Source organism: Gemmatimonadota bacterium, assembly GCA_009838845.1.
GTDB lineage: Bacteria > Latescibacterota > UBA2968 > UBA2968 > UBA2968 > VXRD01.
Genome location: VXRD01000105.1, coordinates 1 through 57,671, shown reverse-complemented (window position 1 = coordinate 57,671; position 57,671 = coordinate 1). Strand labels below are relative to the sequence as shown.

Annotated in this window: 46 protein-coding genes and 1 pseudogene (1 of these 47 running past the window's edge); 28 read left to right on the top strand and 19 right to left on the bottom strand. The window is 50.8% G+C overall.

All coding sequences use genetic code 11. The annotated features are described in order from the left end of the window. Positions 1-153, bottom strand: the 5' end (the start) of a protein-coding gene (locus F4Y39_13875) for an NAD+ synthase (GenBank protein ID MYC14813.1). 1,572 nt of this gene lie to the left of the window's left edge; only the first 153 of its 1,725 coding nucleotides appear in the window; the start codon lies at positions 151-153; its stop codon lies beyond the left edge, outside the window. Between the two features lie 15 nt (positions 154-168). Next, complete coding sequence (locus tag F4Y39_13870; GenBank protein ID MYC14812.1) at positions 169-1,992, bottom strand: hypothetical protein; 1,824 nt, start codon at positions 1,990-1,992, stop codon at positions 169-171. 299 nt (positions 1,993-2,291) lie between these two features. On the opposite strand from F4Y39_13870, the gene F4Y39_13865 reads away from it, so the two are divergent. Beyond that, positions 2,292-4,301, top strand: coding sequence for a M23 family metallopeptidase (locus tag F4Y39_13865; GenBank protein ID MYC14811.1), 2,010 nt, complete (start codon positions 2,292-2,294; stop codon positions 4,299-4,301). Between the two features lie 5 nt (positions 4,302-4,306). After that, entirely contained in the window at positions 4,307-4,990 is a 684-nt protein-coding gene (locus F4Y39_13860) for a rhomboid family intramembrane serine protease (GenBank protein MYC14810.1), read from the top strand. 217 nt (positions 4,991-5,207) lie between these two features. Here the strand turns inward: F4Y39_13860 and F4Y39_13855 are convergent, their stop codons facing one another. From F4Y39_13855 to F4Y39_13825, 7 genes are all read right to left on the bottom strand, one after another. Next, positions 5,208-7,577 carry a DUF2723 domain-containing protein gene (locus F4Y39_13855; GenBank protein ID MYC14809.1) on the bottom strand — a complete coding sequence of 790 codons (2,370 nt, stop codon included), beginning with the start codon at positions 7,575-7,577 and terminating at the stop codon, positions 5,208-5,210. Between the two features lie 27 nt (positions 7,578-7,604). Then, positions 7,605-8,273: a hypothetical protein gene (locus F4Y39_13850; protein MYC14808.1), complete on the bottom strand. Its 669-nt coding sequence runs from the start codon at positions 8,271-8,273 to the stop codon at positions 7,605-7,607. Positions 8,274-8,503: 230 nt separating this feature from the next. Continuing rightward, the gene (locus F4Y39_13845) at positions 8,504-9,694 is read right to left on the bottom strand and encodes an RNA polymerase sigma factor RpoD/SigA (protein MYC14807.1); all 1,191 of its coding nucleotides are present in this window, start codon (positions 9,692-9,694) and stop codon (positions 8,504-8,506) included. Between the two features lie 203 nt (positions 9,695-9,897). Next, positions 9,898-10,353, bottom strand: a complete 456-nt coding sequence (locus F4Y39_13840) for a BMC domain-containing protein (GenBank protein ID MYC14806.1) — start codon at positions 10,351-10,353, stop codon at positions 9,898-9,900. A gap of 300 nt (positions 10,354-10,653) precedes the next feature. Further along, positions 10,654-12,096, bottom strand: coding sequence for a hypothetical protein (locus tag F4Y39_13835; protein ID MYC14805.1), 1,443 nt, complete (start codon positions 12,094-12,096; stop codon positions 10,654-10,656). Then, on the bottom strand, positions 12,089-13,243 hold the full coding sequence (gene solA / locus F4Y39_13830; protein MYC14804.1) for an N-methyl-L-tryptophan oxidase: 1,155 nt from the start codon (positions 13,241-13,243) through the stop codon (positions 12,089-12,091). Before solA ends, F4Y39_13835 begins: the two co-directional genes overlap by 8 nt. Before the next feature lie 50 nt (positions 13,244-13,293). Continuing rightward, on the bottom strand, positions 13,294-14,871 hold the full coding sequence (locus F4Y39_13825) for an ATP-binding protein (protein ID MYC14803.1): 1,578 nt from the start codon (positions 14,869-14,871) through the stop codon (positions 13,294-13,296). Positions 14,872-14,951: 80 nt separating this feature from the next. Here F4Y39_13825 and F4Y39_13820 point away from each other — a divergent pair, with 80 nt between their 5' ends. From F4Y39_13820 to lon, 7 genes and pseudogenes are all read left to right on the top strand, one after another. Continuing rightward, entirely contained in the window at positions 14,952-15,395 is a 444-nt protein-coding gene (locus tag F4Y39_13820; protein ID MYC14802.1) for an ImmA/IrrE family metallo-endopeptidase, read from the top strand. Between the two features lie 607 nt (positions 15,396-16,002). Next, complete coding sequence (locus F4Y39_13815) at positions 16,003-17,736, top strand: hypothetical protein (protein MYC14801.1); 1,734 nt, start codon at positions 16,003-16,005, stop codon at positions 17,734-17,736. A gap of 129 nt (positions 17,737-17,865) precedes the next feature. Continuing rightward, positions 17,866-18,894, top strand: a complete 1,029-nt coding sequence (locus F4Y39_13810; protein ID MYC14800.1) for a hypothetical protein — start codon at positions 17,866-17,868, stop codon at positions 18,892-18,894. A gap of 89 nt (positions 18,895-18,983) precedes the next feature. Next, entirely contained in the window at positions 18,984-20,102 is a 1,119-nt protein-coding gene (locus tag F4Y39_13805) for a HEPN domain-containing protein (GenBank protein MYC14799.1), read from the top strand. Between the two features lie 53 nt (positions 20,103-20,155). Next, a pseudogene (locus tag F4Y39_13800) lies at positions 20,156-20,540 on the top strand (HigA family addiction module antidote protein). A gap of 444 nt (positions 20,541-20,984) precedes the next feature. Beyond that, a complete protein-coding gene (locus F4Y39_13795) occupies positions 20,985-21,428 on the top strand; it encodes a DUF2384 domain-containing protein (protein ID MYC14798.1) in 444 nt (147 codons plus the stop codon). A gap of 494 nt (positions 21,429-21,922) precedes the next feature. Beyond that, entirely contained in the window at positions 21,923-24,325 is a 2,403-nt protein-coding gene (gene lon / locus F4Y39_13790; protein MYC14797.1) for an endopeptidase La, read from the top strand. A gap of 67 nt (positions 24,326-24,392) precedes the next feature. Here the strand turns inward: lon and coaD are convergent, their stop codons facing one another. The 5 genes from coaD to F4Y39_13765 form a co-directional block, all read right to left on the bottom strand. Further along, positions 24,393-24,878: a pantetheine-phosphate adenylyltransferase gene (coaD, locus tag F4Y39_13785; protein ID MYC14796.1), complete on the bottom strand. Its 486-nt coding sequence runs from the start codon at positions 24,876-24,878 to the stop codon at positions 24,393-24,395. Positions 24,879-24,886: 8 nt separating this feature from the next. After that, entirely contained in the window at positions 24,887-25,591 is a 705-nt protein-coding gene (locus F4Y39_13780; protein ID MYC14795.1) for a hypothetical protein, read from the bottom strand. A gap of 4 nt (positions 25,592-25,595) precedes the next feature. Further along, positions 25,596-26,900, bottom strand: coding sequence for a sulfatase-like hydrolase/transferase (locus tag F4Y39_13775; protein ID MYC14794.1), 1,305 nt, complete (start codon positions 26,898-26,900; stop codon positions 25,596-25,598). A 54-nt stretch (positions 26,901-26,954) separates the two neighbouring features. Next, positions 26,955-28,067 carry an alkaline phosphatase gene (locus F4Y39_13770; protein MYC14793.1) on the bottom strand — a complete coding sequence of 371 codons (1,113 nt, stop codon included), beginning with the start codon at positions 28,065-28,067 and terminating at the stop codon, positions 26,955-26,957. Between the two features lie 353 nt (positions 28,068-28,420). Next, entirely contained in the window at positions 28,421-30,805 is a 2,385-nt protein-coding gene (locus F4Y39_13765; protein ID MYC14792.1) for a DUF4962 domain-containing protein, read from the bottom strand. A gap of 129 nt (positions 30,806-30,934) precedes the next feature. Here F4Y39_13765 and F4Y39_13760 point away from each other — a divergent pair, with 129 nt between their 5' ends. From F4Y39_13760 to F4Y39_13750, 3 genes are all read left to right on the top strand, one after another. After that, positions 30,935-31,150, top strand: coding sequence for a hypothetical protein (locus F4Y39_13760; GenBank protein MYC14791.1), 216 nt, complete (start codon positions 30,935-30,937; stop codon positions 31,148-31,150). Between the two features lie 62 nt (positions 31,151-31,212). Beyond that, a complete protein-coding gene (locus tag F4Y39_13755; protein ID MYC14790.1) occupies positions 31,213-31,443 on the top strand; it encodes a DUF4926 domain-containing protein in 231 nt (76 codons plus the stop codon). Between the two features lie 141 nt (positions 31,444-31,584). Next, the gene (locus F4Y39_13750; GenBank protein MYC14789.1) at positions 31,585-31,830 is read left to right on the top strand and encodes a hypothetical protein; all 246 of its coding nucleotides are present in this window, start codon (positions 31,585-31,587) and stop codon (positions 31,828-31,830) included. A gap of 123 nt (positions 31,831-31,953) precedes the next feature. On the opposite strand, the gene F4Y39_13745 is transcribed toward F4Y39_13750, so the two are convergent. From F4Y39_13745 to F4Y39_13730, 4 genes are all read right to left on the bottom strand, one after another. Beyond that, the gene (locus F4Y39_13745) at positions 31,954-32,367 is read right to left on the bottom strand and encodes a type II toxin-antitoxin system HicB family antitoxin (GenBank protein MYC14788.1); all 414 of its coding nucleotides are present in this window, start codon (positions 32,365-32,367) and stop codon (positions 31,954-31,956) included. 14 nt (positions 32,368-32,381) lie between these two features. Further along, positions 32,382-33,725, bottom strand: a complete 1,344-nt coding sequence (locus tag F4Y39_13740) for an ATP-binding protein (protein ID MYC14787.1) — start codon at positions 33,723-33,725, stop codon at positions 32,382-32,384. Then, positions 33,715-35,097 (bottom strand): sigma-54-dependent Fis family transcriptional regulator, encoded by a 1,383-nt coding sequence (locus tag F4Y39_13735; protein ID MYC14786.1) that lies wholly within the window; start codon positions 35,095-35,097, stop codon positions 33,715-33,717. The genes F4Y39_13740 and F4Y39_13735 overlap by 11 nt, the downstream gene beginning before the upstream one ends. Positions 35,098-35,191: 94 nt before the next feature. Beyond that, positions 35,192-36,286, bottom strand: coding sequence for a lactonase family protein (locus F4Y39_13730; GenBank protein ID MYC14785.1), 1,095 nt, complete (start codon positions 36,284-36,286; stop codon positions 35,192-35,194). Between the two features lie 309 nt (positions 36,287-36,595). Between F4Y39_13730 and F4Y39_13725 the strand changes: the two genes are divergently transcribed. Genes F4Y39_13725 through F4Y39_13705 form a run of 5 tightly spaced genes read left to right on the top strand, consistent with a single transcriptional unit; the run spans position 36,596 to position 41,278 of the window. Continuing rightward, positions 36,596-37,987 carry a sulfatase-like hydrolase/transferase gene (locus F4Y39_13725; GenBank protein ID MYC14784.1) on the top strand — a complete coding sequence of 464 codons (1,392 nt, stop codon included), beginning with the start codon at positions 36,596-36,598 and terminating at the stop codon, positions 37,985-37,987. A gap of 23 nt (positions 37,988-38,010) precedes the next feature. Continuing rightward, positions 38,011-38,856 carry a phytanoyl-CoA dioxygenase family protein gene (locus F4Y39_13720; protein MYC14783.1) on the top strand — a complete coding sequence of 282 codons (846 nt, stop codon included), beginning with the start codon at positions 38,011-38,013 and terminating at the stop codon, positions 38,854-38,856. A gap of 15 nt (positions 38,857-38,871) precedes the next feature. Then, positions 38,872-39,630 (top strand): hypothetical protein, encoded by a 759-nt coding sequence (locus tag F4Y39_13715; protein ID MYC14782.1) that lies wholly within the window; start codon positions 38,872-38,874, stop codon positions 39,628-39,630. A gap of 15 nt (positions 39,631-39,645) precedes the next feature. Next, positions 39,646-40,311, top strand: coding sequence for a ThuA domain-containing protein (locus F4Y39_13710; GenBank protein ID MYC14781.1), 666 nt, complete (start codon positions 39,646-39,648; stop codon positions 40,309-40,311). A 1-nt stretch (position 40,312) separates the two neighbouring features. Beyond that, the gene (locus tag F4Y39_13705; GenBank protein MYC14780.1) at positions 40,313-41,278 is read left to right on the top strand and encodes a D-2-hydroxyacid dehydrogenase; all 966 of its coding nucleotides are present in this window, start codon (positions 40,313-40,315) and stop codon (positions 41,276-41,278) included. Here the strand turns inward: F4Y39_13705 and F4Y39_13700 are convergent, their stop codons facing one another. Then, positions 41,279-42,175 (bottom strand): SMP-30/gluconolactonase/LRE family protein, encoded by an 897-nt coding sequence (locus F4Y39_13700; GenBank protein MYC14779.1) that lies wholly within the window; start codon positions 42,173-42,175, stop codon positions 41,279-41,281. A 341-nt stretch (positions 42,176-42,516) separates the two neighbouring features. On the opposite strand from F4Y39_13700, the gene F4Y39_13695 reads away from it, so the two are divergent. The 11 genes from F4Y39_13695 (at position 42,517) to F4Y39_13645 (ending at position 57,591) form a co-directional block, all read left to right on the top strand. Continuing rightward, positions 42,517-43,509, top strand: coding sequence for a Fic family protein (locus tag F4Y39_13695; protein MYC14778.1), 993 nt, complete (start codon positions 42,517-42,519; stop codon positions 43,507-43,509). Positions 43,510-43,532: 23 nt separating this feature from the next. Continuing rightward, positions 43,533-47,981 carry a hypothetical protein gene (locus tag F4Y39_13690; protein MYC14777.1) on the top strand — a complete coding sequence of 1,483 codons (4,449 nt, stop codon included), beginning with the start codon at positions 43,533-43,535 and terminating at the stop codon, positions 47,979-47,981. A gap of 138 nt (positions 47,982-48,119) precedes the next feature. Beyond that, the gene (locus F4Y39_13685) at positions 48,120-49,610 is read left to right on the top strand and encodes a hypothetical protein (protein ID MYC14776.1); all 1,491 of its coding nucleotides are present in this window, start codon (positions 48,120-48,122) and stop codon (positions 49,608-49,610) included. Positions 49,611-49,713: 103 nt separating this feature from the next. Next, a complete protein-coding gene (locus F4Y39_13680) occupies positions 49,714-51,165 on the top strand; it encodes an alanine:cation symporter family protein (protein ID MYC14775.1) in 1,452 nt (483 codons plus the stop codon). Positions 51,166-51,279: 114 nt separating this feature from the next. After that, on the top strand, positions 51,280-53,319 hold the full coding sequence (locus F4Y39_13675; GenBank protein MYC14774.1) for an NgoFVII family restriction endonuclease: 2,040 nt from the start codon (positions 51,280-51,282) through the stop codon (positions 53,317-53,319). A gap of 18 nt (positions 53,320-53,337) precedes the next feature. Continuing rightward, positions 53,338-53,532, top strand: coding sequence for a hypothetical protein (locus F4Y39_13670; protein MYC14773.1), 195 nt, complete (start codon positions 53,338-53,340; stop codon positions 53,530-53,532). Positions 53,533-53,623: 91 nt separating this feature from the next. Next, positions 53,624-53,869 (top strand): hypothetical protein, encoded by a 246-nt coding sequence (locus tag F4Y39_13665; GenBank protein ID MYC14772.1) that lies wholly within the window; start codon positions 53,624-53,626, stop codon positions 53,867-53,869. A 43-nt stretch (positions 53,870-53,912) separates the two neighbouring features. Further along, a complete protein-coding gene (locus tag F4Y39_13660; GenBank protein ID MYC14771.1) occupies positions 53,913-54,452 on the top strand; it encodes a DUF2384 domain-containing protein in 540 nt (179 codons plus the stop codon). A 70-nt stretch (positions 54,453-54,522) separates the two neighbouring features. Next, positions 54,523-55,410, top strand: a complete 888-nt coding sequence (locus tag F4Y39_13655; GenBank protein ID MYC14770.1) for a hypothetical protein — start codon at positions 54,523-54,525, stop codon at positions 55,408-55,410. Between the two features lies 1 nt (position 55,411). Continuing rightward, positions 55,412-56,161, top strand: coding sequence for a DNA-binding protein (locus F4Y39_13650; GenBank protein ID MYC14769.1), 750 nt, complete (start codon positions 55,412-55,414; stop codon positions 56,159-56,161). A gap of 131 nt (positions 56,162-56,292) precedes the next feature. Further along, on the top strand, positions 56,293-57,591 hold the full coding sequence (locus F4Y39_13645) for an MFS transporter (protein MYC14768.1): 1,299 nt from the start codon (positions 56,293-56,295) through the stop codon (positions 57,589-57,591). Positions 57,592-57,671 lie beyond the last annotated feature (80 nt).

Genomic DNA, 57,671 nt, shown 5'->3' with positions numbered 1-57,671 from the left:
ATCTTCGGGCGGATAGCCCGGGATCGCGAGTTCGGGAAAAACGACAACATGCGCCCCCAAGTCGCGTGCCCTGTGAACATGGTCGAGAATTTTTTCACGGTTGCCCGCAAGATCACCGACGGTGACATTAATTTGCGATAGGGCAAGGCGAATCACGTGTCCGGTCCCCTAATAATCGGAGTAGAAGAAGTGACGATAATCGACAATATCGGCACTTTCCCGCAAATCGGCAAACCAGGCAGTGAAAACCTCCTGGCGTTTTTGTGAAAGCACCTGCTGCAATAACGTCCCTTTTGCCGACCCTAAACCCGTTTCATCAACAGATTGTCTTTCCTCCACGCGCAAAATATAAGCCCCGCGGTCAGTCTTGACGACCTCGCTGGTCTGACCCGTTGACAAACGAAATGCCGCGCCCACAAAAGCGTTGCGACTACCCACACTGGGAACAAAGCCCGTGCGCGCAAAAGACTGCGGTGTCTGAACCGTGAGATTGAAAAACTCGGCTGCTTCTTCGAGTGATTTCCCCGTCTTGATCTGCCCCATCACCTCGGCCAACCGACCAGCCGCAACCTCGACCTTCTTTTTATTCTTCAAACTCGCCTCAATCTGCGGTTTAACCTCATCCAGAGGCCGGGGACCCGCCTCGCGGACCTCCCGCAAAGCGAAAACGTGGATACCCTGGTCATTTTCATAAACACTGGAAACATCGCCAGGAGAACCGCGCAAAAATTTGTTGACCAGCCCCGATGTGCTATTGCCCAGCAAAGGGAAAAAACTGCCAGCGGTAATAAACTCCGAGTCCTGACTTTGCAAATCCCTCTGATTGACAGCCGAGTCAAACCCGACATCCTCGGCTATTTCTGCAAACTCTTCGACAACCACGCGCAAACTATCGAGCGTATCGCGCCCGGGACGCACCTCAATGAGAATATGCCGCGCGTGAACCTCAAGGCTATCAGCTGCGCCTCTCGTCTCCTCCACCTTAATAACATGCCAGCCAAACTGCGTTTTGACCGGATCGGATATTTCCCCCGCATTGAGCGCGAAAGCCGCATCTTCAAAAGGCTTGACCATGCGACCTCGCCCAAAGAAGCCGAGATCGCCACCGCGCGGGCCACTTGGCCCATCGGAATACACCCTGGCGAGTTCGGCAAAATCATCACCGGCTTTGGCCTCGGCGAAAACCCGATCAATCTCGGCTTTGGCTTCGGCTTCATCGCGTGCGGTTGCCGTTTTTTGCAACGAAACAAAAGCGACGCGCACGGCGGCATCTTCCTGGTATTCATCCCGATGCTCTTCGTAATAAGTTTGAATCTCAGCATCCGCGACCAGCGCGAGCGAGTCGGAAATGACGTTGGCATCAAACCCGATATAAGATACGCGCACTTTTTCGTTCTGTTCGATATACGCCTGCTCGATCTCCGCATCGGAGACTTTGACCGAACCGACAATAAGAGTCTCGAGCTTTTGCGAAAGCAACTGGCTTCGCGCATTCTCTTCGGCAAACAGAACAAACTGCTTCATTCGGGGATCGCTGTACGTGCTGGGATCGTCGAGAAACTGGTTATATTTAGCCAGATCAAATGTACCGTCAGTCTGGAAAAATTCCTGTTGTTGTATCCACTCTGCGGGTTGTGTGCGGTTGATGTGATCGACCTCAGCATCGGAAACCGTAATACCGTATTTGTCAATCTGTTGCCCAAACAGGGTTTGCGTAACCACGCGTTCCCACGTCTGAGAAATAATCTGACTGACATCGGGATCTTCATTACCCCGCGCTTTGGCCTGCTCGAGATCATTTCGGATTTCGGCTTCAAACTGCTTGACAGAAATATCCTGACCATTCACAGAACCCATATTGTCACCAACAGCGGCAAACCCCCGACTGCTAAAATCAGCCCCCCATTCAAACACCATAAGGCCGACAAAAGCAACCGCAACAATAATCATCATCGCCTTGATAAAAGTAGCACTACGCATTTGAGCGAGCATTGAAACTATTCCTCCGTTATAGAAGCGGTAAAACCAATATAGATAAGGTTAAATAATCTACCTGTTGGACTTTGTACTGGCAAGGTTTTTTTATGTAAATGCAAGCAATTCAGCTTCTTGACGAGGGTGGGTAAAAGCCCTATACTCAAGGCGACAAGAGCTAAAATTACTCCCATCCTGGACGCCTGCTTAAAGCATGCAGGCGTGACGACAGGTATAGCGAGTGTCATCGCGGCAGGCTGTTAGCCGCGATCCAGAAGGTCTTTAGCTAACTACCAACCATAGCCCCGAATTTCTTCATGCCTCGCCTATCTACCATAATTTGTATTCTCTTATCCCTCACCATAACTGCACACGCAGAAAATTATCACTGGCCCATGGATGCCCCCCCGGCATTGACATCGACCTTTGGTGAATACCGGGGGGGGCGATTGCATGCGGCCATTGACCTGAAAACCTATGGCAAAGAAGGGTATCCCGTAACAGCGATTGCCGATGGGTACGTCTGGCGGGTCCGCACATCGCCCTGGGGATACGGGCGAGTGGTATATGTACAACTCGACAACGGCCTGTTCGCGCTCTGGGCGCACTTATCGGGATTTTCCAAACGCATCGAAAAATACGTCCAGCAAGAACAAGATCGCCGCGGAACATACAGCGTAAACCTGTATTTTCGCCCCGATCAAATCCCCGTCAAACGCGGAGAAGTGCTGGGCTATTCGGGCAGCACGGGCATTGGCGTACCGCATCTGCACTTCGAATTGCGCGACGCGAAACACCGCCCCATCAATCCCCTGCTCCATGGATTTGATATCAAAGACACCATACCCCCAACCATACAGGCGATCGGCCTCGTACCCTTAAACGCAAATGCACGGGTCAAAAGCGGACACAAGCCAGTGTCACATCGCCTCGCCTATCGAACAAAAGAAAAAATCTTCACACATCCCGATACCGTAACCGTCTGGGGTCCCATCGGCATTGGCCTGAAAGCGTTTGACCGCGCGAATGACTCGCAACTAACAAATCGATTGGCCCCTTATCGCATGCGACTTCTAATAAATGGCGAAGAGATATTTCAAAAAACCTGTGGGCTATTTGGATACGACGTAACGCGCCACGGAGAACTCGCCTATGACTTTTACATGAGCCGTCGCGGCCTGGGGCGATTTCACAGCCTGTATCGCAAACCCGGCAATCGCCTGCCTTTCTACGGCGATTACAAAGTGGGAGCAGGCGTATTATTTGCAGGGACAAAAACCAACGGTGCGGGACATGAACTCTCGCCGGGCGTACACCGCCTGCAGATCATTGCCGAAGACGTAAAGGGAAATCGCGCAAAAGCAGCCGTATTTTTGCGGGTGCAGAACACAAATAGAAAATTTCCCTCAAAAAATTCACCACAACACACCCCAAAAATAACCAGCGAAATATCGTATTTCCCCACCTTTGCAGTTATCCGCATCTCAGCCAATCGGACCCTGTCAGAAATGCCAACCGTCCGAGCACAACTTTCCAAACAATGGACGCGAACCCTCGCAGTTCAACAGACGAGTTCGCAAACATATCAGGTTATCATTCCATTTGATGAAAAGCACGCCGACGACATAGACCTGCAAATTGAAACAAACGGACAAACCCAAAAATTGCGAATCATCCAGCAAACCGTCACACCAGATGGCGGAGAAATGCGCTCGGATGACAGATTGGTGCGGGTGCGATTTGAGAAAGAAGGCGTTTACGAAACCCTATTTGGACGCATAGAGTCCGAAAGCCAGATAAAGGACAAACGCATGGTGGGAATCGCATTCCGGATAATGCCCGGAGACGTGGCATTCAAAGGAGCAGAAATCGCGTTTATCTACCCTCCAGATCATCCCAATATAGACAAACTCGGCATCTACAAATGGAATGGAAGAAAAAGCTGGACTTTTGTCGATAAGGGACGCGATTCAAAGACAGGTACTATAACGGGAAATGTGCGAAACTTTGGTGTATTTGCATTGCTCGCCGACACTGTGCCCCCCAGAATTGCCAGCATAACCCCCGCCAACGGCACAGTACTCACACAGCGCCAACCCAGAGTTGCAGCCTCTATATGGGATACATCTTCGGGTATCTGGCGAGAGGAAGATATGGTGATACGCATCGATGGACAAGCTCTCATTGTGGAATACGACCCGGAAGAAAATCGCATCTTTGCCAAACCGCGAACCCCCCTGACGCCCGGATCGCACAAACTGGAAATTATCGTGCGCGACATCTGTGGCAATGAATCGCGGCGCACCACGACATTCAGGACCAAATAGCCATGATGATCCCCCTCAAAGACGAACACCCTTCGGGAAGCGTGCCCGTATTGGTGATCGGCATATTGCTGACCAATGTGGGCATCTTCGTGTACGCCTGGTTATTGGGCGACATCGGATTTCATGTATTTACCGCGCGATATGGGGCGATCCCCTTTGAAATCATGCACGGTGTTAACGCAATCTCTCCCACGCCCATCCCGCTATATCTCACGCTATTATCGTCGATGTTTATGCACGGCGGCATATTACATCTGGGCGGCAACATGCTGTATCTGTGGATATTTGGGAACAATATAGAAGCCGCGCTGGGACGTGCGCGATTCTTGTTCTTCTATTTATTTTGCGGGATAATAGCAACACTATCACATGTGATTTCCGAACCGGAATCCACCATACCAATGGTGGGTGCCAGTGGCGCAATAGCGGGAATATTGGGAGGCTATCTGGCGGCATTTCCCGGCACGCGAATACTGGTACTCGTATTTTATTTCATCCTTCGCGTACCGGCACTAATCGTACTCGGTGGATGGTTTGTCATTCAGTTGCTCAACGCCTCAAGTGCCAGCGGCACAAGTGACGTCGCGTGGTTCGCCCACATTGCCGGATTTGTCGTAGGCTATGTGCTCATGCGACAATGGAAAAACAAAATCCCGGCCAAAAGAGTATATGAACAGTGGGAGTATTGAAAGCGGATCAGGATGATCAGAGCCTGCACTGGAGTGTTTCTATCCAGTGATGAAAGGATGATCAGGATATTTCTCAGTAGGCAAAAAAGTGGCGTGCTAAAAGAAATAGCACGCCATTGTCGTATCATTGATACGACAATCTCGGATTGCCAAACTCTTCAACCAATTATCTCGACGGTGTAGAGACAATTGTTGCGACAGTGTGGCAACAATCTCCTCACCGCACAACAGACCCCACACTATCTGCCTCCCTCGGCATTGTTCCCAATTTCCATCGATCTATGAGCCTGCGTATATCTTCGGGATTTTCAAGCGGTGGCCCCAAGCGGAGCAGATTCTCCAGCGAAGAAACAGCACGAGTTATGTCACCCGACTCGTAAAAATGGATAGCCAGCGCGTGATAGTGTGTGCCAACGAGTTGCCAGGTCTCCGGGAAATCGAGCGCGTAGGGAGGCACGCGTTTTTCGACTTCCAGGAGAACATCATAAGCCTCTCTGTGCATACCCAGCCGAATGTACGCGCGGACAAGCCCATCAAAGAGAATCAAGTAATTGCTGAGCAAACGACGAGCAACCGGGTCTTTGTGAACCGTACTATCCGCAACACCGGTGTACCGATAGACCTCGAGCAAATTGCGCCTGATCTTTTCCTCCTCAAACTGCTCGTATCCCCGGGTCCTGACCAATTTATACGCCATCCCCTCCATGGACAAATAGGACTTCAAACCCGCCATATTGATATCGGGTACGGTCACGGCAAAATAAATGGGCCGCTTTTCCCAGTTGTGTTTCACAACGCGCCATATCATCAAAGTATGGGGTTCCAGGACCGGCACCGTCTCTCTGCCTCTGCCCGTAGGATACCCGACTATGGGAAGATCCCCCCCCTCGAGTTTAAGACCTGCTACTTCTACGCTTCTGTCGTAATCCCAGGGAAGAGCCCCAAGCCATTCTTCAATCTCATCATCCTCCAGGTCAAATTCAATACCGTACCGCTTCAGCTGTTTAATGTACCACGAAGTCTTGATAAGACTGAGATTGACAACTTGAATATCATTTCGCACGCCCTCAACGCCCTGCAAAAACCACAGAGGATACGTATCGTTATCCCCATTGGTAAACAAAATGGCATTCTCCTCACAGGTAGCCATAATATTATAGGCATAATCATACGACACAAAGTCGCCCGTGCGGTCGTGTACGTGATAATTCTCGACCAGAATACCCGATGGCACCAGAAGCATGAGAGCCGCCGCCAGAATCGCCAGCGATTTGTTTTGCATCCAGGCGATAAGACCCGCTGCACCAATACCCATCCATATACCAAAAAATGTATAAGCCCCCACAAAGATATATTCGCGCTCGCGGGGTTCCGGGTCGGGCATATTGAGATAAAGCACAAGCCCCACGCCCATCAGGGCAAACATGGCAAAAAAGGAAGCAAAGCGTTTCCAATCCATACGCAGGTGATACACAGCACCGCCAATGCCGAGCGCGAGCGTAATCAGAGAATATTGAATGATCTCATATCGACTCATATAAACATCTACGGCACGGCGAAAAGCTGCGGAGATCCCATCAAAAAACGGAAACTGCTGGAGAAAATATTTGATAAAAATATTAAACTGAAAAGCCCAGGGTTCGGCGCGGCGTGGAAAAACGAGGTGGATCCCGTATTGCTGACGCCCCATAAATGCTTTGAAATTCTCCCAGGTCTCGGGATCGTTCATATCAATCATAGGATTGAGACCCGAACGGATAAAAAGGGCGAAATACGTGGAAAAACCCAGCGCACCGATAATAATTCCCAAAAGCCAGAATTGGGGATTGCGCCACTCAGGTCTCAAAATGAGCAACCCGATAACAACGGCACCCGTCAGAAGTGCGGCGACACCAATGGGAAAAACAATAGACAAAAAGGGATAGAGGGTAAGCCCCACGACCACGAGCACCTGATGCTTAAGTGGTCGATCTTCCATCAAATCGGTAAAAAGCAGAATGAGAATACCGGGAATGGTGAGCAAACACTGGAGATGTACACCTGCGCCGAGTCCAAAAAGATAGGCAATAAAGAGCAAGAGGCGATCGCTATTGTGGTCTTTGTGCGCGTCATCCCAGCGCAGAGCCACCCACACCGCCAGCATGGTAATACACATCGACAGGCCATAAACCTCGGCTTCGATGGCATTATTCCAAAAAGAAAAAGAGAAAGCCGTGCTGAGGGAGGCAACCACACCCCCAACAAGGATAGCGACTTGTTGGATAGTATCTTCGCGATCCAACCAGGTGGAGAGCAAACGGACAGTACACAAATAGATGAGAACAACTGTGGCAATACCAGCAGCAGCCGACAGGAGATTCACGCGAAAAGCGATTTCTCCAAAAGGCAACATGGAAAAGATACGCCCCAGCAAAGTATAGAACGGCGCGCCGGGGGGGTGGGGAATGCCCAGAGTATAAGCAGTGGTGATAAACTCACCACAGTCCCAAAATGCAACAGTAGGTGCCAGTGTCGAGAGATAGATAACAGCCGTGACAAAAAATACCAGACCAGCGACGATCTTATTGCGCTGTCCAAATCCGTTCATAAAGTTTCTACTCGCATGTATGGGTTCTTACTCCGGAAGGTCTTCGGGTCGCTCAATTTCAATATCGACAAATGTGCCATCAACTCTGGCTATAACATAAAAAACCTCATTGCCCCGCAAAACCCATACTGAGCTACCTGTACCGTGCATGAGAACGGGTTCTGAGGGACCATAGGTATTGGGAGGCAAGTCTTCGGGTCCATAAACCTGCACACTCCCATACGTGGGATCCCATTTGAGAAAAAAGAGACTATCGCCCTTCAAAACCCAGGCTCTGGACCCACCACCAGCCATCATAACCGGTTCCGACCCATCTGAATCCGGAAGTTCTTCAGGACGCTCTGATTCCAGTCTCACAAACGTACCTTCGCGTTTTGCAGCGACAAAATAGACATCGTCACCTCGCAGTATCCACGCAAAATCGCCCGTACTCTGCAAAAGCAAAACTTCTTTGATATCCTCACCACCGATCTCCTGGGGACCGTAAATCTGCGCCTGTTCAAATTCCCTATCCCATTTGAGATAGTAAAGTTTATTCCCCTTCAAAATCCAGGATGTCACCCCGCTACCGCCTATCATAGCGGGTTCTGGCACTTCTTCATCCAGGGCAAAAACAGACGTCGGTTTAGACAGCGGTAAGCTTGTGCAAGCAGTAGAAAGTAAAAACAGAGCATATATGAAACGCCGATTGGACATTTTTGATTCTCCGGTTGAAATAAAAAAATTTTTAGACGGACAAATGTATAGGTTATGGAAGAATCAGTCAAGAGGCGGTGAGACGTGAGAAGTGAGGAGGAGCCTTTAACGTCTTACGTCTCACCTCTCACCTTTAAACTATACACCCCAGCAAAACAAAAGTTCTACCCAAAAAATAATAGGCCACATCGGGCGAACCCGTTTGTGGCCTATTGGAATAGCGGACCGTGTTAATGCAAATAAGATTTCAGCGGACGGCTACGCGAGGTATGGCGCAATCGCCGAAGGGCTTTCTCTTTAATCTGACGCACGCGCTCTCGAGTCAATCCAAAACGTTCGCCAATTTCCTCGAGGGTAAGTGGCTGTTCGCGATTGATCCCAAAATAAAGTGTAATAACTTCGGCTTCACGAGGGGTGAGGGTAGCGAGGGCTTTTTCTATTTCTCGTCTGAGAGCGTCATCGAGAAGTGGATCGTCGGGAGGGGGTTGCATGCCGTCTTCAAGTACATCGAGCAGATTATTGTCTTCGCCATCTTTAAATGGCGCATCCAGTGAAAGATGGCGGCTCGAAATTTTGAGTGTATCGCGCACTTCAAAATCATTCATGCCGAGTTCATCGGCAATTTCACCCGGACTGGGTTCGCGACCATACTCCTGTTCGAGACCACTCGATGCCTTGCCAATTTTGTGGAGCGCGCCAACCCGATTCAGCGGCAGCCGAACAATGCGAGATTGCTCGGCCAGAGCCTGTAAAATCGCCTGACGGATCCACCACACGGCATAAGAAATAAATTTAAAACCCTTAGTTTCATCAAAACGTTTGGCAGCTTTGATAAGCCCAAGATTTCCTTCATTTATCAGGTCGCCCATCGAAAGGCCCTGATTCTGGTATTGTTTGGCGACACTTACCACAAATCTCAGGTTGGCTGTGGTCAATTCTTCCAGGGCACCTTGATCGCCCTTTTTTATTCGTTTGGCCAGCACGACTTCCTGGTCTGCTGTAAGCAACGCGACTTCGCCAATTTCTTGTAAATACTGATCCAGTGATTCGTCTTCACGAGCATAAGGTCTTTTAGATAGTCTTGGCACTTCGTCAACCTCTCCTTCTTTGCACAGGGGATTTGCGCAGGTAGATAACACCTGCAAGGATAAAGGACAAAGGTCTGTGAAACGACAAAGGGAGAATCTTACATGAATACCTCCTATCTTTACCCGATTGCCAGTGCTAAATCCCTTCCCTTTCTCGACACGGCAACGGGCTTCTAACTTCTGGTGGGGCCAGAAGAAGTTTCTAATCTTCTCTATCTGATTCTTGTAATGTTTTGAATTGCGCTTCCTGGTTTTGCAATTGCTCTTCGAGCTTGCTAATCGTCGCGATTTGACCTTGAACCGCTTCAGTTTGTGCCTCAATGGCGGCCTCATGGTCTTTGAGTTCTTCGTATATTTGTCCGCCAAGTTCAGTAAATGCATCGTGAATAGCGTGGCGGGTGCGTGCAATATCAAGGCGTGCGCGGCCGAGTCTGCCCAGATATTCGGCTTTTTCCGCTGCTGTAGCCGCGCCATCGCGAAGACCTTGCTTAATTTTTTCCCAAAGAGTTTCGGAATTCATTGTGTTTGCTCCAGCATTAAGCGTCAGTTTGATTTCTTTTTACACTGCGAAGTTCGGACAGCAATTGCGCTCGATTTGCGCGTGAAATCTCCCGCCCCTGAATATTAATACCCGGGGTTTCACGAGCAATCTGGCGCAGGCGATGTACCGGCAGATTTTCGAGATCCTCTTCGTTCGCTTCGTCTATTTCATCCTCTTTTTCCACCAACCCAAAAACATCGACGAGATCTTCGTGTGGATTGGGAATCACGTGATGTGCCACCAGAGTGCCCACCTGTTGCGCAGCCTGTACACCAGCTTCAACCGCAGCCTGCACTGCGCCAACATCGCCTAAAACGCGAATCGAAATAATACCACCTTCTATTTGTTCAACAGCAGACAACTCAACAGCCGCTGCTTTGGTTGCTGCATCGGCAGCTTCTGCAACGCCGACAAAACCCAGCGTTTCAATAAGTCCGAGGGCAGGTTTCATAAATGCTTATTTCCAAACAAAGAAAAGCGGCTACTCAAAACGCCAGGTGCGTATGAACAGCCGCCGAATAAATCCATTCAACGGTGTGTATTTTTGGCAGAGAAAATGAAAATAGTTGTGTAATCCAACGGAAGGTTCATTAGACTTGCCAATCTACGAATGTGTTGATTTATATGGATACCGCGAGAGTCAAAAGTAACAAATTTGAGGTCAGATGTCACGCATTTTTTTACATGTGAAAGCTATCCTAATGTAGTGTATTGTAATATAGTTATATAGCTTATAAAGGGAACTCATGAGTCACCATTGAAAACGACTCAGCCCCTCAGCAGTACCAAACCAGACATATCCGCCATCGCGAAGAACAACCTGTACCCGCGTGTGTGCAAGCCCATCGTACATCGTGTAATGTGTCCAGAGGTGGCGCGGCACATCTAAAAGAAAAGCTCCTGCGCTCGTGGCAACCCACACCTCATCGCTATTGGCCTCAATTGAGACGCGGTCTCTCCCACCTATCTCGGCGAGGGGATACTCGCGCCAGGTATTATCTCCCGGGCGGTATCGCACGGCTGCTGATGGGACATTTGTAGCAAGCCACAGATCATTGTTGTGCATAGCCAGCGCGCGTACCTTTCGTTTGGCAATATCATCGGCCACAGGCCGCCAGGTGCGATCTCCTCGGGCACATTGAAAAAGACCGCTCTCAGTACCTGCCCATATATAATCGGGACCCGCAACCATAGCATTGATAATCGCGTATTCGCTACCCTGCACATAGTCGAGCGAATCGGCTTTAATATCCAGCATAGCCAAACCGCGTTCCGAACCAATCCAGAGAATGTCGTTATCGCGTGCCAGTGCCTGCACCCGCCCCCAAAGGCGGGTTTCGCGATAAGTAAACCATTGTCCAGTGCGTCTGTAATACCGCATCAGACCATTGTGGGTGCCAAACCACACATTTTCACCGCCGGGTAATATCGTGACAATCTGGGGATCGTCGAGACCGATGATGCGGTTGGATTCAAAATACTCCCACGTATTTGTACCAGAGCGATATCGGGTAATACCGCGCGCAGGTGCGCGATAAGTGTCCGCACCCCCAATCCACAACACATCGCCATCGCGTGCAATAGCAGTGACGTTTTCTTCCAGCGGACCATAAGTGAGAAATGAAAGCTGACCATCGAGGAGTTCGGCCTGCCCAACGCCCAGACCCCATGTGGCGATCCAGAGATGACGCCAGGAGTCAATCAACACATCTGTAATCGCATAGTTGCGCCGGGGACCTATAACCTGGTGATCATCGACATAATAACCAAAAGGCGGAAAAACCGGTGGAATTTGGGGAACCGACCGCGGATTGTGCAGATGTGCAGGAGGCCTACCCCCCTGCATGACACTCTGCACGCCAGTGAGCCACCGGCCTACACCCGAGGGCGTTTCAAACCACAGGTCACCTGTATCGCTATCATAAGCAATCCGCTGTACCCTGTTATCGGGCAAGCCATCGCGAGTTGTCAGCGGAGCCAGCCAGGACTTGGCAAACCGGTCATAGCGGCGAATGCCCCCGGTCGTCGCCACAAAAATGACCGTCGGGCTTTCCGCTATGGACGTGACGTAATTCATGCTGGTAAAATTTTCCCAGCGATCGCGGTCATACGCGGATGAAGGCGCGGAGAGCAGAACGGTCAGAAGCGCGATAGAAAATTGCACTGCACGTCGGTGAATAACAAGCTTAAACATTACGTGGGACCTCAAACATAACCCTCGCCGCCTCAAACTCGGGTATCGACGTCTTGCCATTGAGACTGAGTTCAGACAAAATCCGCCCCGTGAGCGGCCCGAACTTAAAACCGTGCCCTGAAAACCCCGCCCCGATAACCACATTGGGATTATCCGGATGGACATCCAGAATAAAGTCCTCAGTACCCGTATTGGTATAAAGACACGTCTCCCAATCGAGAAACCGCTCAACCGGCGGAACAAATTGCGCTTTAATAAATACGCGAAGATCCTCAATCGCGTCCTCCGGCATCTGCGTGGGCACATCGTCGGGATCGTCGTCAACCCCACTGACAATATGCTTGGCCAGCTTGATCCCCTCGCGCCCAAATTGCGGAAGACCGTAATAACTTATATCGCCTTTTCGCAGGAGATAACCCCAAACCGGAAAAGCCCCGGGTTGAAATTCCTCCCGCGCCCCCTCAAGCTGGAAAAACCCAACCGTCTGGCGCGCCACTGCAACCTGCGAATTGAGAACCGGAAGCAAGCGAGACACCCAGGGACCAGCCGTCACAATCAGGCGTTCCGTTTCAAAATCCCCCGCAGAAGTCTCCACGCGAATGGGATCCCGGGTAATATCAACGCGCTGCACAGTCGTATTTTCCCGAATCTCCCCATCCTGCCTGCGAATCAGGCGAATAAGAGACTCAACAGCCTGTGCGGCAGCCACAAGCCCGGCCGTGCGGTCGTACAGAACACCAGCGGCATCTTCAAAGCGAAAAACCGGAAATCGTTTCCGCCCCTCTTCAGGAGTGAGAGGTTCCACATCCACACCGACCTCTGTCACAGCCCTGGCATAGCTCGTGTATTTCCCACCAGGAGGACCAAAAAAACAGCCGGGCGTGGGATAGATGAGTTGGACATCTGCATCGCGCTCGAGCTGGGGCCACGACTCGCCGTGTGCAATTTGCATAAGACGCACATAATCTGCATTCACATACGCACTGCGGGTAATGCGCGAATCCCCGTGTGAACTGCCCCGGCCATGAGCGAGCGCAAACTGTTCAACCAGCCCAACATCGCGAATGCCCTGCCGCAAAAGATGATAGCATGTACACAGGCCATTGATGCCCGCGCCAATGATGAGTGTATGGTATGTAGAAGACATAGTAGTATGATAAAGAGATTACCGTAACGCGCCTCAAATGTTGTGATTCATCACATGCCCCAGATATCGATCTCAATTCCACTGCGCGACGTCTGGCGACGGTGGAATACCTTGTCCGCCCAACGCCTGCCTTCACGACGGTCAAAGACTACCAGATGCCCCGCTTCTGCAGCGCACCGATCCATATATTCCGAGGTCTGATTCAGGCCATCGGCAATGGTTTGCTCCAGGCCCTTATGGAGAATTTTGCACTCGATCACGATTTTGCGCGTCTGACTGCCCTGCGGCCAGACGATCAGCAGATCCGTGCGCATCCGGCCAAGGCCATATTCTCGTTCAATGCGTCCACCGCTGTTGACAATGCGTTGGAGAAAGGCTTGCAACAGCAACTGTGGACCGGCTTCCCGATACTCGAATCGCGTTACCCAATGCTCTGAGTGCTCGCGGAAGAAGGTCTGGAACGCGGTCATCAGTTTGACCACATTCAGGCCACCATCGGCATTGACGTACCAGGTGGTATCCTGGACAAGACCCGCTTGTGCAGCGTAGGTCAGTTCGCGCGGCACGACTTCTGCGTATATGGGGTTGGCAATGCGCAATGGATCGTCTTCGGCGATCAAGCCCAGATCGCGGACGTATTCGAGGTCTCGGGCGGAGAACGCACTCTTTTCTGCCCCGCTCAAAAGCGGTTCGACAACGCGGCGCACGCGGTCTTCTTGTAATTTGTCCGCCAATTGATCCAGATGCGTCTCTCGGCGCAGGATGAGTTGCTCTTGCGCTTCGCGGATGTCGTCTGCGGTGATCATACAGAGTCGGTCTGCGGTATCACCGTCCTGGAAGCAGGTCTCGTCAGCCAGTGCATTGACCAGCCACGGCTGTCCTTGTGTCTGCGTCCAGATCAGTTCCAACGCGTCGGAGGTGAACACCTGTCCCGTATCTTCGGTGTGCTGACCGAGTAATGCATGTACCTGATCCCTTGAGAAGTCGCCCAGGCGCAATGACTGCGCCTTGATGTTGAACGCACTGCCACCGGCGATGAGCGCGTTCTCTGCTGTTGACTGGATGCGGTAATCGCGCACATCGCGCACGCCGCACAATATCACGCTTTGCGGAAAACTCGCCGGACGCAGATCGTAGCCTGCTCGCAATTGACGCAACACGGACAGGAGCGCGTCGCCAATCAGGGCATCGATCTCGTCAATGAGTAGCACCAATGGCTTCGGGTCGGCCATCGCCCAGTGCATCAATGCCTCCTGTAAAGCAGCACCTGGCCCAACCTCGGCAAGAAGACCAGGCCAGATCCCGGTCAAAAATTCGTCGCCGAGTGTCAAGCGTGCCCGAGACGCCAATCCGGCCAAAATGGTGCGCGTCACCTGTTCCACATCTTCGCGCCCGGCTTGCCCACCTTCGACATTGACGTACACACAGCGATAGTCGTCCCCCGCATTGAGCAAATCGCGCAGAGCCAGCAGGGCAGATGTCTTGCCCGTCTGCCTGGGCGCGTGCAGGACGAAATAGCGTTTGTCGCGGATGAACCTGAGAACCTCGGTGAGGTTGAGCCGTTCTAAGGGCGGGATGCAATAGTGGTCCGCAGCTACCACTGGTCCACTCGTGTTGAAGAAGCGCATCGCTGTGTCTCCCTGTCTGATGCATTAGCTGCCCTGAATATATACAACATTGAGAGAGAAAGAGAAAAAATTTCGAGAGGTTGCCCCTGCCCGATCGCATCTCGGGACTCACCTGTTTTGTGTACAGGCTGCGGCAAAAGATCAGGATACCGGTTATTGTTGTAAACGCGGAGGCCTCGCAGGAAAGGCGACGGTTTACCCTCGCCCACGAACTTGCACACCAGCTAATCGATAAGACCTCGCCCGTCAATCGTGAAAAGGCATCAGATATCTTCTCTGGAGCCTTCCTGATGCCTAAAGATCATCTGGTACGCACAATAGGTGAACGGAGAAAGGCCCTCTGTTATCGGGAATTGATCCAACTCAAACGCATATACCGGGTAAGCGCGGTAACGCTTTTGATCCGCCTCAAGCAGGTCGGCATCATCAATCAATCGACTTTCGACTATGCGTTCCGGACTTTTGCACGCGGCTGGCGGAAGCGCGAACCAGAATCGCTGAAAGGAAATCACGAAGTGCCGTAGCGGTTTGAGAGGCTTTGTTATTGGGCACTTGCCGAGAAACTCATAGACATGGGAAAAGCTTGCGAGTTGTTGCAAAAGCCATTGGCAGACATCGAAAAAGGACTGAAAGGACCTGCCAGTGGCAATGCGGATAGTGGTTAGCGATACGAGTTGCATGATCAATCTGAGGAAGGGCGGTCTGATAGGGCCGCATTACATTGGTCATCCGACAGCATTGTGCGAAATACCAGAGGTCATCCAGCGCGGCTTCTCGAATGCAGTCTCGAAGGGCTTCAATAGCCACATCCAAGCCGATTCTGTTCCGGATAAGTCTTTTCTAATAGGGATAGTCCATTGACAAAACACACTGAATTGGATATGATATTTTTGTCACCAAACGTATAAAATATCTTGAAGATTTTTGTGACTATTAAAAGCCCCGGCGGACAAATTTTCTTCAAGAGAGTTTGGTGAAATCCGTTGGGGCTTTTTTTGTTTATACAGGGATGGCTGGCAATTGCAGTACCATCCCACAAAAACGACAGGAGACGCAACAGAAATGAATAGTGAAATAGTCTGTATTCATGAAGGATTTGTATTGGATGACGCGGGAAACCTGATAACGACGATGTACATTGATCTGCGGGAAGAAGGCAGCAGAACTCCCATCCCGGCACTGGTCAAGGGATGCAAGCGGGAACATGCGCTCGAGGATGGGGAAACCATACTTATCTCTAAGCCAGCAAGGTTTCGAGAGTACGGCGAGAAATTGATCCGGGACGTACAAGAAGGGTTGGCGAAAGAAGAGTCCGTGACGGTGATAGCGGAGACAGCAGCCCAAGCAACGAGACAACGCGCGATCACGGATTTGAATGAAGCCCGCGAGATCTTGAACGCGCGGATGCGCGGGGTACACAAGGAGACCCACAGCAGCAGGAATACTAAAAACAAGAGCCTCGAATATGCCAAAGAGTGGTGGATCTTTTGTACGTCAATAGTACCGAAAGATAAAGAATGGGAGGCTTGGAAAGCCACGCTGGACGAGGAATACGATCATGTATCGGAAATCGGGCAACCAGCGAAGTTCGCGCAGGCGTTGGGGCGCATGGTAACGGAACAGATCGGTCCGCAAGGAAAAGACGAGTGGAAAAAGAGCACGATCAACGGCGTAGAGAATGCGCGGACGAAACACAGGACCCAATTGGTTATGCATGGACCGGTCATCTACACAGACCGGTTATACGACGAACTCACACGCGACTGCGATGAATGGACGAGATTGGTTGCTTCTATCTTCACTAAGAGTACGGAATACGCGGCGCAACGAGAATATCGGTTCGTGGTTCTAAACAAAGGAGCTGATGAGGAAACCATCAGTCTGCGAATTTCGGGTATGATGAGAGACGCATTGAGACGGATGGAAGGGGGCCTGGTGCGTCCTGCACCCTCGTCGGCGGAAATAGTCGGAGAAGACCAGAGTAAGCCATCGCCACGGATTAATGAGACCAGAGTGCCGATTTCTAAGCGGACCACGGTGACAGAACGGCTCACAGAACGGAAGGAGAGACGCTGGGAGACAAGAACTCCAGACGGGCAGGTGGTGTCTTCAGACATCGAAGAGTGGGAACAAGCCAAGGAAAGGACCGTTACGCAGGACCACGAGCCAGCAGATGGGGATTCACAGAAGAAGCTTCGCACGAATCGAGATGATGATGGAATAGAAGAAAAGTCGGCGGCGGAGTTTGTACAGAATTCTCGAGAACAGGATCCGGAACACCGCGACGAAGAAGCCGTGCAAGAGCTTGCTAAGGAAGAACGTGGATGGAATGGCGGACGCCAAGAAGACAACGATAGATCCATTGTAATACTCAGCGGGGCAGGCCGTGCCTACAAGCCGTTTGAAGAAATGCTTAACGATCCGGCCTTTCCCATAGGCCCAGCAGAGACGACTTGGCAGGAATCAACGTGTAGCTCGGAGGAGATCGTAAGAGCCTATGGATCAGTCGAAATCTTGTCGATGAAAATTACCCAGGTGAGGATGGAAAATCGGCAGGATGCGACAAGCGCGTGCTGGCATGCAATGCAGTGTATCCGCAACATCTACACACGGCTGGGTGATATCGTGGAGAGCGTGTGGATAGAGCGAGAAAAATTCGTCGTCATTCGCATCAAGAATTCGGAAGAATTGAAGGCCACAGGACGGATCGTTATCGCGCCAAGCGGGGCATACGCCTACTGTCTTCAACTCCCGCACAAGGAAAACTCAGGTTATGGGGGGATGGAGTGGGGGACGAAATTTTTCCCAATGGGCGATGAAGTCAAAAACTTCGAGACGTTCGGATGGCCCGGCAAGACAAGCTGACACAGTGTTTTCCATCGACGACAACCAATGCGCGGTCTGTAGTGGTCTGAGGATTTTGGCCGTCAAGAGGATAGGTATTGTGGAAGTGACCAGTGATTGAGGTCGAAAGACTGAAAGGAGCCAAAAGACATGACTGAGAATAAAAGAGAGGGCGTTTCCGAGTCTCCCATCGAGTTTGAAAAAACAAGAAGAAGCAGTGTTGCTGGGCGTTACAAGGATAAGAGAGAGAGAATCCATGAGGCAATGTGTGATCTCAAACTCGCGATAGACGGAATCGGGATACAGTTATCGCAGTCAGAGAATCCAGATCAGTTTCAGCAGACAAGTGCTGCTTTTGCTCGTGCTTGTTCCATTTTTCTCAGAAAAATGGTCCTTGGAAATAGGGATGATCCAAAAACGCGATTACTCGATGATGAGATTGCTCAATCTTTAAATCTGAGGTTTGAGAGGCTCAGAAGAATTTCTCCAAACAGAATTCCTCTGGAAATTATATGGAAATTGGATGGCGGTGATGCTCAATTTACGAAGTTGGATGACAATACTTTGCAGCCGGAGGCGGTTTACAGTACGCGTATCGCACCGTCTGAACTCAAGATTTCCATTGAATGGCCGTTGCCCGGAGTCGCTGATTGGACTGAAAATCCGACCTGGGATAAGTTATGGCAAGTAAAAGCAGAAGAATTATTTGACACACATTCAAATGATACATTGAGTTGCAATGAGTGGTTAGGACAGCAGTTGGTTATGTTCGACAACAGGGGTATATCCTTGAAAGATGTCATTAGAACGGTTGTAACGTATGAAGGTGCTCATTCTACCAATGTGTCGCGTCTCTTGCTGACAGAAAATGAGCAGGATCGCACGCCAGCAAATAATCCGGAGCTGCATATTTTGAACAATATTAAAATCTGTGGAATAAAATATTGTCATATAATCGTCATAGAAACAGCTCTTTATTTGTATAAAAAATTAATGAAAAATAAGGAAATTAAAAATCCTGTAGGTGAGATAACTCTACCGATAATTTGTACGATGCCAAAATCATCAGAGGATGTTTTCTCTTCGGCTCCAAATTGGCTTGCGTATGATGGCGGAATTATTCTTTCCTTCGGAGACCGACCGCAATTGATATCGCATAGGATAAGAGCGGTAAGGTAACACCATCTTGACGGCGCAGGAGCCGTCAAGATGGACGCGAAAAACAGACGCCGCGCATAAAGTGGATAAACGAAGGTTTGGAGAAAGTTATGAAAAAGACAACAAACGAAGCAACCGTCAAAATAGATTGGTGGGTGGACTTCGACGAGCACTCCGCAGGCGAGGCGGCCGCGGCTGCTATAAAAGGAAGATACACAAATTGCTGGGGACGACTGGTCGGACAGCTAGACGGAAACATCAGGTGGACCAGCATCGAATGTCAGATATGCGGGAGATCCGTCAAGGGCGAAGAGGCGAATCACGAGATGGAAAGAATGCGTCGAGAGATAGTCGATAATCTGCCGAAGGTGCGACGGGGCCTGCCCGCGAAGTACCGCGAGGATGCGAAATTCGTGCTCAAGGTTCTGCCGGACATGGAGCGCGATAAGGCATATTTCAACAGGCGCGTCGCTGCGAAGATGGCAGAAGGACGCAAAAAAAACAGGCTAAGTCGGCATGATTTCCCAAAGGGAGAGGCCGGATACCTTTATCTTCAGGCCAGTGCGTTTATGGCCGGGATAGAGAGCCTTCCCCGTGAAATGTCGTTAGTCCGAATATCGGATTATGACTTCCAGAAGCCACACATTTCAGACGTCGATGTGGCGGATGATCTTTCCGAAATGCGCGTGTCGGGAAAGACCGTGGGTAAGTCCCAAAAATTGTCGGAGCAGGTGCTGATGCAGAGAATGGGTTTGCTCATGACGGCGGGAATGACTGCGGCGTTCGCCTGCGAGCTGGCACTGAAGGCGATCCTGATCACGCGCCTGGACGAAGCGAGAAAGACTCACGACCTTCTGGAACTGTACAAGGACCTGCCGGAAGACAGCAAAACGAGATTGAAGGCGGACTTCTCCGAGATTGAGGACGAATTGAAGAGGGCAAGACACACATTCGGTCGTTGGCGGTACTTCGAAACGAATGTGGGCGAGGAAGGAATGCAGGCGATGGCCAACATCGAAAGAGCATTTGCGCTGGCCAAAGTGGCCCGGGTGATCATTGACGAGGGCGAGACCTCGGGGTTGGCTTACGAGGTCGACATAAACTTCGAGGCGAAATTTAACCTGGACAATGGCGATACCGAGTACTGGGAAACATACAAATTGAGGGTGACCGGCAAGGAAACGTCGGTCTCTTGGGACTCGCTGCTGGCGACTGGACAGAAAAAATGACCGCGGGTCAGACCGTTCGGTTGCGTACGTTCAGTGCCTTGTTGAGGAGGTAAATGATGACCATTAAACGCGAAGAACTGGACCGGCGAAAGGTTGACTTCTCAGAAGTCACAACCGGACAGCTACTGTCTCCGGTACATCCTGGCGAGATCCTGCGCGATGAATTCCTTATTCCGATGAATCTCAGTGTGGCTCGCCTTGCTCAAGGGATCAAGGTTTCGGAAAAGGACTTAGACGCTATCGTGCGTGGAATTAATGGAATTACAATCAATACCGCGCTACGCCTTGGTCACTACTTTGGCATGACGCCTGAGTTCTGGATCAATCTTCAGACCCGCTACGATCTCGATGTCGCCGAGCACACGGTACGTCGCCATTGAGCGGGAGATAGAACCGCTGATTGCATCCTCCATAGCAGGACAGGCTGGCACAACATAATGTGCAAAGTTGATCCGCCATCGCTGAAAAATCATGGCATCAAAAGAGAGGCTGTTTCTGATTCAAACCAGTGCGATGTGTGACTTCAAAATTGAACGAGACTATCACAGCAACCCGCACCTTTTCAAAACGCTCCGCACTGCGGAGCGAATCCCTCCAAACAACGCAACTATTCGCCTCGAAATACATGCTCCATTTCCCACTGAGGAAGAATTGAGGCTCGAATTGGATCGCGAGCGCAAAATGATTGAGGCAATCCAGACTGACGAGAGTGAAGCTAACAATGCGAATAAAGTTAAAAGCAACCTCCCCCATCCGATTGACGACGTGCTAAACAGATTACGGGTCGTATGCTACGCGTCAAATGTTGACAGACATCCAAAAGGGGCTATATTTCCCATGTGCTGGGAAGTTGTGGAATAAGCAAGCATCGGAGAATCGAAAATGAATACGCAAAATATAGAAACCATTGAAGGTACCGAACCATGTCTAATTGATGAGAAACAGGCGAAAGAATTGATCGAGGCAAATACCCAAGAGATGGAAGAGATGGAGGATCTGCTAACTTCCACGCAAATTGTCGTCCTCGCTGGCCTCAATCACCACCAGGTTGTTCACGACTGGCTGAAGAAAGGGCATATAGTCGGATGGAAAAATGCCAGGCACGATTATGTCTTTCCCGCTGGACAATTCGACAAACACGGACAACCTATAAAAAGGCTTGATCGTATTACCCAGCTATTCGATGATGCCTATGAAATGTGGTATTGGCTGACAGCACCAAACGACGCGCTTGATGGAGCGGAACCGCTTGCCCTTCTTCACAAAGGAGAAGTCGCCCGTGTTAAGGCTGCCGCCAAAGGATACCTCCAGGGTGACTTTGGATGATGGCCAGCTATGTCGATATTATTTTGATCGGGCGTTCGACAAATTGGATACGCTGGCAGTCAGGCCATTGACTCAACACGCCGATCTTTGGAACGCTCTGAACGACTATGGCATCACATTGACAATGCCATAAGCCCGGGCGTACATGATGGAGGAAGGTGAACGCCAACTAGGTCAAACAGAGCCAAGCATTTTCAAGTACAACATTAAAAGTCCGTTGATCATTACCGATCAACGGGCTTTCTTGTATTTTTCCAAGATACCGGCGCACCACGCGCACATCCACAAAAGAGATATTATGCCTCAATGGTCATAACACCTGCCATTATGACTGAAATCGGGTAGCAAAATCGGCACTCCTCGGATTAAATATTGGAACAAAAATTGATATCTATTTGTAAATAAAGTAATTAGCTAAATTTAAATTTTCAGGCACGGATATTGCTTAAAAAATGGTAATGTTAATATACCATCATTCCAAGGAGCATCTAATCATGCCAAACGACAACCCTCTCACAAGCGTAAACGCAATCGAAGCGTATAGCATCCCATCTGAATTACCCATGCTGGTGACATCAGAAGTGGTGATTTATCCCCTGATGGCTGCCCCCTTATTATTGGAAGACGAACGCGCGGTAAAAGCCGCGCAAGCGGCAATAGACGCCGGGCACAAGGTACTCGCCATATTTGGAGAACTGGAAGAAAGCGACGCCGAAGAAGATATCCGCCGGGAGTCTCTATATCCCGTAGGCACGGCAATCTACATCGCGCGATCCGCGGAAATGCCCGACGGCCGCATGCAAGTGCTCGTACAGGGCATGGCGCGACTATCACTCATAGATGTATTGCAATCGCAACCTCATCCCATAGCGCAAGTTGAGAAAATAGCATCAGACATAGAACACAACACAGAATTGGAAGCTCTCGCGCGCAATATATTCGGCCAGTTCAAAAAAGCCGTAGCACTCGCCCCGAATGTACCCAGAGAAGTCGGGGAAGCCCTGGATGCCCTCTCAGAAATATCCCACAAGGCAGACTTCATCGCCTCACAACTCAACGTGGGATTTGAAGACCAACAAAAAATACTAACCGAGCGCAATCTGTACCGACGATTGGAAGCCATCAATCAATTTCTAAATCGCGAAGTTGAAATACTGGAACTGCGGGAAAAAATCAGTTCAGAAGCCGCGGGAACCATGGAAGACGCCCAAAAAGAATATTTCTTACGCCAGCAACTGCGGGCAATCCAGGATGAACTGGGCGAAGGAGAGGACATCGGCGCCGAAATCGAAGAACTGCGCGAAAAAATCGAAGCCGCTGGCATGTCCGAAGAAGCAAAAACAGAAGCCGAACGCGAGCTAAAACGCATGGCGCGCATGCCCGAAGCCTCTGCCGAATACACCGTATCGCGCACCTATCTGGACTGGCTCGTCGAACTCCCCTGGAACAAAAAGACAAGCGATCAATTAGACATCAAAAAAGCCGAGCGCGTCTTAAACGCAGACCACTATGGATTGGAAAAACCCAAAGAACGCATCCTGGAGTACCTGTCCGTGCGCCAATTGAAAGACGACATGCGAGGGCCTATCTTGTTACTGGTCGGCCCCCCGGGCACGGGAAAAACATCACTGGGCAAATCCGTGGCGCGCGCACTCAACCGCAAATTTGTCAGAATGTCATTGGGCGGCATCCGCGACGAATCGGAAATTCGGGGACATCGCCGCACCTACATCGGCGCACTGCCCGGACGCATCATCCAGGGACTGCGACGCGCAGGCACAAAAAATCCCGTATTTATGCTGGATGAAATCGACAAACTCGGCGCGGATTTTCGCGGCGACCCCTCCGCAGCACTGCTGGAGGTCCTGGACCCAGCGCAAAACAACACCTTTGTGGATCACTACCTTGACGTCGCCTTTGACCTCTCAGAAGTCTTATTCCTCGCCACTGCCAACTCACTCCACACAATCCCACCCGCACTCATGGACCGGATGGAAGTACTGGAAGTCTCGGGATATACCGAAACCGAAAAAATGGAAATCGCGCGACGATACCTGGTCAAACGCCAGATCTCAGAACACGGATTGACCCCCCAAAAAGCATCCTTCGACAAAGCGGCCCTGCAAGAAGTCATCCAGCACTACACCCGCGAGGCCGGGGTGCGAAATCTGGAGCGCGAAATCGCAACCGTAGCGCGCAAAGTAGCCCGCAAATTTGCCCAGGGCCGCAAGCGGCGCGTACACATCCATCAAAAAAACATCGCCGAATATCTGGGATCGCAAAAATTCCGCCACGAAGTAGCCGAAGAAGATCACGAGGTGGGCGTCGCCGCTGGCCTCGCCGTAACATCTACCGGTGGTGATGTCCTCTTTGTCGAAGCAACCGTCATACCCGGTAAAGGCGAGTTAAATCTGACCGGACAGGTCGGCGACGTAATGAAGGAATCCGCGCATGCAGCCATGACCTATGTGCGGTCGCGCTGGCATGAACTGGAGCTAAACGCGCAGTTTAACGAAAACAAAGACGTACACGTACACGTACCCGCAGGTGCCGTACCCAAAGACGGCCCCTCGGCAGGCATTACCATGGCCACAGTCCTCGCATCGGTATTTACCAATCGGCCCATCCGCAAAGACGTGGCAATGACAGGCGAAATTACACTGCGCGGCAAAGTACTGCCCATCGGCGGCGTACGCGATAAAGTCCTATCAGCACACCGCGCAGGTGTAAAAACCGTAATCCTACCCGAAGACAACCGCAAAGACGCACGCGAAATACCCGACACAGCGCGCAAAGACATAAGACTGGTATTTGCATCGCACATGGATCAGGTACTGGAAACCGCCCTCATGAAACGCCCCCGCAAGCCAATGGCTGAGGTGTTCAGTGTGAATTGAGACGTATCCCATGACCACAGGGGGTCGCCTCTCACTTCACACTTCACACTTGCTTCTCTCACCGCCTTTAAAAATACTCCACAAATTTCTCAAAAACAGGCTCCGGAACATAGCGTCTCACAACATCTTGCCAGCCATCGGGACCCACCAGCCCTTTAATAAAACTGGAACTGATCTCGGCAATCTCTCGCGGGGGCATCAAAAAGATAGTCGTAATCGTATCGTCCAGATCGCTGTTAATATAGCGCATCCTGCGTTCAAACTCATAGTCGCTCTGCGTGCGAATACCCCGCACAATATAACCTGCGCCAATACCGCGTGCGTAATTGACCAGAAACTGATTTTCGTAACTGGCGACCGCGACATTATCGAACTGCGACGTGGTTTCATAAAGCAGACCGAGCCGATCCTCCAGTGAAAACGTATAGTCTTTATCCGGATTGATTCCAATAGCGACAACGAGCTGATCGAAAAGCTCTGCAGCCTCCTGAATAACCCACAGATGGCCGTGAGTAACGGGATCAAAGCTGGCGGCATAAACGGCTTTTTTCATCGTTTTCCTCATGAAATATCGGTGAGTGCCCAGGCAATAAGGCCAAAAGTAATGAGCTGTGGACGGCGGTCTTCGTCCAGCAAATAGTGGACGGGCAAGATACCTTCCCCAGATTGAACACAAGTTGTATAAGAGCCGACAGAGAGTTCAACTGATCCATCGGCAACGAGCTTGTGATTGGGGCGCAAAAGGGACAGATCCTGCATCAGATCAAACGCCATTGGCAAGGAGTGCCTTCCACATAGCAAAATGTGGGGGAGTGTCCAATGGTTGAAAACCGGACGCGTCGCGCGGTATTTATATGCACCATCTCGCGACTGGATATGACCATTGTTATTTTCCCAGCTTTCGCGCAGTTCAGAAATCGGAATCGGCTCGCCCTCGGCATCGGCGCGATAAGTGTACAGCGTCCAGGATTTGAGGGTATCGTCGGAGTTGCAGATCACATCCGCCTCAAAAATAGTCGGTTCGCCGCCAATGTGGGTTTGCTGGCGGATGCGATACGCGCCACCCTGTTCGCGCCCAATAGTCACCGAGCCATACACGCTGTTGGGACAAGGCGGCGGTTGCGCGGGCGCAAAGGACCAGTTGAGAATATCGTAAGTAAGCGTGGCACAATCGGCATCCACGACAGACTTCTGGACCGGTGTGAAACCCGCGAGAAAATCGCGAATGGGTTGAACGGCATAGGGACCAATAGTGTCAATCGCCATGGGATCAGGCCTCGTTGAGAACGGAAAGATACCAGTCGATATAGTCGCGATAGACATTGCCGCGCTTCAGCCTGTCGAGATCAATTTCTTCTGGTTCGGGATACATTTCAATTTGGGATATGTACTCGCGAAAATGTGCCCGATGGCGCGCGACAATATCTGTACAGTGCGCATCATCGGCGAGGTCTTGCGTTTCGAGCGGATCGTTTTGAAGGTCGTAGAGGCGCGTGTTATCCCGTTCAATAATGCTTTTGTAGCGCACATCGCGCACGGCAACCGATAGCCGACCAATAGAAGTTTCGCCGATGACATAGGTGCGCCACGGGACATTGCGCCGTTCAAAAATGGGACGTAATGAACGCGCAATAGTAGCTTTGGGCAAGGGCGGTGCGCCGGCATAGTCGCATATCGTAGCGGGAATATCGACGCCTGAGATGAGGTGCTCGGCATCCCGCACACCTTCGGGAATACGCCCGGGCCACCACGCAATGGTGGGCACGCGAAACGCTTCTTCTTCGAGAAAGCCCTTGCTGGTATTGCTGTGAAAGCCGAGGCCATCGCCGTGGTCAGAGGCAAAGATGACGAGGGTGTTGCGAGCATAAGGCGATGCGCGAAGAGCGTGCATGACGCGGCCGACTTCGGCGTCAACCATCTCGACCATGCGGTAATACTGATAGATGTAATACTGCCAATCGCGGCGCGACCACTGGCGAGTACTGGGCCGACCGCGCCGGGCGTATTCGTCGTCAAAATTGCCCGGAAGAGGCGGGAGATCGCCCTCAATTTTCGATGCAAAACCGTATTTGCCCGGGCCGCCGTGGGACATCGCGGGAAAGCAGCAATCGTGCGGATTGAGAAATCCAACGCTCAAAAAGAAGGGCTTATCAGACGTGCGATTTTTCAGATAGGCGACAGCTGATCGGGCGACATTGCCGTCGTTGAGTTCGCCCATACCGTGCTGGGGTTGCAACACATCAAAACTCGCGTGCAAATCGCGTCCCGTGACGTGCCATTTGCCCGTGTACAAACACTCATAGTCTTCGCGGCGCAGCCACTGGCCCAGGTCTGGAATATTGGGATCAATGGGATAGGAATTGACGACAACGCCGTGTTCTTTGGACATGCGCCCCGTGTACCAACACGCCCGCGAAGGACAGCACTGGGGCATGGCGCAATAGGCATTGATAAAGGTATAGCCTTCGCGCACGAGCTCGTCAATAGCAGGTGTGTGTACGTATTCGCAGCCGAGCGCAGAGATCGCATCGGCGTGCATTTGATCGACGTGTATAAAGAGAATATTGGGTTTCATGATTACTCCCAACGCTAAAGCCGATGGGTTTTACGGGCTCTCTGATAAGCACTATTATTGAGCCACGAGGCGATCTTCATTGAGCAAATTGCCATCCACTCCAAAATGGCGGAAAATGAGAACGGGAATATCGTTTTCCCGATCCACTACACCCTCCAGAAAACCACCGATAACATTGAGATAGCGATGCTCGGGCAGCCGCTTATCATTAGACCATCCACCGGCGTGTTCATCGCTGGCAGGACCACAGGAATACTCTCGCACACCTGTTTTCTCATCAACAGAGACGTATTGCCAGTGCCGGTCACCGCAAACAACGACCATATTTTTTTGTCCCGCGATAAACTGGCGCAATTCATTCCCCTCATGAGAAAACACCTTGTTGGCGTGGTTGTCCTTCTTCCCCGAGCGGTCAGGACCAACCACTGGCGTGGGACTGATGAGAATGCGGAACGTGGCATCGGAAGCCCGCACAGTATCTTTAAACCACGCCTTTTGCTCTCTTCCCCAGATCGTCTTTTCAGGACCATCTGCCATCGTATTTGGACTCCGAAAATCGCGGCCTTCAACCATCCAGATCTGCAAATCTTTACCCCAGCGCACCGTTCGGTACGTGCGGGCGCCCATCCCAACTTGCTCCCGAAAAACAGCCAGACCCTGCTCAAAGGTAAATTCGCCCATAAATACCGTCTGTTGACCCGGCCAACAATCGTTCATCCAGGTATCGTGATCATCTTTAATAAAATAACTGGCAACCTCCCGGTGAAATGCGACATTGGTAGGCAGGCTATACATCCGCGCCCAGTGCCAGCGCGCCAGAGACAGATTCTTTGCCCGGCTGTCGTAATAGACAATATCCCCTGCATGCACAAAAAAATCGGGATCGCGCTTTAATATACTCGCGTAAATGCGATAGCCCCCCTCAGGTGCGTCTTGATCGCCATAAGCCTGACAAGTAGAAACGTGAAAAACAACACGGGCGGATTGATCTACAGAAGGTGCCGTGCGAAAACGCCCAGAGACCATTTGTCCATCTGTCTCAGCGCGAGACTGCACCTCGATTTGATACCGCGTACCCGGCTTTAGATCCGTCAGCTTGATCTGCCGCGTAAAATCGCGATTGGGATCCACAGCACGCCAGGGCGTACTCTTCCAGTCATCTGACATTTCAACAGCATACCGCACGCGCACATCCCCCAACGTACCGGGAACCGCCCCCTCAATCGTATAGATATCGGAACCATCGGGAAACAGAACAACGGGTTTCATAGTGCGTCGGCCCTGGCGCCGTTCCAATTCGCCCGTCTCGGGATTTCGATAGCGCACAGTGGGCCTGGGATGGCTTTTATCTATCCGCTGGGGATCCTTGCTCAAACGCGCCCAGACAATCGCACTGGTCTGATCCACCTCGCAAATTTTAATCCCCGTAGCCTGATAGGGACCGCTACCATAGCTATTGGCAAACAGCGCCAACATGTAAAAACCAATGAACAGCACCTTCATCATTTTTCTCCTGTGATTCATCTCGCCGCCTGGGGCAAGGAATCCGTCGTCCTTTGAACACCTGATGGTTCAACAAGCACCGTGGCATCGGACCCGCGATACCGTCTCTCGCCTACCGCAAGCAATGGGACATCCACACCGAGAGCGATACCCCTGTCCTCATGGCGAATCTCGAGCGCGGGACCACGATCGGGATTTAACTCCCCCCGAATAATCCAATCGCCCAAACAAATCCATCCATCTCTCTGAACAGGGTCTTGAAACCGCGCGTCATCTTCCCGGTCACGCACCTGAAAAACAGCGAGAAAACGCATAATATTGCACGTCCTCTCAGGCGAGACTGTAACGTGCCATTGATCGGGAAAAACCGCCATACTTTTCCCCAGAAAAGTTTTATTACCCCCCCAGTTGACCGCGGGCGGATCAAAAACCGTATCAATCTCAATATGCAATTTTTGCGACCCAAAAATATTCACCTGACCGCGCGCAACACGAGTCTGCGTGTACAACCGCTGGTGACAAACATCAGCAGTAATTTCCCGGTCCCCGTGGACGAGCCATTGCCAGCAAGCGTCGTGATCGGCTTCCAGATCATCGTAAATCACCAGAACATCTGGCCTCAAAAGCACCAGATGCCGGCGAAAACGCCCGAGACCCGCATCCCCATACGCATGGGACGCATCCCCGAGCGCGTAAGCCATGTGTTTGCCATTGAGAAACCTGGAAATTACACCATAACTCTCAGCACCTCGGGGCTGACCCTTGCCATCTATGAGAACCGAATTGTGTCCGCGCGTAGCTCTATACCATTGCTTTGAATGATCGTCACCCGCAGACGTATAATACCCCGAATTCCTGAAAAGAGGCTCCCCGCCGTAAAAAATATTAAACCCATTCTGACACTCGTGAGAATGGAGAAGCGAACCATAGGGACTGGACCGCATGCCCACCATGAGATCTCGTCGGGTATTTGCGAGATCCGTATGCAGCGACACAATACCAACATCGGCAAAACACCTGCCCTGCGGCAATGCTTTGGGCGAACGCGGGCGCGGTCTTGCCTCTTGATCTTTGAGCTTGTGCCAGATGAGTAATGGATTACCCTCCTCTTCTGCCTCTTCCCGCCACTGCTGCACATACCACGCTGCATAAGGATCGTCAAACCGAACAGCCATATCCTCTACAAAATCGAGATGATTACCCGTCGGATGCGCCTTCAGTTCCGTACCATCGCCAAATCCATCCGACCGCGAATGGGGCGGCCATGTATAAAGCAGAAAACTAGCACTATTTTTATACCATGCATCCTGAAAAAGATCCACACCGCTGAGTTCTCCAATGCGCGAAGGGAGAACGAGCAGCGTCTCGACATTCGTCCCAAAATAAGAATTGCCATTTGCCCAGCCTCCATCTGCACCTCCCATAAGGGGAAAGCGGGCAATCCAGAGCTCGTACACAAAGCGCACCCACTGTGCCGCATCGGGATACGCGTGCAAAAGCGCAAAAGCGACCTCGGAAAATTCGATAAGCAAGTGTTGCCAGAAATGGCTGCGAAAAACCAGCGTCTCAATCTTATTCGTCTCCTCCTTGAAAAAACGCTCTGCCCGCACAACCATTGCCGCACGCAGGCACGCGCGCTGGGATTCCGTAAGCAGATCAAAGCAAGAATCGTAAACACCCGCCATAACCCGCATACAAGAACCATCGGCAAAATCGCTAATAACGGGATTGGTGTACCCATCCGCATCCCAATTCGCCACATGAAGCCCGCGGCGTATCGCTTCCCGAGCATAGCATTCATCACCCGAAAGCAAATAAGCCGGAATAAGCCATTGCACTGCCGAAGCCATGTTACCCGCGAGCGCTTTACTACCCCACCTGTGAAATTTGAAAACCTGATACGCGTCTTCCCCTTTATCCGGCGGCATGGTATCGTCTTTCAGCGGCGCATCGAGAAACTGATCCGCACGCGACGTAAACCGCTTGCTATAGCCTTTGAAGTCATCAACGTCATCTGGCAATGTCCAGAGCCGGGGATGCATCTTCGGACAAGCCGCAATCACATCTGTTGCCAGCGGTGTTTCCATACACCGCACTGAACCAGTAATCTCAAAATCATATCTATCAGACCAGTGATAAGGACCACCATCTATCGACGTACCGTATTGCCAATACCATACCCCGGGCGCAAGTTCTCGATGCGGATTGAACATCGCCCAGGGAAAACCCTCTTCTGCAATAGTACTGCATTCCGGAAAACCGGGATCTCGAGATAGACGAACCGCGTATCGCACATCCTCGCCCTTCTCAGTGGGCCAGAGCAAAGGCGGAGGATTGCGGTCAACGCGCTTATTATCAATCGGCGACGGCGCGACACGCGGTTGGGCGTGGATAACTCTCATAAAAAAGGACTCACAGCTTTTGGTGATCACTCAAGTAGCGTTGACATAATAATCGGCACAAAGAAGTAATACAAGGAGGAAATAAAGTCCCACATTGACCAGCCATAGCGATTGTGGTATGTTTTTTATATGAAAGTTCAAAAATTCACTCTGATTATCGCACCTGATCCGACAGAAGAAGAATCTGATAAATTCTACGGCGTTATTGACGACGGGACACTTGCCACCATCGCCGATATTCCTCAAATTCATTTTCATCGAGAAGCGGTAACAATGGATAGTGCAATTCGATCAGCAATAGCCGATGTGAAGTCTCTGGGTCTGGATGTTCTGCGCGTTGAGTGAGCCAGAAGCTATTGCGTCATTGGCATAAAAATTTAGAAGAAGAGCGAAAGATGACCAATGATATTCGCCTATTGGATGTGGTGGCATTAACAATTGATAAGCTGGAACACAAATTGGTACGTGGCGAAATAGGCACAGTTGTAGAATGTCATCCTGATGACGGCTATGAAGTCGAATTTGTAGCTCAAGATGGCTACACCTATGCCCTTATAACATGTGAGGGAAACGATCTCCTTCCATTACGCGAGAAAAGGAAAGTGTACGACACCGTAGCCATTTCTGCTGAATCGTAGTATATTTTTTAATAAGAGAGAGAATTACATACTAAAGTGTCCATGTTCAGTATTCAATAAAAACATTTGACTTCTTGCAGTGGGTTTTTACTTTTTGGATATACACGCTCCCGGATAAGCACAACTGAAAGGAGATTGGCTATGGGATCAAACGGCAAGAACTCTTTTACTTTGGCAGCAGAAGATACAACTGTGCCGCAGAAAGACATAAGTGTGAGAGAGAGATTAGAGCGCGTTGAAAGCGAATTAGAAAACATTAAAAGTCGATTGATGAACGTTGAAACTAATCAAACAGATTCTTGTGCTGATCAAAAGAATAGTTCTTCTTGGATAAAGAGGCTCTGCTCCCTGTTATGTCACTCAGATAGACACTATCCGGGATTTTGAAAATACCTGTGTAAGGTGTGAGGTGAAAAATAACTAACAGATGTGCTACAATAGATAGAATAGCAAAAGCCGATGTCTAACTAAATAACATCGGCTTTTTTATTTTTGGGCACTGCTCAAATTTTACTGTGTCTGGTACATCACAAAATCGCTATCGGGAGAGACAGCTTTTAGAAGTTGGTCGAATTTTTCGAGAGTAGGCACTGACGTGCCCTGTTCGTACCGCGCATAAGCATTGCGGGATTGGACACCGAGGCGTTGGGCAACTTCGGATAATGACAAACCACTTTTTTCACGCTGACGGCGGAGCATAAGGCTAATCATTGCGCGTGTATCCGAAGAACCGACTTCGAAAGCGCCGTGTTTTACAGGATGAACTTCGACTGAAAACTCTGGGCGGTTGACCAGCGTCTCTATCAGGTCTTTGACCATAACACATGCTTCTTTTTTCGTATATCCCTGAGTCATAGCATCGAGCATTGGGATTTCCGCAAGCCAAAATTTTCCATCCTTATAAATTTTCCCTTGAAATCGCATGTTAATTTCTCTTTTCAAAACCTCAACGTAAACACCGTCTCTTCTTCCGGCTTAGACTGAACACTAATCGTACCGCGATGGACGCGCATGATCTGTCTGGAAAGCGCGAGACCAATACCCGAACCATCGCGTTTGGTCGTAAAAAACGGAATAAAAATGCGCTCCTGCACATCTTCCAAAATACCCGGCCCATTGTCTTGCACGCGGATAACAACCCGGCCTCGCCCATCGAGTTGTGCCGACAGGTCCATGCGGGCATTGGAACGACCAGCAAGCGCTTGCACGGCATTCCGCATCAAATTGATCAACACCTGTTCGATGAGATCGGGATCGGCGGTAAGTTCGAGCGTCCTGGGATCAATCCCCGTATGAAGAGCGATATTATTCTTATCGCACTCACCCTGCATCAGAAACACAACGCGGGCAAAAAGTTCGGAAATCTGAAAAATTTGAAAATCGGGACGCGATATGTGTGTAAGTTGGCGATACGCCTCGACAAAATGGAGCAGACCTTCGCTGCGCGACTGAATCGTTTCCAGAGCCGTGTGAACATCGGGCAGCGTATCGGGATCGAGCGATGAAGCGTGCGCAGAATCGGGCAAAAGATCGCGCACGGTGGAAGTGAGAGAAGAAATGGGCGTAATGGAATTCATGATCTCATGAGTTAGTACCCGAATCAGCTTTTGCCACGCCTCCATTTCCTGCTCTTCGAGTTCGCTCTGGATATTTTGAATAGACGCCAGAATAAAAGACTCGCCCCGCATCCGCAGTTCAGTAGCATAGACGATAATCTGGAGCAGTTCGTCCTCATCCTGAATTTTGACCAGCGTCTTGTCGCCTGATCGGAGCTTGAGCAGCGCCTCTGAAAACGCCTTGCTAACCGCCTCCAATTCGCGCACATCGCGCATATGGGGCTTGCGAAGCAAACGCTGCGCCGCTGTATTCATCAATTCAATACGACCTTCGGGCGTATAGCAAATCAGACCAATGCCCACATGCTGGACAACGGTCTGGAGATACTGAAAATTCTCTTCTCTCTCTGCGCGCGTCTTGCGAAAAGCCTCGAGCACCTCGTTAAACGCATCCTTGAGATTGTTGTACGCCGACCCCAACCCGGCACCCGTAAAAGATTGGGAAAAATCTTCATAGCGAATCGCCTGCAAAAAACGCGTGAGATCGCGCTGCGTGCGCTCCACATAGTGTATGAGTGCCCAGGTCTGATAGACCACACACGCACCAATAATAGCAAGCGTGGCGTAGTATTCACTAAAAAAAAGACAATAAAAGAAAAGACAGGTGGTAACGCACAAAAGAGCCACGCGCAAAATACATATCAGGCGAAAGTGTTTATAAACCATGCTTTTCGAGCCTGCGATAAAGCGCGCTACGTGTGAGACCGAGTTCACGCGCTGCGTGACTGATATTGCCGCGGTGCTTCTCAATCGCCTTGCGAATAACGGTTTTCTCCACGTATTCGAGATTGAAGTCGTCAAAATGAATATCGTCACCTGCGGCGGGTTCGGAAACACTGAGAGGAAAGTCCAGCGGTTGAAGAATGCCATTTTCGTTCATAATCACAGCCCGCTCAATCGCGTGCTGCAATTCGCGGATATTGCCCGGCCATGTGTAATTTTTGAGATGCTCAAGTGCTGCTGATTGAATGGCAATACCCGGTTTATTGTACTTCTGACCGTACGTCTCGAGAAACACCTCAACCAGCAGGGGAATATCGTCAAGGCGGTCGCGCAGAGGCGGCAGATGGAGTTCGACAGTATTGATGCGATACAGAAGATCTTGCCGAAAATCATTGCGGGCCACCATATCGTGAATCGGCATATTGGTCGCGCAGATCAGTCGCACATCAATATCAATGGGTAGGTTGGTACCCAGGCGAATAACCGTGCGGTTTTCAAGTGCCGTCAGCAGCTTTGCCTGGAGCGGCAATGAGAGATTGCCAATTTCATCCAAAAAAAGCGTGCCACCCGACGCGATTTCAAAACGCCCGGCGCGGTCTTCTCTCGCATCTGTAAAAGCACCTTTTTTGTGCCCAAAAAGCTCGCTTTCAAAAAGGCTTTCTGAAACAGCGCCGAGATCAACGCGGATAAACGCCTCTGACGCACGCCGAGATCGACGGTGCAGGGCGCGGGCAACAGCATCTTTCCCGGTTCCATTCTCGCCAAGGATCAGCACATTGGCGTCTGTAGCCCCCACTTTTTGAATCGTATCAAAGACCTCGCTCATGGCCCGCGATGTACCCACCATATCGGGAAATTGACCGTCGAGATCTGCCCGAAGCTGTTCTTGTTCGGCGCGCAACTGATTGACTTCGAGCCGCGACCGCCGCAACCGCACAGCAGAAGAAAGGGTCGCGAGCAACTTTTCATTTTGCCACGGCTTGAGCACAAAATCTGTCGCACCCTCTTTGATCGCTTGCACAGCCGTTTCAACGCCACCATAAGCCGTAATGAGAATCACCACCGCCGAAGAATCAATCTCCAGAATGCGACTCAGCCAGTGAAACCCCTCTTTGCCCGACGTCGCATCCTGTTCAAAATTCATATCGAGCAAAATCACATCATAAGTATCATTTTGCAGCAGACCGGGAATGCGGTTGGGATCGGCCTCGGTATCAACGCGTTCGGCATACTGCTTGAGCAAGAGTTGCGCCGCCACCAGAACATCGCGGTCATCGTCAACAATGAGAATTTTGTCGAAGGATTTCGATTCCATAACAGCCTCGACCGGGCGACCACAGGGGGTCGCCCCTACAAATAACACCACCGTAGGACGCCCCTGTGCCGTCCCGCTCGCTTCGCGCCCCCTTTTAATTCTCGAGCTTGAGAATCATAATCCACATCGGTTGTTCGCCCACATCATAAACTTTGAGCGGCGTGAGATCGCCCGTCTCCGTGTCAATCCGATACCCGGCCATCTTGTCTGACTGTTGACCCGCTGCAAAGAGGAAATTGCCTTCGGGATCGAGATTGAAAGGACGGGGAATAGGTTCCGTAGGCGTTTGTCCAAGTGACGTGAGAGAACCATCATCCTGCACAGCGAAGCCCGCGATGCTATTGTGCCCGCGATTGGAGATATACAGAAAATTACCCGAAGGATGAATGTGAATTTGGGCGCAGGTATTGCGCTCTGTAAACCCCTCTGGCAGTGTTGAAAGAGTTTGGCGAGGCGCAAGCGTTCCATTATCCGGGTTAAAATCATACACCGTAACACTGGACCCATTTTCATTCGCAACATAAACCACATCTAAAGTCGGGTGAAACTCGTAATGCCGAGGACCCTCCCCATAAACCGCATCGACTTTCACCACCTCATTAGGCGCCAACTCACCTGTGGTCTCATCAAAGGTAAATTGATAAATAGCATTGACCGGCATCGTATGCGGTACAAACAAAAAACGATTGGAGGGATCGGAAAAAAAACAATGCGCGTGTTCATCCGTGGGAATCCACTGGCGATGCGGCGCAAGCACAGCCCCATCTTTGTCAATCGCATTGATAGCGACCGCGCCCTCGCCGTAATACGCAGAAAAAAGATACCGTCCAGTTTTATCCGTACTGATATAACAAGAGCCGCCATCAAAAGGCGCAGTGGCAACATGCTCGAGCGCGCCCGTTCCGGGATCAATTTTGTAAGTAACTATCTCTTTGGACTGGCGCAAAGCCGCATAGAGATATTTTTGTCGCGGATCCGTGCAAAGCGGACCAATGCCGCCTTTGGCGGGAAGTTCTTCAACAAGTGTGAGGTCGCCGGTATCGGGGTCCATATCATAGCGCAAGAGCTTCTTGTCTTTAGATACAGCGACGTACATGTGATACTTCATACTGGAATCCTTTCTATTGGATTGTTGGGCAAACAAACTGCCCGTTAACATGACAAAGAGAACAAAAAAAATTGTTTTCATGGACACACCTCCAAAAGGTGAGACGTAAGATGGAAGAGAGCCTGCCCCGTAGTGCTTTTATACGGGGCCCACCCAACCAGTCCCCAGCCCCTGGTCCCTAAAATTGGTAGTTATTGTCACAATATAGCATTGGATTAGGCGAATAGAAAGTAGAAAGGGAGACACCATTTTGCAGGCTTGACTTTGCGGCAAGAGAAGCGTTTATTGCTCAGTTGATACACGTAAGAGGTGAGTCGTAAGAGGTGAGAGGACCGCCCTACCTCCTCTCACGTCTCACCTTTCACATCTCACCGCCTTTAAGGAGAAAATATGAGCAAAAAACCCAACATCCTCTTCTTTTTCACCGACGACCAGCGATTTGACACCATTCGCGCGCTGGGCAATACAGATGTGCAAACACCCGTACTGGATCGCCTCGTGGCAGAAGGCACGACATTTACACACGCGCACATACCCGGCGGAACATCGGGCGCAATATGCATGCCCAGCCGCGCCATGTTGCACACGGGACGCACACTCTTTCACCTCGACGGCGCGGGCCAGGGCATTCCCAACGACCACGTAATGCTGGGCGAACATCTGCAAGCCAACGGCTATCGCACCTGGGGCACGGGCAAATGGCACAATGGACCCGCTTCTTTTGCGCGCAGCTTTTCAGACGGCGCAGAGATCTTTTTCGGGGGCATGGACGACCACTGGAACGTGCCCGCATTTAATCATGACCCCACCGGCAAATACGACTCCGTACTCCTGCAGTGCCCAAATCCAAATCAATCAAACGCCTTAAAAATACGAAAAGGCGACCACGTAACCGCGGGCAAACACTCCAGCGAATTATTTGCCGAAGGTGCAATTGACTGGCTGGAAAAATACGACACCGACAACCCATTCTTTATGTACATCTCATTTATGGCTCCCCACGACCCGCGCACAATGCCGCAAAAATATCTGGACATGTACGACCCTGAAGATATCCCACTCCCCGAAAACTTTATGGGCGGACATCCATTTGACAATGGCGACCTGAAAGTGCGCGATGAAGTCCTCGAAGACTTTCCCCGCGACCCCTACAAAGTGCGGCAACACATTGCCGAATACTATGCCATGATCACCCACTTAGACGCGCAGATGGGGCGCGTAATCGACACAATAAGCGCGCGCGGAATGGCGGATAACACCATCGTCGTCTTTGCCGGGGACAATGGACTCGCCGTAGGGCAGCATGGGCTTTTCGGCAAACAGAATATGTACGAACACAGCGTGCGCGTACCCCTGATATTTTCCGGACCGGGCGTACCCGCAGGGCAAAAACGATCTGCCTATGTGTACTTACACGATATTTTCCCAACCCTGTGCGACTTAATCGGCACCACCACACCGAACTCGGTGGAAGGCACCAGTCTGGTATCCGCACTCAACAACGGCGATGAACAGGTGCGCGACACCCTGTTCTCTGCGTATCGCGAGTGGCAACGCATGGTAAAAGACAATCGATTTAAACTCATCGAATACGCCGTAAATGGACGCCGCACAACGCAACTATTCGACCTAAAAAACGACCCACTGGAGCTGCACAATCTCGCAGACGACAAAGCACACGCCAGCAAGGTAGCAGACCTGCGGGAAACCCTGTTCCAATGGCGCGACGACTGGGACGATGCGAAAAGCGAATGGGGAAAAACATTTTGGGAAGCGTTTTAAAAACAAACAGAAAGGAGACGGCCATGGATGCTTCATGTCTATCGCATAGCCTGACAGAAGAAGAGCGGTTGCAGTTTGAACGCGATGGATATTTAATTATCGAAAATGCACTCGACCCCGACCACGCCGCGCGCCTGTGCGCCGTGATCGATCGCATAGATGCCGAAATGCGTCCCAAACAAGGCATAGATAAACTCGGGCGCTTGAGCGTCAGAGACTTTATCGGCCTCGACTGGGAATTTGTCGAACTGGTAGATTGGCCCAGGACCATCGCAAAAGTGTGGGATATCTTGAGCTGGAACTTGCAAATCTACCACTCGCACCTCAACGTCACCCCCCCGGTATCAAACGGAACGGGTGGAAAAAATCTGCGCTGGCATCAAGACAGTGCCCTGCTCAATCAGGAATTAGAAACAGATCCCCGACCCCGCATCTCAATCAAAGTAGCATACTTTTTAACGGACTGCAGTGAAGATGGCCGGGGCAACTTTTACATTATACCGGGCAGCCATTTGATCAACGACTACGACTTTCCCAACGACGACCGCACATCCGAACCCAAAGATGCAATACCCGTGCTGGTCAAACCGGGAACAGCCGTATTTTTTGATCGCAGACTCTGGCACTCGGTAAGCGCAAATTACTGGACAGAAGCGCGTCGGGCACTCTTTTACGGATATAGCTATCGCTGGTTCCGTCCCCGCGATGACGTAACGATGGATCACTGGTGGGACCGATTGGATCCCATCCGCAAACAATTATTTGGCAACGCGCCAACCGGCGGATATGGATTCACCTCTCCCACTGACGAAGACGTACCCCTGCGCGGATGGCTATCTGAACACCTGGGCGAAGAAGCCATAGCATAGTATGAGGATCGGATTATGGAATGGGAACCCATTTTTCACGATTTCACATTCGGCGAACCCGAACGGGAAGAAATGGATCGCGAAGGACACATTGCCTTTCCGGGACTGCTGAAAGACGACGCACAGGAAAAATTGACAGAATCCCTATCCTATATTGAGTCACTCAGACCGCGGGCAGAAGAAGGCCATGAACCCAATCGGTTCGCCGCTGAATTTGACTGGTATCTCGAAAGCTTAATCGGCCATCCCCAAATGCTCAGACTGGCGCGAGATATTCTGGGCGAAAATATTCGGTATGATCACTGCGTCAGCCTGAACCGCCCCGGGGGCAACCGCGGAACACACTGGCACACACATGGGTATGGAGAAGAAGACCCCAGTCTGGGATTTGTTCGCATCTTCTTTTATGTCAACGGATTTGAACCCGACGACGGCGGATTAAAAGTCGTACCCGGCAGCCATCTATTCCGCGAAAAAATCGGGCGTATTGACTCAGACAAAGCATTACAAAAACAATGGCTCAGCGGAAAAACCCACCCGATAACGGGTGAACCCCTCCAGATACACGCGCCCTCTATGCCATCTGGAACCGTAATCGCCATGTGGACATTTGCCGCTCACGGCGTAAACCCGCGACAGCCGGGCAGTGATACACGGTGGTGCGTGGTATATGCCTATCGCAATCCCGGCCTGCCGTCAAATGCGCGATGGATATCTGAAGAATACGAAAAACGCCGCATTCGCGGCGCCGAGGGACTGTTGAGTCTCTATTAAACAGAAAGGAAAAACATGAACATCTTATTCCTGCGGCATTCAGCGGGATTTGAACACAGCTATTTGCCCGATGCAGAAGTGGCTCTGAAAGCAATCGGCAAAAAGAACGGATGGCGGGTCTTAACCACGCATCGGTTGGACCGCATTTCCGCTGAGAATTTGGAAAAATTTGACATCCTCGCATTTGCGACCACCGGGAACCTGCCCTTTACCGACGAACAAAAAACCGCGATCCTGAACTTTGTCCGCAACGGCAAATCATTTCTCGGCATACACAACGCAACCGACACCTGCTATGACTGGCCCGAATACGGCGAAATGCTCGGCGGATGGTTCAACGGCCATCCATGGCACCATGAAGTGGGGATCATCGTCGAAGACACCAACCACCCCGCAACAAAAATGCTGGGCGACTATTTTCGGGTAACAGATGAAATCTACACCTTTAAAAATTACGACCGCAACAAGACCCATGTCTTAATGCGGATCGACAACGAAACCGTAGATCTGGAAAAAGGCAACCGCGAAGATAACGACTACGCCATGGGCTGGTGCCACGAATACGGCAAAGGCCGCGTCATGTACACCGCCCTGGGACACCCCGATGCCCTGTGGCACGAAGACTGGTTCCACGCGCACATCACGGGATGTATCAAATGGGCTGCAAGATTGGAGAATTAAAATGCCAAAATTTGTATTCATGCCGCCGCAGGACGACCTCAGGCGCGCATTCGCCACCCGCCTGTCGGACGAACTCCCCGAATACGACATCCTATCGCCCGAAACCGACGAAGAAGCCATAGATGCAATACGCGACGCCGATGCCGCATTCGGCTGGATACCGCCCGATGCACTCGCCGCTGCCGAAAAACTCGCCTGGCTGCACAACCCGGACGCCGGACCCTTCTTCGGATACTACTACAAAGAACTGATCCAACACCCGCTAACCATCACAAATCCCCGCGGCATATACTTCGACCACATATCCCACCACATCCTCATGTTCCTGCTCGCATTGGCGCGCGGGCTACCCTGGTACATGGACGCACAGCGGCGCAGAATATGGGACAAAAACGCGCGCAAATCCCCGTACATAGACCTCGCTGACGCAACAGCCCTCATCAACGGCGTGGGCGGCATCGGACACGAGACAGCGCGCCTGTGCAACGAACTGGGAATGACCGTCATCGGCATCGAACCCCGGCCCGAATACGAACTGCCCTACGTCGAATTCCACACCCCGGACGAACTCGACACACTTCTGCCACTCGCGGACTTTGTGATCACAACCGTCCCACATACGCCCGAAACCGAAGGCATGTTCGACGCGCGACGCTTCACCCTGATGAAACCTTCGGCGTACTTCATCAACATCGGCCGCGGCAAAGTGTGCAAAATAGACGACCTCGCCAACGCCATCGAATCCGGCACAATAGCCGGTGCCGGACTGGACGTATTCGAACAAGAGCCACTGCCCTCCGACCACAAGCTGTGGGGCTTACCCAACGTACTGATGACCCCCCACATTGCCGTACGAGACGCCGGCAACATAAACGACCGACGCTACGAAATACTCATCGACAACGCCCGCCGCTTTCTCGCAGGCGAAGAACTGACCAATGTCGTGGATAAATCAAAGTGGTACTGACTACCCCAACCCCTTTCGATGCGTGCGCGCGCGGTACAAATACCCATCGATAGCCGTGACATAGAGCGACTGCAAATCTTCATCGCCAAAGGCGCAATTGGTCGGATTAATCGGAAAAGGATGTGCTTCGAGCACCTCTCCGTCGGGCGCAAAAACGTAAATCATCGGACCGGGACCACCATCCGGCCAACCCGCACTCGCGACAATATTGAGATCCTCATCCAGCCTCATACCGTCTATACCCCGATCGGCACCAAAATCGTGCAGCACTTCACAAGCGCCCAGCGACCCATCTTCCTCAATTGGATACGCGCGCAATTCCCGGGCAGTCTCGGGCAGATAATCGCTCTGCGCCACATACAGGGTCTTCATATCCGGCGTAACAATCAGACCATTGGGCTTTGTCGTATCAAAAGTCACCCGCACAGTCGCGTACGAACCATCGTCCTGGGGATCTGCCCGATACACCGACTCGTGACCGATATCCATACATGACTTATCATCGCCATATCTCGGATCTGTAAACCAGACCCGGCCCTTTGCATCGACCACGAGATCATTGGGACTGTTAAAACGGTTGCCCTCAAAATTGTCGGAAATCACCGTCGTCGAACCATCGCTTTCATACCGCGCAATGCGACGCCCGGGACCATCCACAAACCCGTCACCACTCGGATCAAAAGTACCCTCTGCGCCATAGACCCGACCCTCTGCATCAGTAGTCAGACCATTCGCCCGATTCGTACCCGTGCGCCACACATCGCAAACACCCGTCCTGTGATCGTAGCGCATCGCGCGATCCCCCGGCATATCTGTAAACAACAGCGCATCGCCCACCCACACCGGACCCTCGGTAAAACCAAACGGACCCGCCACCTGCTCAAAATTCCATTCCATAAAACGCTCCTTTGCTTCACATAAAATTACGCGATCTCGTCTCCAACATACGCGATTGCTCGCATGAAGGAAAGTGTGAAACGATGTACAACTGGTCGCAGTCCAGACCAGTTCACTGTGAGGTGGGAAGTGTGAAGTGAAAGGCTCTCGTCATCGCGGCATGATGTTGAGCCGCGATCCACATGGTTTTAACCGCTAAATCACAATATGAAGGGTGGCGCAATCTCGCATGATTCAGTAAATTAAACCCTTTAAGATGCATGCAATATCGAGCGCCTTGAGTAAGGACCTCCGTCATCGCGGCAGGGTTTTAGCCGCGATCCAGTAATTATAGATAAACAATGAAAATCGAAAAACCACCATACACAATCACGCCGGACATTCTCTTTCGCATTGAAGAAATCGGTGAAGCGATTGGTCGTGCGACAGGCATCGCGCAGGACTTGCGCCTACGACGCATCAATCGCATCCTCACGATTCGCGGATCCCTCGCCATTGAAGGCAATATCCTCAGCGAAGAACAGGTCTCCACAATACTCGACGGCAAGCCCGTTATCGCGCCACTCAGAGACATACAGGAAGCCCGCAACGCCATCAAAGCCTACGATCAATACCAGCAGTGGAACCCCGCCAACGAAGCCGACCTGTTGCGTGCTCACGAAGTCCTGATGATCGGACTATTGGATGCGCCCGGACAATATCGCCGCAGAGACATTGGCGTGATGGGCGGCGGCGAAGTCCACCACATCGGCCCGCCCCCCATGCGCGTGCCACAACTCATGGCAAACTTGCTGGCATGGCTGGGCAGCACCGATGAGCACCCGCTAATCGCCAGTTCGGTCTTCCACTACGAATTTGAATTCATTCACCCCTTTGAAGATGGCAACGGACGGATGGGACGGCTCTGGCAAACCCTGATACTGACCCGCTGGAAACCCCTGTTCGCCCACATCCCCGTAGAAAGTCTGGTCCATGCTCGACAAAGCGACTACTACAAAGCCATCAGACAGAGTTCGTCAGAAGGCGAAAGCACGCCATTCATTACATTCATGCTGGAGATTATTCTGGATGCACTCCAGGGAACCGACCAAGTAACCGATCAAGTAACCGACCAAGTAGCGCGGCTACTCGCCGCCTTGCGGACAGGTCCAAAAACCACCGCTGAACTCATGGCAGAACTGGGCCTATCGCATCGGCCCACATTCCGCAACAACTACATTCGCCCGGCACTATCCGCAGGACTCGTGGAAATGACACGCCCCGAATCGCCCACCGCGAGAAACCAAAAATATCGCCTCACCGCACGCGGAAGGGAGATGCAACAATCTGAATAAATCACTTACAAACCGAAAGCACTATGACCTTAAGCGCAGAAGAACAAAAATACCATGAAAGGCTGAAGGAAGAACTTCAGCAAGAAGGAAAGGCATCGAATCTCGAACATCTCGCGGCTGCATTGCTTAGCCGCCTACTTGATGTGCCATTTCCTGTCGCCGAATCCGGCTATCAACATGGCGGGGATGCCGGAACAGCAGGACATCAAGGACGAAAGCTTCGCCTCGAATGCAAGAAGTATAGTGACACCCGTTCTCTGGGCAGACGCGAATTGCTTGGTGAGATTGATCAAGCACTTGAACGAGACCAAGCACTTGAAGCCTGGATATTGGTTGCAACACGCCCCGTTCGAGAGGCCCTACAGCATTCGCTTGTGAAGAAAGGCGAAAGCATCGGAGTTCCCATTATAATTATCGATTGGTCAAATCACGGGATAGCACAACTTGCAGCATTATGCGCTTTTGCTCCTGATTTGGTTGAAAAGGAGTTTTCAAAAGAGGCTGGTGAGGTAGCTCGCGCCCTTCACCCCATATCAAAGCAAGCTATTGAAAGGTTGCAACGCGACTTGCAATATTGGTGTCTGGGGTACGATGCTTTACGCGCGCTATCTCACGAAGGTCTCGACAAGATTTGGAACTCGCCCAGAGAGTCGAACGCTAAACTTGGACAAGACGCCGCCGGGGGTGCTCAGGAGAAGAAGGTCAAACGTAGCACCGTGCATGAAGCACTGAATACATGGTGGTATGGTCCAGCGCATAATGGCGCACCGGTTGCCGTCGTAGGCTTGGAAGGCATCGGTAAAACGTGGGCAACGCTCGATTGGTTGATAGACAAAAGGGATGAACAACCAATTGTTCTGGTAATACCATCCTCTGCGGTAGTCGCTGGGCACGTCTCTGAAACCAGTGTGAAGCAAATCCTGGCAGATCGTCTTTACGAAATGAGCAAAGGGATACGGGACAGGGACCATTGGCTTCGCCGTCTCGAAAATCTACTGAAGCGTCCGACCAATGAGGGGCCTGTCCTGACAGTCTTCTTCGATGGCCTGATTCAAGAGTCATCCACTCCCTGGCTGCACATTCTAAAGATTCTTCAGGGTGAAACTTTTAAGGAACGAGTGAGGATAATCACTACCACCCGCTCTCATCATTATAAAAACAAACTGTCGGAGCTTCGCGGTCTCACTGTTTCATCCGAGCGGGTTGATGTAGGTCCCTATGATACGGCACCGGGAAGTGAACTTGACCAGATGCTTGCATTTGAAAATCTCACGCAGGCCCACCTGCATGACGATGTAATTGAATTGGCTCGTAATCCCCGTCTCTTCAAGCTCGTAGTACGTTTCCGAAAAAAGCTGGTCAAGGTGGGTCAAGTAACTGTTCATCGCCTGCTATGGGAGTACGGACGCGACTATTTCGGAGTACGTGCTGGCAGGTCGTTCAGTGAGGACGAATGGAGGGAATGGCTGAAGAAAATCGCACAGCAACATCGGAACGGTATCAAGAAATATTCAGAAAAATCGCTCGGTAAAACTGTGGCTCGTCCCGACCTTGAGAAAAAGGAGGTCTATGCAAGGCTTAGCGACATTATTGATGGTCCGTTCACTACCGCTGACTCATCAAGCAATGTGCAACTTACTCCCGCAGTCGTAGCACATGCCCTCGGTGCTGCACTTCTGAATGACCTCAATCAAGAAGTCTCGCCAACTTTTGAAACTCTAAATGCCAGGCTGGCAGAATGGTTTGACCCCATTTCGGGTCTTGATGAAAGAGCGGAAATCCTGCGTGCGGCAGTATCAATCTTAGTGGAGCAGGGACGTGCAGCAGAGTCACTCATTCCTGGAGTGCTCGTCACGGCGTGGTTGCAAAGCCAGAATGTTTCCGATGAACACCGGCAAGAACTCGCGGACCTCGCTCCAAATTTCCCCGATGCGCTACTTGATGCGATTGAGCATTCAGACAGTTACGTTTATGATTCTGCCCGATTTTGGGCTGTGAACGCGCTACGCAATATTCCCAAAAAGGACACTACAGCTTTTACCAAAATTATCCAGCGATCTCTGCGTTGGATGAGTATTGTATCCCGTGATGTCGATACACAACCAAATGCCAATAAAGAGCGCGACAAGCGACGCTCAGATCGACTGAAAAACTTGATTGGTATCGACTCTTCGCAACGCATTAAAGTCTGCGGTGTTGAACTTGATTTGGTTGATCACGATACCGGTTTTGGCGCCTGGCAAACTACTGTGCCTTCAATTATTGAAGTTTTTCCACTGTCTAAAGCCCTGCCAATTTTCGAGATAGCAGCCATCGCCTTAGCAGTCAGGGGCCAAAGCGAGAGTTGGGATGGCCTGAAGTGGATTTGCCTGCTTAACGAAGTTGATCCCGACGACACAGTGAAGGCTTTGCGGAACTTGTCTGAAGAAATCCTTTTCCGACCCGTGGAACCGGGCATACACCCGGATCTCCCGAAGAGCGTCGCTTCACTTCTGCTCAGACTCACCGGACACAATGCTGACGAAGACAAAGCAGTGGATATTGATCCTGACCTGGACCGCCTGTTCTCTTACGAGAAAGACTATCTACAAAAGCCTGGCCAAAGCTGGTTTCCGTTGGAACGACGCCACGCGGAAATTGTTCTTGCTGATACAGAATTGTCTTTGACCTATCGCGTGCAACGGACCAAAGAGTTATGGCTTGACCCGAACTTCAAGCCTCCAGATACTTTTATAGCCGAACTTCGTAAGACAGCGGAGCACATAGATGTCGAAAAGCTGGACAGGGTTATGGGTCTCACCAGCGAGGATCACGACTTTGAAGTCCTCGAACCAGTACTGGCGCGTTGTGCGCCTGATCTGCTGGCGGATTTGATTCGTCGCAAGATGCGGAATCTATCCACCTGTCCGCCAGAATTTCGACAGTCGAGAGCCATTCTTGCGACCAATCACCTTATTCTGGCGGACGAGGCCGAAATAGAAGCGGTGCGAAATTTGCGCTTGATCAGCGAAAGTGATAACGAGAATACTGATGCCCATGTCACAGAGAGACTTTTGTTGATGGAGTTTCAAAGCCTGGATGCACAGTCTCAATTTGATCTATTGCTTCAATCAGACTTGGAAGATTTTTCGCTCGACTTCTGTAAAGTTTTGCGTCGCCCGTCACGGGAGGATATTGACGCATTAATTACCCGTTACGCTACCTGTTCGTCCTCTAAACAACGTGTTTTGCTTATCTTGCTATCGAGTTCCCCAGTCGAACTCACAGATAATGCTTGGTCATGGGTCGAGAGTTTTGTGAAAAAGCAAGAAGGAGATTTTCGTAGATGGGCCTTTGAGATTCTGGCCTGTGCAAATCCGGTACGATTCGGTCGGACTCTTGTGGATGAGGGTTGGTCCTGGAGTCCGGGTGAGAACATTTATGTAAATCACTATGGAACGAGTGCCCTTATCGAAGCCACGTCAGATATCCCTTTTGACGAACTTGCACCACGACTGGCACCATGGCAATTGTTAAACGCCATTCGCAGACGTGGCACTATTCCCACTGAAGTTCGGTTGGCAGCTAAAAAACTCGGTCCGGGATCCTTTACTGAAAACATCAGAATTGACTCAGAAGATTTCAAACCGGTCTTTAAGCATGCAATGGATATAGTGGAACAACAGCTTGAGAGCTATTTCGAGATGATGGAGGTTTCTCATTACGGTCTTGCAGCCGAAAATTTCTTTTTGGTACTTTGCGAGGCTTTGCTTACTTATGCACCTGAGAAAGGGACGCGTTTGTGGCATAAGTTGCGTTCGGCTCTGAGAATGCGATACATTGGTGAAGTAGATGTGGAACGTCTTATGCACATGGCCTTTAAGGGGCCGGATTCGCCAGAAATAATGAGACTCCGAGAAGAATTAGTTGGATTAGAATACTGTTATAACGACCAGAAGCTTTTTGAACTCGCAATCACTGCGTCGTATAATGGGAAATCCGATTGGCTTGACACTATAATAAAAAAAGACCGAGCGTCAGCACTCGTTTGGCATCTCCGCCGAGCGGAAGTGCTGTCAGGTTTTTCTGCGAACAATTCACTACCTGTAGCTGGAGCCTGGCCAGATAGTGAGATCAGGACAACCCACGCAAATTTTACTATGAGATCAGCACGCCATAGATGGATTGAAGCATGCGCTCACCACTGGTGGCGAGCTTTTCTCAACGCTTGCGATCCCGCCGAGGCTTACGCAGCTTGGGTACTGTTTTTGCACTCTGCTGATCGTCGCGCCTGGGTGTGGATATATCAAGACTTGAAGACCGCTGATGATTCGACAGATTTTTTTCAGCGCAAGATAAACCATTTTCAACTTAACAAGTCAAACTTGAAGACAGCCATGAAGAACCGAGAGGGAAATATTGGTGACAAACTGGACCAGCACTTTTTATGCCGCAAGACTGTGCGGAGTACAGGTCCCTGGTTCGGACGATGAGATGCGTCCACCAGCCTACTTGAAAAAGAATACGGGCATTATATCGAATGGAAAAGTGCCCGATGATGAGCGAGGATTTCCAATCTTTGGTTGATTGACCGTTTATGTAACGAGACTTACACGAAAGAGCAAACAGCAGTGACTTCAAACTTCTCACTCCACGACCTGACCGCTCTCGGCGAAGGTTTTACCACAGAGTTCAAGCGTTCCATGTCCTCTAACCTGGGCTGTGAGATCTGTGCCTTTGCGAACGCGACTGGCGGCATCATTCTGATCGGCGTAACAGACCATGGCGAAATCGTTGGTATTGCGAACCACAACAAGCTGAAGTCGCAAGTCCAGTCCATCGCGCGATCAGCGGATCCGCCGATAGCAGTGGAAACGGAGTCTGTCAATGACGTACTCTGCATCACAATACCAGAGCAACATGGCAAGCCCTACTCCTTTGGCGGCAAATATTACATCCGCGAAGGCGCGAGTTCGCAACAAATGTCACGCGACGAAATCCGCGAATTCTTTTTTAAGGAAGGACTCATTCGATTCGACAAAACACCATGCCATAACTTCAAAATAGATAAAGACCTGACGCCAGAAGCCTGGGCGCGGTTCGCCAAGCGGGCGCATATTCCCGACGGAATGGACCCAATCGTGGCATTGGAAAACCTGCACTTGCTTGAAAATGGGATCATGACCCATGCGGGCGCGTGGCTATTAGCGGAAGATATCACACGCTACACATTGACAGCGGGCGTGACTTGCGCGGTTCTTCGCGGCACGACCAATACGCATATCATCGACCTCAAGAACTTCACGGGCGATATATGTTCCATCTACGACGACTGTATAGCCTACATGCAGGCGAAATTGAACACAGCCCTCATCCCCCACGCTCGCGGACGAGATGAACGACTTGAACTACCAGAGGATGCACTCCGCGAGGCAATGGTCAACGCCATCGCGCATCGAGACTATCGCTCTAACGCTAAGGTGCAGGTACACATATTTCATGATCGACTGGAAATCGTCACACCGGGCGGGTTGCCAGCGGGAATGCGAGAGAAAGATTTGGGGATCAGAAGCGTACCACGAAATCCCCTTCTATTCGGAATGTTCCACCGCATGGGAATGGTAGAGCAGATCGGCAGCGGCATCCGGCGCATCCGACAGGAGTGCCGTGACTACGGGGTAGAAGAACCCGTGATTGAGGTCTCGGATAATTGGGTAGTCACAACATTCAAACGGCAGGTTGAACATGGCGGACAGATAACTCCGCATGTCACCGAACAAGTGCCCTACAGATACCCGACAATTCCAGAGCAAATCAAGGCTAAGCCAGAGTCACAGCCAGAGTCACAGCCAGAGTCACAGCCAGAGTCACAGCCAGAGTCACGACAAGGAAGTCTTGAGCAGAGAGTTTTGTCACTTCTTATCCAGGCTCCCCTGTCGAAATCGTCCGTCTCAACCGGCCTGGGTCAAAAAACCGTGTCAGGACAGCTCAACAAAGTGATTCGCGCATTGAGAAAAGACGGATTGATCAAATACACGATTCCAGAAAAACCGGGAAGTCGGTTGCAGAAGTACCAAATTACGGAAAATGGCAGAAACAGATTGGCTGAATTGACAAATTGATGCATTTGTCAACGGAGAGTGTTGACCTATTCAGTAAGCGTATATGTCATCGTTAGAATGCTCAATAAATACGCTTTCACGACCTTCGGATGTGTATTCAGCTATGAAGGCATTAGGAATTGACGAGACCATTAACAATGCCACTGCGCCAATTGCGGAGGTGATCGGTCAGTTTGTCTTTTTTAAAATTTCCGTGGCTGACGCGGAGTTGCCATTGGTGGTGTTGTGGCTTGTCGCTGGCGCAGTATTTTTTACTTTTTACACCGGCTTCATTGGTATCCGCGGCTTCAAGCATGCCCTCCAACTGGTGCGCGGCGACTACACCGACCCCAACAGCAAAGGCGAAGTCTCCCACCTGCAGGCACTGGCCACAGCAGTGGCGGGAACTGTCGGCATCGGCAACATCGGTGGCGTCGCAGTAGCGGTAACCGTTGGCGGACCAGGGGCGACATTTTGGCTGATTGTAGCGGGCTTTTTGGGCATGTCCACAAAGTTCATTGAATGCACGCTGGGCGTCAAATACCGCAATGAAAACCCGGACCATTCGGTTTCGGGCGGTCCGATGTACTACCTCAGAAAAGGATTTTCAGCCCGCGGCATGGACAGCTTTGGCAAACTGATCGGCGGCTTTTACGCAATGGGGATTGCAATAGGCGCACTGGGCATAGGCAACATGTTCCAATCCAATCAGGCGTATGTGCAACTCAACCACATGACCGGCGGAATGCTGGACGGACTGGGCTGGCTGGTCGGTATTATTTTAGGCGCAGTGGTCTTTGCCGTGATTATCGGAGGGATTAAATCTATCGCCAGGGTTACAGAAAAAGTCGTCCCTTCTATGGCGGTCCTTTACTGCTTTTTTTCTCTTATCACAATTCTGCTCAACGCATCGGCACTGCCCGTCGCCATCGGCAACATCTTTGGGGGCGCATTCACCGGCGAAGGTGTCGCTGGCGGCGTATTGGGAACGATGATTATCGGCTTCCAACGCGCGGTGTTCTCCAATGAAGCCGGCATTGGATCGGCCGCTATTGCCCATTCGTCGGTCAAGACAAACGAGCCCATCACAGAAGGGATTGTGTCGTTGTTGGAGCCTTTTATTGATACCATCGTCATCTGCACCATCACCGCTCTGGTCATTGCCACAACGCAGGTTATCGCACCCGATTTTGCTGGCGACGCAACGGGCGTGGCCATGACGTCTGTGGCCTTTGAGCGACAATTTTCGTGGTTTCCCATTCCGCTGGCTTTTGCCGCTGTGCTATTCGCCTTTTCCACGATGATTTCCTGGTCCTATTATGGATTAAAAGGTTGGACCTATTTGTTTGGTGAAAGCGCACACAGGCAAAACGCGTACAAAATCATTTTTTGCCTCTGTGTTGTTTTGGGATGCATGGTGCAATTGGGGCCCCTGCTGGATATTTCCGATGCGCTGGTGTTTTTGATTTGTGTGCCGAATATTTTGGGGCTGTATTTCCTGGCACCCATCGTCAAGCATGAAATGGATTCATATTTTGCACGCCTGAAAAGCGGAAAAATTAAAAAATTTATGTGAGGAATTGAAGACCCTTTGGGACGCATTGAGTACGGGATATTTTCATGATGCTGATAGCCTAGTGTGCAGGCATATCGCAAAAGTGATGCGTGCTTCAACGGAGAATTGCGAAAAATGGATACTCAGCAAAATATGCTGTTCGACGACTCCAGCGAGAGCCAGATATCATTCGGAATTGATGACGGAAGTGGCCTTCGTGTGGTCAGCGCGAAATTCAACTCAGAAAAGAAATTTGACTGGGACGTATTCGATGGATTCGACAGCCTGCGGGTATTGACCTATTCAGTAAGCGTGGATGCCATCCTTAGAATGCTCGATAAATACGCTTTCACGACCTTCGAATGCGTATTCGGCTATGAAGGCATCATCCGCGACATGAAAGACATTCTCGCGTTTCAGAAAACAGTGGTCGGCGATACTCGCGCCGCAATCATGAACCTCAAAGACGAACGGCACATACAAATTCTCGAAAAAGTACATTCGGGACAAGCCCACTTCAGAGTCTTGAGAAAGTCCATAGCCCACGCAAAACTCTACCTGCTATCCAATTCGGATGGCGGAAAGCGAGTAATAATCGGATCTGCCAACCTCTCGGAACGAGCATTTTCCGGCGACCAACCAGAGACACTGGTCATGTTCGATAATGATGAGAAAGCCTGGGAACACTACAACAATATGTTCAACACCATCCGGGACTCCGCATCAGACGAAATCGAGATACCCGATGAGAAAATAACGCGATCAGAAATAGAAATTCAGGAAACCCCATCTATAAACAATGGACCGGCCACCCTTATAATTGAGCCACCTGCCCCCGATGAAGTCGAAACCTCCTTTCCGGTTCAGGTAGAGCGCGTAGAGAAGGTACTTGCCTCTCTTGGTCCTGCGCTATCATCGGTCATGCCTCCCATACGCAATGGGAAGCAACGCATCACCCAGAACATCAAACGCCAGATAAATCGCGTGGTCCTCGTCAAGTCAGCCGAAGAAGTCGATACGCGCAACTTCCATATCGACAGAACCACGCGCCAGGCCACCCTATCGGATGATGTATTCCCGCTGGAATGGGATAGCGATTCGGTAAAAACAGATGCGCGTCTGCTCCTGGAATACTTCGAGAACTACGCCGCCTTTGAGGGAGATGTAAAACGGCTGCAACGGGATTACTTCACCTTGATGGCGTGGCTGTATTTCTCCCCCTTCATGTGCGACATGCGGTCACTTGCCCTGGTGCAAGACAGCGATGTGGTCCGCTTTCCTTCCTTTGGCATCGTCTTTGGCAAATCCAACTGCGGCAAAACCAGCCTGATTGATACGCTTATGACATCCATGTTCAGTTGCACCAACACAGTGGAAAAACGGAGTTTCACCACATCCCGACTTCGCGGATTGCAAGCGTCGTACAAACGCTTTCCCGTTGTGTTTGATGATATAGGACAACGCGCCTTCAACCAGTACGGCAAGGACATGATCAAAGAGGAACTACAGCCCCCAGTTTCCGAATATCCGTGCTTCATACTCGCAATGAATGCCGAACCCCAATCATTTCCCGACGAAATCGTTAAACGCAGCCTGATGATATACACCACGACTGCACTGCCCTCTCACGAAGAGGAAACCCGGCAGCGTTTGCAAGGCGATGTACAGAAGATACGTAACAGTCTGACGGGACATCTCTATAAACGATACCTCGTAGAAATTATGGATCGCATGGCCCCCGGTCATCTCCCGGACGATTGGCTGGCAATTTCATCTCAGGTTATAAGCGACATCATATCTGAAGGAACAGGCAAAACACCGCCCCAATGGTGCCGCAAAATAACCTGGCAAAATTATGCGGAAAAGCGATACGACAGAGTTAAAGCAGCCCTCGAAAGTCTATTGCGTCCAGCATCTTATGTAAAAAAAGAAGGCGATGCGTCCAAAGGATGGACGATTGACGGAGAGAAAGTCATCGTCTGGGAACCACGCGATGCCTTTGGCAGACGTGCGTTCAACTGGGAAGATGTTCCCTCTACCTTAATTGACCAGGACGCCAGCCACGGCGACACGACGATTTTGAATAAAACCAGCTTGCAGAAATTCATAGGCCACTCTCTCTACCCGCCTGGCAAACTGAATAAAATAAAGAGTTTGCTCAGTTATCGTCCCTGACATCACAGAGAACAGCAAATGAAAAAAGAAAAACATCAAATCCCTGTGTCCAAACTGGACGATCCCGACATGCAAGCGGCACCTGCCGCGCTTATACGAGCCGCTAAACGCGCACACCTGATCGCGCACCAGACCGGTACCAAAGTTGTGGTCAGGCGCGATGGCAAAGTCGTGGAAATTGATCCAGACCCTGAGATGTACAACGATATTTGAGATAGAGTATATCTTGTCCGTATAGATGATCAAAGGTGGCACAATTTCGCTTGATTCGCTACATTTAGCGTATGAGGAAAGGACAAAAACCATGAAATTGATTGAGAAAGAAATCGTCATTGCCAAAGACGGCAAACTTCCTACAGACTTTCGCGAGGCATTTGGTCGAAAGGCTCGTGTTGCTGTTTACCTACAGGAAGACGAACAAAGAAAAACAGAAGGTGCAGATGTCCTATCGGATCTTGATGGCAAAATTCAAGCGTTTCGAGACATTGATGACCCGGTGGCGTTTCAACGAAAGCTTCGGGCTGAATGGGATCGGGGTTGGGAGAAATGAACTCTGAACATTTTGTGATAGATACCAACATTTTTGCGCTTCAATGATCTTCTGGCAGAATTGTTGCCTCGAGGAAAAAGGAGGATATATGAAAACTCAACAATTGAAAGTCTGGAGATGGACATCAACGGGATTTCGAACAGCAGATGGTGCTTCGGTTATCGCAGAAGGACAGACGACAACTTATGCGACATCGGCAGGATGGCGTTTTGAAAACCGATCTGAAATGATTGCAGCAATAAAAGAAGGATTGCCAGTAGCGACATTTGACGTATTAAAAAATGCTATGGGCATTTCTGAACAAGCTCTGGCTACTGTAACTAAAATTGCGGTACATACACTGACACATCGAAAAAAAGAAGGACGGTTGCATATCGATGAATCGGAACGCCTACTGCGTATTGGTCTGCTATATGATCGGGCTGTCGAGGTTCTGGGAGGACAGGAAGTTGCTCGTCAATGGTTTGTAACGCCATTAACTGCTCTTGGCAGCGTTTCTCCACTGGATTATGCAGATACCGAACCAGGTGCTCGAGAAGTTGAAGACCTTCTGGGACGCATTGAGTACGGGGTATTTTCATAATGCTGACAGCCTGGCGAATTGTGCAGGTGTAGGCGTATTGCGTATGTTGATAGAGAATCGGAACTGACGCATGTCTGACGAATACCCAATAGTTATAGTAGAACCAGAATGGGTTATTAACCCTGAGGAAATGGGGGGTAAAACGAAGTTCTGGTATAGTAAGCCTGATGATAATACAAACTGGCTATTCAAGCACCCTCGACCAAACACAGGAGAACACTGGGCAGAGAAGATAGCCGCCGAGGTTGCCTCTGTGATAGGGATTACACACGCGAAGGTAGAATTGGCGGAGTTTCAAGGTGAGCGCGGTTCGGTGACAGAATCGTTTGCTCTTGGGGGTCGGGAGTTGTTCCACGGTAATGAGTTGTTGGAAATAACGATAGAGGATTACGATCCAACGGCGAGATTCCACCATTCGCATCATACACTGAAGAATATTTGGCTGGCACTGGAGCGTATCTTCGAGCAACCCGAAGCTACCGAAAATGCTAAACTCCTATTCGCGGAGTATTTAGTACTGGATGCTATAATTGGTAACACAGACCGTCATCACGAGAACTGGGGCATACTTCGGCGGCGGGCAGGTGATGAAGGGAAGGGTTTCATAGCACCGTCTTATGACCACGCATCATCGCTGGGCCGGGAACTTCGGGATGAACGCCGCGACAGGCTGATGGTCGAGAATCGCGTAGGAGACTATGCGGAAAGAGGACGCGGTGCAATTTACTGGTCAGAAGACGAGCGACATGGCTCCAGTCCGCTGGAGTTAGTACGACGTGCGGCCCCCACCTATCCAGACCTTTTTCAACCGGCAATTTTGAAACTGGAGAAATTCGACAAGGATTCTTTGTCTAAAATTGTGAATCGCGTACCCACTGATTGGATGACGTCCTCAGCCCGCACATTCGCGATTGCGCTGATGAACTATAATTGTGAACAACTGAGGAGACTTATCTGATATGAGCACAAAAACTTTATTCCTGGCGTGGCAGGACAAAGTGCGGAGCCATCAATGGTTCCCGATTGGTCGGCTGGATGCAGATGTCGAGCTTCCGGAGTATCGCTTTCGCTATACGGGCGGGGCTGTGCGAGCACAGCAAGAGTTGAAATATCCGCCCCTTCCAAGCTTTCCTCAACTGCATAGAGATTACCGATCCTCAGCACTATTTTACCTGTTCCAGAACCGGGTTATGAAACCGAACAGACCGGACTTCGCCGATCATGTTCAGCGACTTGACCTACCTGAAAGTGCCGATCCATTCGAGATGCTATCGGTAAGCGGTGGCTATCGGGTAACCGACGATTACGAGGTCTTTCCAAAACTGGTCAAAGCCAAAGATGGAAGTTTTGTCTGTCGATTTTTCCTGCACGGATGGCGACACACAAGCCTCCCCGCGCAAGAACGACTGAATGCGCTGAAGCCGGGAGAAGAACTTTATGTAACACTGGAACTGACCAATCCAGTGAGTGGTCTGGCCGTGCAACTCCAGACAACGGACTACCACATGATTGGCTGGACCCCGCGTTATCTCGTTTCCGAGATGGCGAGGGCAATGACCGAATCGCCCGGTGAGTACACGGCGCATGTGGTGAGGGTCAATCCCCCACCTTCTCCGATGACACAGCGCGTTTTGGTTGAAATGTGCGGTCGTTGGGATGGATATGAACCGATGGAGAGTGAGGATTTTCAACCTTTGGTTGGGGATTGATCGTTTATTACAAGTATTGATTTTACTGGATTACTGGCGTTAACGACAGGCAAAAACTTCTGGATCGCGGCTCAAAACCATGTCGCGATGACGGGTCCTATCACTTCACACTTCCTACTTCTCACTTCACCATGCCCAAAACCACCAACCGAAAAACCATCATCTCGTGGATGATGTATGACTTTGCAAACTCCTCCTTTGCCAACAACGTCACCACATTTATCTACGCGGCGTTCTTTACCAAAGTCATCGCTGAAAATGAGATCATAGGCACGGCTTTATGGTCTCGCGGCGTCGGCATCATCATGCTCGTCGTCGCACTGCTATCGCCACCCCTCGGCGCGCTATCTGACCAGGGCGGATATCGCAAACGCTTTTTAATATTCTTCACATTTCTCGCCGTCATCTTCACCGCACTGCTCTATTTCCCGCAAAAAGGGCAAGCTACCTATGCATTAACCCTCTACATCATCGCCTGTATCTGCTTTGAAATGGGCATCGTATTTTACAACGCCTTCTTGCCCGACATTGCCCCGTCCGAACGCATCGGGCGCATATCGGGACAAGCTTGGGGCGTGGGATATTTTGGGGGCCTGCTCTCAATGGCCGTCCTCATGGTCGGTTTTGTATCCGCAGAAACCCCGTGGTTTGGCCTCACCAAAGAAACCCATGCACACATCCGGGCGACAAACATCGGTGTTGCAATCTGGTTTGCCATCTTCAGCCTCCCAGCCCTCTTCTATTTACCCGCTCCCCCTGCGCGACAAACTGGCGACAAACTCAGTTTGGCTGCATCCTACCAGCGCATCCTGCAAACCTTCCGCGAACTCCAGCGCTACCGGGAAATCTTCAAACTACTGCTCGCGCGCCTCGTCTATAACGACGGCCTCATCACCGTCTTTGCTTTCGGCGGCATTTATGCGGCAGGCACATTTGGATTCACATTTGAAGAAGTCCTCTTCTTCGGCATCATCGTCAACATCGCAGCCGGCATCGGCGCATGGTGTTTTGGGTACCTGGACGACCGCCTGGGCGGCAAACTCACCATCCAGATCACCCTCGTCGGATTCGTCATCGCGGCGATCATCGCCGTCGTACCTCAAGAAAAAATCTGGTTCTGGATCGCGGGCCTCCTCGTCGGCCTATTTGCCGGTCCCAACCAATCGGCCAGCCGGTCTCTCATGGGACGATTTGTCCCCCAAAACAAAGAAACCGAATTTTACGGCTTCTACGCCTTCTCGGGAAAAGCCACGGCATTTCTCGGCCCCCTCCTCATGGGCGTCATCACACAAGCCTCTGGATCCCAGCGCTACGGCATGGCAACCGTGGGCCTGTTCTTCATCTTGGGCGGTCTCCTGTTGCGCAGCGTTGACGAACAAAAGGGCATCCGCATGGCGCGTGAAAAAACGTCATCAGAAACAGACGCCTGACGCTGGATCACCCTACCCGAAATACTTCAAAATAGAAATTCCCCTTGACAATTTTTTGTCATATTGTCATATTTTAATAT

What these genes read in the sequence shown, in the direction of transcription:
- F4Y39_13870 (MYC14812.1), bottom strand. Translation starts at nt 1,992, where the DNA reads ATGCTCGCTCAAATGCGTAGTGCTACTTTTATCAAGGCGATGATGATT.
- F4Y39_13865 (MYC14811.1), top strand. Translation starts at nt 2,292, where the DNA reads ATGCCTCGCCTATCTACCATAATTTGTATTCTCTTATCCCTCACCATA.
- F4Y39_13860 (MYC14810.1), top strand. Translation starts at nt 4,307, where the DNA reads ATGATCCCCCTCAAAGACGAACACCCTTCGGGAAGCGTGCCCGTATTG.
- F4Y39_13855 (MYC14809.1), bottom strand. Translation starts at nt 7,577, where the DNA reads ATGAACGGATTTGGACAGCGCAATAAGATCGTCGCTGGTCTGGTATTT.
- F4Y39_13850 (MYC14808.1), bottom strand. Translation starts at nt 8,273, where the DNA reads ATGTCCAATCGGCGTTTCATATATGCTCTGTTTTTACTTTCTACTGCT.
- F4Y39_13845 (MYC14807.1), bottom strand. Translation starts at nt 9,694, where the DNA reads ATGAGGCCGCCATTGAGGCACAAACTGAAGCGGTTCAAGGTCAAATCG.
- F4Y39_13840 (MYC14806.1), bottom strand. Translation starts at nt 10,353, where the DNA reads ATGAAACCTGCCCTCGGACTTATTGAAACGCTGGGTTTTGTCGGCGTT.
- F4Y39_13835 (MYC14805.1), bottom strand. Translation starts at nt 12,096, where the DNA reads ATGTTTAAGCTTGTTATTCACCGACGTGCAGTGCAATTTTCTATCGCG.
- solA (MYC14804.1), bottom strand. Translation starts at nt 13,243, where the DNA reads ATGTCTTCTACATACCATACACTCATCATTGGCGCGGGCATCAATGGC.
- F4Y39_13825 (MYC14803.1), bottom strand. Translation starts at nt 14,871, where the DNA reads ATGCGCTTCTTCAACACGAGTGGACCAGTGGTAGCTGCGGACCACTAT.
- F4Y39_13815 (MYC14801.1), top strand. Translation starts at nt 16,003, where the DNA reads ATGTACATTGATCTGCGGGAAGAAGGCAGCAGAACTCCCATCCCGGCA.
- F4Y39_13810 (MYC14800.1), top strand. Translation starts at nt 17,866, where the DNA reads ATGACTGAGAATAAAAGAGAGGGCGTTTCCGAGTCTCCCATCGAGTTT.
- F4Y39_13805 (MYC14799.1), top strand. Translation starts at nt 18,984, where the DNA reads ATGAAAAAGACAACAAACGAAGCAACCGTCAAAATAGATTGGTGGGTG.
- F4Y39_13795 (MYC14798.1), top strand. Translation starts at nt 20,985, where the DNA reads ATGAATACGCAAAATATAGAAACCATTGAAGGTACCGAACCATGTCTA.
- lon (MYC14797.1), top strand. Translation starts at nt 21,923, where the DNA reads ATGCCAAACGACAACCCTCTCACAAGCGTAAACGCAATCGAAGCGTAT.
- coaD (MYC14796.1), bottom strand. Translation starts at nt 24,878, where the DNA reads ATGAAAAAAGCCGTTTATGCCGCCAGCTTTGATCCCGTTACTCACGGC.
- F4Y39_13780 (MYC14795.1), bottom strand. Translation starts at nt 25,591, where the DNA reads ATGGCGATTGACACTATTGGTCCCTATGCCGTTCAACCCATTCGCGAT.
- F4Y39_13775 (MYC14794.1), bottom strand. Translation starts at nt 26,900, where the DNA reads ATGAAACCCAATATTCTCTTTATACACGTCGATCAAATGCACGCCGAT.
- F4Y39_13770 (MYC14793.1), bottom strand. Translation starts at nt 28,067, where the DNA reads ATGTCAGATGACTGGAAGAGTACGCCCTGGCGTGCTGTGGATCCCAAT.
- F4Y39_13765 (MYC14792.1), bottom strand. Translation starts at nt 30,805, where the DNA reads ATGAGAGTTATCCACGCCCAACCGCGTGTCGCGCCGTCGCCGATTGAT.
- F4Y39_13760 (MYC14791.1), top strand. Translation starts at nt 30,935, where the DNA reads ATGAAAGTTCAAAAATTCACTCTGATTATCGCACCTGATCCGACAGAA.
- F4Y39_13750 (MYC14789.1), top strand. Translation starts at nt 31,585, where the DNA reads ATGGGATCAAACGGCAAGAACTCTTTTACTTTGGCAGCAGAAGATACA.
- F4Y39_13745 (MYC14788.1), bottom strand. Translation starts at nt 32,367, where the DNA reads ATGCGATTTCAAGGGAAAATTTATAAGGATGGAAAATTTTGGCTTGCG.
- F4Y39_13740 (MYC14787.1), bottom strand. Translation starts at nt 33,725, where the DNA reads ATGGTTTATAAACACTTTCGCCTGATATGTATTTTGCGCGTGGCTCTT.
- F4Y39_13735 (MYC14786.1), bottom strand. Translation starts at nt 35,097, where the DNA reads ATGGAATCGAAATCCTTCGACAAAATTCTCATTGTTGACGATGACCGC.
- F4Y39_13730 (MYC14785.1), bottom strand. Translation starts at nt 36,286, where the DNA reads ATGAAAACAATTTTTTTTGTTCTCTTTGTCATGTTAACGGGCAGTTTG.
- F4Y39_13725 (MYC14784.1), top strand. Translation starts at nt 36,596, where the DNA reads ATGAGCAAAAAACCCAACATCCTCTTCTTTTTCACCGACGACCAGCGA.
- F4Y39_13720 (MYC14783.1), top strand. Translation starts at nt 38,011, where the DNA reads ATGGATGCTTCATGTCTATCGCATAGCCTGACAGAAGAAGAGCGGTTG.
- F4Y39_13715 (MYC14782.1), top strand. Translation starts at nt 38,872, where the DNA reads ATGGAATGGGAACCCATTTTTCACGATTTCACATTCGGCGAACCCGAA.
- F4Y39_13710 (MYC14781.1), top strand. Translation starts at nt 39,646, where the DNA reads ATGAACATCTTATTCCTGCGGCATTCAGCGGGATTTGAACACAGCTAT.
- F4Y39_13705 (MYC14780.1), top strand. Translation starts at nt 40,313, where the DNA reads ATGCCAAAATTTGTATTCATGCCGCCGCAGGACGACCTCAGGCGCGCA.
- F4Y39_13700 (MYC14779.1), bottom strand. Translation starts at nt 42,175, where the DNA reads ATGGAATGGAATTTTGAGCAGGTGGCGGGTCCGTTTGGTTTTACCGAG.
- F4Y39_13695 (MYC14778.1), top strand. Translation starts at nt 42,517, where the DNA reads ATGAAAATCGAAAAACCACCATACACAATCACGCCGGACATTCTCTTT.
- F4Y39_13690 (MYC14777.1), top strand. Translation starts at nt 43,533, where the DNA reads ATGACCTTAAGCGCAGAAGAACAAAAATACCATGAAAGGCTGAAGGAA.
- F4Y39_13680 (MYC14775.1), top strand. Translation starts at nt 49,714, where the DNA reads ATGAAGGCATTAGGAATTGACGAGACCATTAACAATGCCACTGCGCCA.
- F4Y39_13675 (MYC14774.1), top strand. Translation starts at nt 51,280, where the DNA reads ATGGATACTCAGCAAAATATGCTGTTCGACGACTCCAGCGAGAGCCAG.
- F4Y39_13670 (MYC14773.1), top strand. Translation starts at nt 53,338, where the DNA reads ATGAAAAAAGAAAAACATCAAATCCCTGTGTCCAAACTGGACGATCCC.
- F4Y39_13665 (MYC14772.1), top strand. Translation starts at nt 53,624, where the DNA reads ATGAAATTGATTGAGAAAGAAATCGTCATTGCCAAAGACGGCAAACTT.
- F4Y39_13660 (MYC14771.1), top strand. Translation starts at nt 53,913, where the DNA reads ATGATCTTCTGGCAGAATTGTTGCCTCGAGGAAAAAGGAGGATATATG.
- F4Y39_13655 (MYC14770.1), top strand. Translation starts at nt 54,523, where the DNA reads ATGTCTGACGAATACCCAATAGTTATAGTAGAACCAGAATGGGTTATT.
- F4Y39_13650 (MYC14769.1), top strand. Translation starts at nt 55,412, where the DNA reads ATGAGCACAAAAACTTTATTCCTGGCGTGGCAGGACAAAGTGCGGAGC.
- F4Y39_13645 (MYC14768.1), top strand. Translation starts at nt 56,293, where the DNA reads ATGCCCAAAACCACCAACCGAAAAACCATCATCTCGTGGATGATGTAT.